The sequence below is a fragment of the Streptomyces sp. NPDC050806 genome (genome assembly GCF_055586425.1).
This window is the reverse complement of sequence record NZ_JBVJIF010000004.1, coordinates 280,644-338,314: the sequence shown is the minus strand read 5'-3', so window position 1 is coordinate 338,314 and position 57,671 is coordinate 280,644. Positions and strand designations below refer to the sequence as shown.

Below are 57,671 nucleotides of genomic sequence, written 5' to 3'. Positions count from 1 at the left end.
TCGTCCGCCTGGTGAAGGAGCTGATGCGGGACAAGGAGACCGGCAGGCGCTGGGTCCCCGTCGTCCCCGACGAGGCCCGCACCTTCGGCATGGAGTCCCTCTTCCCGTCCGCCGGGATCTACTCGCCGCTCGGCCAGACCTACGACCCGGTCGACCGCGATCAGCTCCTGTACTACAAGGAAGCCAAGAACGGTCAGATCCTCAACGAGGGCATCACCGAAGCCGGTTCGCTCGCCTCGCTGACCGCCGCCGCGACCTCGTACGCGACGCACGGCGAGCCGATGATCCCGTTCTACATCTTCTACTCGATGTTCGGATGGCAGCGGACCGCCGACCAGTTCTGGGCCCTGGGCGACCAGCTCGGGCGCGGTTTCGTCATCGGCGCGACCGCCGGCCGTACGACGATGACCGGTGAGGGCCTGCAGCACGCCGACGGCCACTCCCACCTCATCGCCTCCACCAATCCGGCCGCCGTCTCCTACGACCCCGCGTTCGCCTTCGAGGTCGCGGTGATCGTCAAGGACGGACTGCGCCGCATGTACGGCGAGACGGCCGAGCATCCCGGCGGCGAGAACGTCTTCTACTACCTCACGGTCTACAACGAGACCAAGGTCCAGCCGCCCATGCCCGAGGGCCTGGACGAGCAGGGGATCCTGCGCGGTCTCTACCGGTACCAGGAAGCGGCGGATACTCCTTCCGACGCACCGAAGCTCCAGCTGCTCGCCTCCGGCACGGCCATCCACTGGGTCCTCGAAGCCCAGAAACTGCTCGCCGAGGACTGGGGCGTGGCCGCCGACGTGTGGTCGGCGCCGTCCTGGACGGAGCTGCGCCGGGACGCGCTGGAGTGCGATGCCGCACGGCTGCGCGGCGACGACCGGATTCCGTACGTGACCCGCGCGCTGGACGGCGCGCCCGGCCCCGTGGTCGCGGTCAGCGACTGGATGCGTGCCGTGCCCGACCAGATCGCTCCCTGGGTCGAGCAGGAGTGGGTCTCCATCGGCACGGACGGCTTCGGCCTCTCCGACAGCCGGGAGAACGTCCGCCGGTACTTCGGGGTGGACGCCCAGTCCATCGCCGTGAAGGTGCTGGCCACGCTGGCCCGCCGCGGTGACGTCAAGCCGGAGGTCGTACGCCAGGCCACCGCGCGCTACGGGCTGGAGGGCTGACCGTGAGCACGGACGTCGTGCTGCCCGCGCTGGGCGAGTCGGTCACCGAGGGCACCGTCACCCGGTGGCTGAAGGAGGTCGGCGAGTCGGTCGAGGCCGACGAGCCGCTGCTGGAGGTCTCCACCGACAAGGTCGACACCGAGATCCCCGCCCCCGCCGCCGGCACCCTGCTGGAGATCGTGGTGGGCGAGGACGCGACCGCGGAAGTGGGCGCGAGGCTAGCCGTGATCGGGGAGCAGGGGGAGCAGCCGTCCGCCCCGGCTCCGGCACCCGCCCCGGCTCCGGCACCCGCTGCGGAGCCGGCTCCGGCCCCCGCTCCGGCAGCCGAGGTGCAGGCAGCCCCGGCTCCGGCAGCCCCCGCTCCGGCCCCCGGTGCAAGCACCGGCTCCACTGGAGCGGCTGGCGCCGCGCAGCCTGCTGGTGAGGCCGACGGTGCGTACGTGACGCCACTCGTCCGCAAGCTGGCGCGGGAGAGCGGTGTGGACCTGACCACGGTGCAGGGCACCGGCGTCGGTGGCCGCATCCGTAAACAGGACGTCCTCGCCGCGGCCGAGGAGAAGGCGCCGGTGGTCGGCGGTACTGCCCCCTCGGCCGTGCCGTCGGCCCCCTCCCCGGAGGGGCATGCGCTGCGTGGCCGGACGGTCAAGATGCCGCGGATGCGCAAGGTCATCGGCGACAACATGATGAAGGCCCTGCACGGCCAGGCGCAGCTGACCTCCGTGGTCGAGGTGGACATCACCAAGATCATGCGGATGCGGAACAAGGCCAAGGACGCCTTCGCCGCCCGTGAGGGCGTCAAGCTGTCCCCGATGCCGTTCTTCGTCAAGGCCGCCGTCCAGGCGCTGAAGGCCCACCCGGTCATCAACGCCCGGATCAACGAGGACGAGGGCACCATCTCCTACTTCGACTCCGAGAACGTCGGGATCGCGGTGGACAACGAGAAGGGCCTGATGACCCCGGTCATCAAGGGCGCCGGCGACCTGAACATCGCGGGCATCGCGAAAAAGACCGCCGAGCTGGCCGGCAAGGTCCGCGAGAGCAGGATCAGCCCGGACGACCTGTCGGGCGCGTCCTTCACGATCAGCAACACCGGCTCGCGCGGTGCGCTGTTCGACACCGTCATCGTGCCGCCGAACCAGGTCGCCATCCTGGGCATCGGCGCCACCGTCAAGCGTCCGGTGGTCGTGGACCACCCGGAGCTGGGCGAGACCATCGCGGTCCGCAACATGACGTACCTGTCGCTCTCCTACGACCACCGTCTGGTGGACGGCGCGGACGCCGCCCGCTACCTGACCACGGTCAAGCAGATTCTCGAAACAGCCGAGTTCGAGGCGGAGTTGGGCGGCTGACCGGCGGAAACGCCCTTCATATGGCGGCCGCGCCCCGGTCCCCGGCGCGGCCGCCCGTTCGTCCTCGTACCCCAGGAAAGGCGCAACCCCAGTGTGGAGTTCCCGTTACGTCCGGATCGCCGTCTGGACGCTGATCGCGGCGGTCGGCGCGGCCGGCTGGTCCGTGCTGGCGCTCTCCCGCGGTGAGCGGATCTCGGCGGTCTGGGTGATCGCCGCGGGCGTCGGCTCGTACCTGATCGCCCAGCGCTTCTACGCCCGCTTCCTCGCACGCAAGGTGCTGCGGGTCGACGACCGGCGGGCCACGCCGGCCGAGCGGCTCAACGACGGGGTGGACTTCCACCCCACCGACCGGCGCGTGCTGTTCGGTCACCACTTCGCCGCCATCGCCGGCGCCGGTCCGCTCGTCGGCCCCGTGCTGGCGGCCCAGATGGGCTATCTGCCGGGCACCGTCTGGATCATCATCGGCGTGATCTTCGCCGGTGCCGTCCAGGACATGGTGACGCTGTTCTTCTCCATGCGCCGGGACGGCAAGAGCCTGGGACAGATGGCACGCGAGGAGATCGGCGCGGTCGGCGGGGCCGCGGCGCTGCTCGCCGTCTTCGCGATCATGATCATCATCCTGGGCGTGCTCGCCCTCATCGTGGTCAACTCCCTCGCCCACTCCGCCTGGGGCACCTTCTCCATCGGCATGACCATCCCCATCGCCCTCCTCATGGGCGTGTACCTGCGGTATCTGCGCCCCGGCCGGGTCACCGAGGTCAGCCTCATCGGGCTCGCCCTGCTGCTCGCGGCCATCGCGGGCGGCCGCTGGGTCGCCGAGTCCCCGATCGGCGACGCGCTGGTCCTGTCCCCGCAGACGCTGGCGCTGTGCCTGATGGCGTACGGCTTCATCGCGTCCGTGCTGCCCGTGTGGATGCTGCTCGCGCCCCGCGACTACCTCTCCACCTTCATGAAGGTCGGCGTCATCGTGCTGCTCGCGGCCGGGGTGCTGATCTCGCTGCCGGACCTCGCGGTGGCACCGGTCACCGCGTTCGCGCGGGCCGGTGACGGCCCGGTCTTCGCCGGCGGGCTCTTCCCGTTCGCCTTCATCACCATCGCCTGCGGCGCGCTCTCCGGCTTCCACGCCCTGATCTCCTCCGGTACCACGCCGAAGATGATCGAGAAGGAATCGCATGTCGCGCCCATCGGCTACGGCGCGATGCTCATGGAGTCCTTCGTCGCGCTGATGGCGCTGATCGCGGCGTGCGTGATCGACCCCGGCCTGTACTACGCGATGAACGCGCCCGCCGGACTGCTCGGCGACACGCTCCACTCCGCGTCCGCGGCCGTTTCCTCGCTCGGCTTCTCGATCGGCCCGGACGACCTGGCCGCCGCGGCGCGCTCGGTCGGTGAGGAGTCCCTGGTCTCGCGCACGGGCGGCGCGCCCACCCTCGCAATGGGCATGGCCCTCATCCTCGCCAAGGCGTTCGGCAGCGACGGGATGATGGCGTTCTGGTACCACTTCGCGATCATGTTCGAGGCGCTGTTCATCCTCACCGCCGTGGACGCGGCGACCCGCGTCGGCCGCTTCATGCTCCAGGACACCCTCGGCAACGTCCTGCCGCGGTTCCGCGACCAGAGCTGGCGGCCGGGCATCTGGCTCACCTCCGCGGCGGTCGTGCTCGCCTGGGGCTACTTCCTGTGGGTGGGCGTCACCGACCCGCTCGGCGGTATCAACCAGCTCTTCCCGCTCTTCGGCATCGCCAACCAGCTGCTCGCCGCCGTTGCCCTGGCCGTCGGCACGACGCTGCTCATCAAGTCGGGGCGCCTCAAGTGGGCCTGGGTCACCGGCGTTCCGCTCGTGTGGGACCTCGCCGTGACCATGACGGCGAGCTGGCAGAAGGTGTTCTCCGCCGACCCGAAGGTGAGCTTCTTCGCGCAACGGGCGCAGTACCAGCAGGCGCTGGAGGCCGGTGCGGTCCGCGCGCCCGCGAAGTCCGCCGCCGACATGGCGACGATCGTCCACAACTCCACCGTGACGGGCGTGCTCACCATCGCCTTCGCCCTCCTCACCCTCGTGGTGGTCGTCGCCTGCGCGCGCGTCTGTGTGCGCACCGTCCGGGGTGGGGGAGCGCCGGACCTCCGGGAGGCGGCGTACGTCCAGTCCAAGCTCGCCGCGTGAGCGTGCCGCTGCGGCGCGCGCTGCGCCGGGTCCGCTGGTACGTGCGCGAGTTCACCGGCGAGCACGCGTACGGCCGGTACGTCGCCCACGCCCGCGCGCAGGATCCCCCGGCCCCCGTCCTCTCCCGGGCGGCCTTCGAGCGGTACCGCACCGACCGCCGTGACGAGGATCCGCTGACCGGCCACCACTGCTGCTGAGCCGCCGACGACAGCCCGGCCCCGGGCCCGGAACTTCCCGGGCCCGGGGCCGGTGGTCCAATGGCACGCCCCCGGACCTGCCCGAACCCGTGCCACTGGTCCAATGGCACAGCGATTTCATGGTCTGTTGAGCCAGTGTGGTCCCGGATGTTCTGATGGTCATGTCGATGGCGCTGCGGATTCCGCGGCGCCTTTTTCATGGCGTGACACGACGTGACACCGACGCGGCACGACGTGACGCGCACGGACGCGTCAGCGGAACGCAGAAGGGGCGGGGATCTGTGCTCAAGAGGATGTTCGTGGCTCCGGATCCGGGGCGGCTGCGGTTGCGCAGCGCGTTGCGGGCGGTGCTCGGCATCGGATCGGCGGTGGCCCTGTGCGGGCTGACCGGTCACTCACTGGCCGCGGCGATCACCGGGGGCCTCGCGGCCCTGCTGGCGCTCTTCACGGTCCTGGACCCGACGGTCCGCGGGCAGGCGGTCACGACCGCGCTGCTGCCGGCGGTCGGCTTCCCCGTACTCGCCCTCGCCGCCGTGCTGCACGACCACCCGGTGGCCAGGGACGCGGCCTTCCTCGCCGTGGTCGGCGCAGGGGTGTACGCCCGCCGGTGGGGACCGCGCGGGCACTCCCTCGGCGTGTTCGCGTTCATGATGTTCTTCGCCACCCAGTTCCTGCACACGGTCCCCGGCCAGTTGCCCGAGCTGTACGGCGCGATGCTGCTGTCCCTGATGGCCGCCGCGACCGTGCGCTTCGGACTGTGGTGCTACGAGCGCCGGCTGCCGGCGCCCGCCGCGGTCCCGCCCCTGACCGCCGGCACCGGGCTCGCCCGGCCGACCACGCGGCAGGCGCTGCAGGCCATGGCCGGCGGTGCCTTCGCGCTCGCCGCGGGGCAGGTGCTGTCGCAGGAGCGCTGGTACTGGGCGGTCGGGGCGACGTGGTGGGTCTTCGTGAACACGGCGTCGAGCGGCGAGACGCTGGTCCGGAGCTTCCGGCGGATGCTCGGCACGGTGATCGGGATCGGCATCGGACTGGGTGTCGCGGTGCCGCTGCACGGCGAGCCGGTGGCCACCGCCGCGCTCGTCGCGGTCTGCGTCTTCGGCATCTTCTACACGGCGGCCGTGTCGTACACCTGGATGATGCTCGCCGTCACGGTGATGGCCGGGCTGCTGTACGGGCTCCTCGGGGTGCTGGACCCGGGCCTGCTCGTCCTGCGGGTCGCGGAGACGGGGGTCGGGGCGCTCGGCGCCGTACTGGCGGTCCTGCTCGTCCTGCCCGTCACCACGCACGCCACGACCGACGCCTGGATCCAGCGCGCCCTGCGCTGTGTGCACGCCTGCACCGCCGAGGCCGCAGCGCGCCTCGCCGGCTCCGGCACCGCCGATCCCGCGGCCCGCGTCGTCGAACTGGAGCTGCTGCTCGGCAAGGTACGGGCCTCCCTCGCCCCGCTGGTCCACCCGCTGAGCCCGGTGCGGGCCCGCAAGGGACGGGCCCGCCGGGTGCTCGTCCTGCTCGACGACTGCGCCCGCGAGGTCCGCGGGCTGGCCGCCGTCGCCGCCGACCCGGAGGCCTCCCACGACGACCGCCTCACCGCCGCCTGCCGGCGAGTGGAGGCCGCGGTGGAAGCGCTCACCGCGCCGGGCCCGGCCGCCCGCGCGGAGCGGTACGCGGTGGCCGCCGCGCCGCAGCTCCACGCGACGGAACCGGCCCTCGCCCACCTGCACGGCCTGGAGCACGCCCTCGCCGAACTCGCCGACCCCCTGCGAGCGCCTGCCCGCCGGTCGCTGATCGGCGCCTGAGCCTGATCGGGACCTGAGCTTGATCGGGACCTGAGCCTGATCGGGACCTGGGCCCGATGGGTGCCCGAGCCCTGATGGGCGGCCGGGAAACGCTTTTTCGGGGCCGGGCGGCTCCGCGCAGGTGATCTCCGGCGGGGGCCTCGCCCGGCTGTTAGCGTCGGTGACCGACCGATACGGGGCGTACGAACGAGAAGCGGGGTATGAGGGTGAACGGTGCCGGCCGAAACGTTTCCGGGTGGCGGGCGTACATCGGGTCGACGGCAGGCGGCGCCGGCGTCGTCACCGCCGAGTTCGCCCCGGAGAGCGGCGCGCTCAAGGAGCTGGCCCGCACGGACGCGGTGACCAGCCCCTCCTACCTCGCCGTATCGGCCGACGGCCGGCTGCTGTACGCGGTGAGCGAGACGCCCGACGGCGCGGCGGCGGCCTTCTCGCTCGCGGGGGAGCGGCCCGCACCGCTCGCGCCGCCGGCACCCGTCCACGGCTCCGCCCCCACCCACCTCACCCCGCACGCCGGGCACCTGCTCACCGCCAACTACCGCTCCGGCAGCGTCAGTGCGCTGCCCCTGCGGGCGGACGGCGCGCCCACCGAACCCGGCCCCGGCGGCGTCCTCCAGCACCACGGCAGCGGCCCGCACCCCGACCGGCAGACCGGCCCGCACGCGCACGCCGTGGTGGCCGACCCCTCGGGGCGCTGGGTGCTCAGCGTCGACCTCGGCACCGACTCGGTCCGCGTGTGCGACATCGACCCGGGGAGCGGGGAACTGGTGATGCGGCGCGAGATCGCGATGCGCGCCGGCAGCGGCCCCCGGCACCTCCGCTTCCACCCGCGCGGCCACCTCGCGTACGTCATCAACGAGCTGGACCCCACGGTGACCACCTGCCGCTGGGACGCGGTGCAGGGGCTGCTGACGCCGCTGGGGGAGACGCCCGTACTGCCCGAGGGCGCTGTGACGCCGACCCTGCCGTCGGAGTTCGTGGTCTCGGCGGACGGACGGTTCGGCTGGGCCGCCAACCGCGGCGACGACAGCATCGCCGTACTGGCACTGGAGGGGGACGGGGCGGCGCCGCGACTGGTGACGACCGTGCCGTGCGGCGGCGACTGGCCTCGTGACCTGGCGCTGCACCCGGAAGGCCGGTACCTCTACGCCGCCAACGAGCGCTCCGGGGACGTCACCTGGTTCGCCGTCGACGCGGACACCGGCATCCCCGAACGCGGTGGCTCGCTCCCGGTCCCGTCGGCTTCTTGCGTGGTCTTCGCGCGCTGAACCTTTGGCCGGTCCGACCGGTAAGCCCGGTCCGACCGGTCCGTCCGGGCTGACCGATACCGATTGGCCGGTCCGTTCGGGCGGAGGGTTCGGTGTCGGCCCGAGCGGTTCGGCCCGCGTGGGTCCGATCGGCGTGGCTTCGATCAGCGTAGGTTCGGTCAGCGTCATTTCGGCCCGTGCGGCGCGTTCCCGACGTACGGAAACGCGCCGTACCGGCCGACACGCGCCGCTCGGGTTCAGCCCGCTGGGTGTGTTCAGCCGATAGCGGACGTTCGGTGGTGAGATCGTCCGAATGCCGGGCGCGGCGGCCCGATTCCGGGCAGGCTGGCCGCATGACCGTCGGATTCAGTGGTGAGGTCGCGGAGTACTACGCCCGCTTCCGGCGCGGTTACCGCCCGGAACTCCTGGACGCCCTGCAAGAGACGTTCGGCCTGACCGCCGGCGACACCGCCCTCGACCTGGGGTGCGGCACCGGAGCGCTGGCCGTGCCGCTCGCCCCGCGGGTCGGCGCGGTCCTCGGCATGGACCCCGAACCGGACATGCTGCGGCTGGCCCGCCGCGCCGCCGACGAGGCGGGCGTACGGAACGCCACCTGGGTGCTCGGCGCGGACACCGACGTCGCGGCGCTGGGCACACTGCTCGGCCGGGGCTCCCTGGCCATGACCGTCATCGGCCAGGCGCTGCACTGGATGGACCACGACCGGCTCTTCCGCGAGCTGCGCCCGCTGCTGCGCCCTGGTGGCGGCGTCGCCGTCATCGCCAACGGCGTACCGCTGTGGCAGCAGGAGACCCACTGGTCGGACGCGCTCCGGGGACAGCTGGAGCGGTACTTCGGCATGCCCCTGGAGGCCACCTGCGGCACGGCCGACGACGAACGGTCCGACTACGCCAGGGCGCTGCACGGGGCGGGCTACGACGGGGTGCGCGAGATCGACCACCGTTACCGCGCCGAGCTGACGTTCGAGGAGCTGCTCGGTGGCATCTGCTCCGCCGTACCGGCGGACCGGCTCCCCGGCCCCGAGGAGCGCTCGCACTTCGCCGCCGGACTGCGCGCGGCCCTGCCGGAGGGGCCGTACGCCGAGGAAGTACGGGTCAGAGTGCTGGTGGGACGCACGAGCGGCTGAATGCCTGCGCTGGGGACGCGGGCTGTGCCGGGCCGGTGCCGGGGTCGGCAGGTCCCGGCCGGGTCCCGGGCAGGGGTCGGTCAGGTACGGCGACGGGCCGCCACCGCATGGTGCGGGACGGCCCGTCGGAGGGTTCAGCCACTGGAGAGGGACGCCGACCGCGTGGGGCGGCCGGCGACGGGTCAGCGGGTCGGCGCTCCCTGCGCCGACTGGAGCGTGATGCCCAGCGAGGCGGCGTAGTTGGAGAGGACCAGGCGGCCCACCGCCATGTACGCACCCAGCGCCTCGGCGGAGGCGCAGCCCGCCTCGGCCGCGGCCGCCCCCAGCAGGCCGTCGGCGATCTCCGGGCCGATGAGGTACGGCGCCAGCGCCAGCTGCTGCGAACCGGAGTTCCGCAGCTGCTCGGCCGTACGCGAGATCGCGCCGTCCTCGTCCAGCGCGGCGGCCAGCACCGGCACCGCGAGGCGCGCGGAGAGCAGCATGCCGGTGATGCCGGCGGCCTGCACGGCCTCCTCGCCGCCGACGGTGGCGAGGATGATGCCGTCCGCGGCCGTTGCAACCGTGAAGAGGCGGGCTCGGTCGGCACGCGCCAGGCCGGCCTCGGACAGTCGCACGTGCAGCGCTTCGGCGAGCAGCGGGTGCGGGCCGAGCACATCGGTGAGCTCGGCGGCGGAGCCACTGTTCATGATCGCCTGGCGTATACGGCGGAGCAGGGCGTTGTCGGGCCCCGCGAGCAGCGGCACGACCACGGCGGCCGGGGCGTCCTTGAGGTCCTGCGCACCGGCCTCGATGCGGGCCCTGCGCTCGGCGGCGGCGTGCGAGAGCACGGCCTCCAGCGACGGGAACTCCTCATCGCCGCCGTCGACGTACCCGATGCGCGCGTCGAGGCCGGGCAGCTCGGAGCGGGCGATGCTGGACACCTCCTCCGCCAGGCTGCGCGACGCGGCGGTGGGGGCGCCGGGAACGGCCAGGACGAGCGCGGGCGCGCCCTCGGGCGCGGCGACCGGCTCCGGTCGGCGGTGGCGTCCGGACTGGCGCGGACGCGGCATTCGTACAGGCAGGCCGGGTGCGGGCCCAGTGGGGGAACTCATGGCGCCGCATGCTAACGCCTCTTCGGCACCCGGTGCCGAGGGAGGGCACAGTCGGGTGGTTTGTGTACCGATTCGTCCCGCGCGTCTCCGTGTGAACATCACACGACACGCCGTGTGATCTGCGCTGACTTCTCGTTCGGGCGATCCCGTGGAGAGCGGCGCTGCGGATTCCGCTTAGGGGTCGGAGAGGGCTGAGGGTATGGAGTGAAGGGGGGGGTGATGAAAGGGGTGAAGGCGTCAAAGGGGGCGGCGGGATGGAAGGGGCGAGTGAGGCGGTGGGGGTGAGGGCGAGGAGTCGCGGCGCGGGGAGGGCGGAAGAAGCGTGCTTGCGTGTGCGACTGCGAATCGCCCGGTCTCCGGTCGTCAGTCCGTGACGTGGAGGAGGCGGGCGTCGGTGGGCAGCCGCAGCTCGTCGCGGGCCAGCGCCGACGCGATGAGCAGCGCGCCGTCCAGCGGGTCGCCGGCCGCCGGGACCAGGCGTACGCCGGGGAGCCGCACCGCGAGTGCCGCCCGCAGCGGTTCCAGGAGCGGCTCGCCCACCTTGAACAGGCCGCCGGTACAGGCGACTTCCCGCTCGCCGCGCGTGGTGTCCGGTGGGCAGACCGCGGCCGCGGCGTCGGCGATGTGGTGGGCGGCCTCGTCCAGGATCGCGGCGGCGAACTTGTCCTCGGCGGCGCAGCGCGCCACCTCCGGGGCGAAGGACGCCAGTACGGCGGGCCGGTCGGAGCGCGGGTAGAGCTTGCCGGGCAGGCCGGTGACCGGCCCGAACACCGCCTCCGCACGGGCCAGTAGCGCCGCCGAACCGCCGGGCCGGCCGTCGTACGCACGCATCGCCGCCTCCAGCCCGGCCCGGCCGATCCACGCGCCGCTGCCACAGTCGCCCAGCAGGTGGCCCCAGCCGTCGGCGCGGCGCCAGCCGGTCGCGGCGGTGAGGTCGGTGCCCATCGCGATCATGCCCGTACCGGCCGCGACCACGGCACCGGGGCGCCGGCCGAGGGCACCCGCGTACGCGGTGACGGCGTCGGACGCGAGCGCCAGCCGGTGTGTGCCGAGCGCGCGGGACAGCGCGGACGGCAGCGTCGCGCGCAGGTCGTCGCCGAGCGCGACCATGCCGGCCGCCCCCACGCACACCGCCACACAGCGGCTCTCGGCGCCCGCCGCGCGTACCAACGAGGCGGCCGCCGGGAGCAGCCGGGCGAGGAGGTCGTCGGCGTCGATACCGCCGGGCCCCGTACGGACGGGCTCCTGGAAGTCGACCTCGCCGAGCCGTCGCGCCGGGGCGCCGTCGGCCGGGGAGCCGTCCCCGTACGCGCGGGCGACCGCGATGCGCAGGCCCGAGCCGCCGGAGTCGACGCCGAGCGCCAGGTCCGCCATGGGCTCACCCAAAGCCGCGGGCGTCCTGCTTGAGGGCCGTGTCGACGGTCAGGGCCGTCGCGACCACCAGGCTCAGCAGCGGGTCGGGCAGCTGCTGGTGGATCTGCAGGACGTAGTTGTCGGCCGTGGTGAACATCGTCTTCGCCAGGCCCTCCCACGTCTTGGTGATCCGGGCGATCTCCTGGTCGGCGTGGTCGACGATGGCGAAGTTCCAGGCCCGCCAGTTCTCCGCCTTGATCGCGCCGATCTGCTGGCCGTTGACCACCATGGCGAAGTTGATCTTCCCGATGGCGTTCTGCTGCACGATCTCGCCGACCGGCTGTCCGTCCGGGCGCTCCACCAGCACCTTGGACTTGATGAACTTCGCCGGCCGGGTCATCACCAGCTGCGGCCGGCCGTACGCGTCGCGGATCTCCAGCTTGTGGGTCATGTACTGGTCGAGGCTGGAGACCAGGCGCAGCACCTTCTTGGCCGTGGTCTGGCCGATCTGGACGACCGAGCCGATGGTGTTGCCGTGCTGGTCGAAGACGCTGTACTCGTTCGTCATCTCGATCAGCTTGGCCTTCTGGTTCACGACCAGGACCGGCTCGGTGAACAGCGAACCGCCGCCCCCCGGGCCGGTCGGCGCGACGCCGGCCTGCTGCTGCACCTGGCGCTGCACCTGCCCCGGATCACCGGCGCCGGGGCCCGGCCCCTGCTGCGGGTAGCCGTAACCCTGCGGCATCGGCTGCCCGCCCGGCTGCTGCCCCATCTGCGGATGCGGCCGATGAGGCTGGGGTTGATGAGGCTGCTGGTGCTGCTGGGCGTAAGGCTGGGGCTGCGGCTGGCCGTACGGCTGCTGCGGCGCTCCCTGCCCGTACGGCTGCGCCTGCGGCATTGGCTGCGCCCCGGCCTGACCACCCGGCTGAGGCCCGGCCGGGAACCCCGGCTGACCTCCAGGCAGGCCGCCACCGGGCTGAGCCCCGGGCTGCCCTCCGGGGTAGGCCCCACCCGGCTGAGCCCCCGGCTGGCCGCCACCGGGCTGATCCCCCGGTCGGCCCCCGGCCTGCGGCCCCGGAACCTGACCGTGAGCCTGGCCCTGGTCCTGGCCCTGGCCGTACTCGCCGTGGCCCCCCTGGTTGGCCTGCGGCTGTCCAGGCGGCCCCGGCTGTCCCCCCTGGCCGGGCGCCTGCCCCTGCGCCGGTCCCTGCGCCGGTCCCGGTGCCTGTCCCTGCTGCTGTGCCTGGTCCTGGCCGGCCTGTTGCCGGCCCTGGCCGCCCGGGTGGGTGTGTTCGGTCCACCGGGTGCCGTCCCACCAGCGCAGTTGGTCAGGCGTGCCCTGCGGGTCGGCGTACCAGCCCGCCGGGACGTTCGTGTTCGTGGTCATGCGGGCACACTATCCCTCCAGGTCAGGGCAGCCGCCAGGCCACCAGGTCAGGGCGGCGACGGCCTCCGGATCAGGGCAGCTGCCAGGCGACCGGTTCGGCCCCCTGCCGGGTCAGCAGGTCATTGACCCGGCTGAACGGCCGCGAGCCGAAGAACCCCCGGCCCGCCGACATGGGCGAGGGGTGCGCCGACTCGACCGACGGCACCTGTCCGAGGAGCGGGCGCAGATTGCGCGCGTCCCGTCCCCACAGGACGGCCACCATCGGACGCCCGCGCGCGGCCAGCGCGCGGATCGCCTGCTCCGTGACCTCTTCCCAGCCCTTGCCGCGATGGGCGGCGGGCTTACGGGGCGCGGTCGTCAGGGCACGGTTCAGCAGCAGCACGCCCTGCCGCGTCCACGGCGTCAGGTCCCCGTTGGCCGGCCGCGGCAGCCCGAGGTCGGAGTGCATCTCGCGGAAGATGTTCTCCAGGCTGCCCGGCAGCGGCCGCACCTCCGGTGCCACCGAGAAGCTCAGCCCGACGGCGTGTCCGGGGGTGGGGTAGGGGTCCTGCCCGACGATGAGCACCCGCACGTCGTCGAAGGGCTGTTGGAAGGCGCGCAGCACGTTGCTGCCGGCCGGGAGATACGTACGTCCCGAGGCGATCTCCGCCCGCAGGAAGTCGCCCATCGCGGCGATCCGTCCGGCGACGGGCTCAAGTGCCTTGGCCCAGCCCGGTTCGACGATTTCATGGAGAGGTCGTGCAGCCACGGCGTCACCCTACTGGCCGTGCGGTGGTCCCTATCAACCCGCGCCCCCTTCCCCGGTCACTTCCGTAGCCGCCTCGCTCGGATCACGCCATCCCCGGTCACACCCGACCGGCTCACCGTCCCCCCGTACTACCGCTCCATCGCCCCGGCGCGACAGCTTCCCCGTCCCGGCTCCCGCGCCACCGCCCATGCGTCACCCCGCCCCCGTCCATGCCCAAGCCCGTCGTGGCTCCGAGCGCGGCCCCGCCCGGACCATCGTCCGTGCGCCGTCCCGCAGACGTATCCGTCTGCGTCAGTGCTCGTGCGCAACTCCGCGTACGTCTCCGTCCAGGCCACGACCCCTGCGATACCGCTTCACCGCTTGCGCGCTTCACCGCATCCCCGGCTAGCCCCCTCCAAGCCACCGCGCTCCCCTCCAGGCCACAGTGCCTCCTCCAAGCCACCTCGCCCCTCTCTAAGCCAACGCGGCCGCCCGTACGCAGAGGACGTCCGGTAGATGGGCGGCGAGTTGTTGCCAGGTGTCGCCGTCGTCCGCGCTGGCGTACACCTCGCCGTTGCGGTTGCCGAAGTACACGCCCGCCGGGTCCGCGTCGTCCACGGACAGGGCGTCGCGCAGCACCGTGCCGTAGTGGTCCTCCTGGGGCAGTCCCGCGGTCAGCGGCTCCCAGCTGTTGCCCGCGTCGGACGTGCGGAACACCCGGCAGCGGTGGTCGGCCGGCACCCGGTCCATGTCCGCGGTGATCGGGAAGACGTACGCCACGTCGCCGCGGTGCGGGTGGGCGGCGACCGCGAACCCGAAGTCCGACGGCAGTCCGGTCCCGATGTCCGTCCACGTCCCGCCCGCGTCGTCGCTGCGGTACACACCCCAGTGGTTCTGCAGGTAGAGGCGGTCGCGGTCGGCCGAGTCCTGCGCGATCTTGTGGACGCACTGGCCGAACTCGGGGTCCGGGTCGGGCAGGAAGACCGCCTTCACGCCGCTGTTCGACGGGGACCAGCTCGCGCCGCCGTCGCGGGTGCGGAAGACTCCGGCCGTCGACACCGCCACCGTCACCGCGTCGGCGGTGCGCGGATCGGTGATCACCGTGTGCACGGCGAGGCCGCCGCCACCGGGGACCCACTGGTCGTGCGAGGGGTGTTCCCACAGCGGCCGCACCAGCTCGAACGACTCGCCGCCGTCCTCGGACTTGAAGAGCGCGCCCGGCTCCGTACCGGCGTAGACCACGTCGGGCGCGGCGGGGCCCGCGGGCTGGAGCTGCCACACCCGCTCCAGCGAGCTTCCGGTGTACTCCGGGTACTTCACCGCTGCGCGCTTCGGCTCGACCCAGCTCTTGCCGAGGTCGTCGGAGTGGAACACCGAGGGGCCCCAGTGCGCGCTGTCCGCGCCGGCCAGCAGCCGGGGCGTCGCGCGGCGGGTGTCGATACCGATCGAATAGACCGCCTGGGCGGGGAAATGGGGCTCGCTCAGCTCCCACGTGCCCCGCCTTCGCCGGCCGATGAACAGGCCCTTCCGGGTCCCCACCGCGAGAAGGACATCCTGCGTGCCCATGGTCATGTCACTGCACCTCCGAACGCCGTTGTTCCAGGTACGAGTCAGTCTGCACCCGACCACTGACAACGGCGCTCGGAGCGGTATCCACGCAGGTCGGACGGGGTGTTACGGCCCGCGCCGGGACACGGGCCGGCGGCCGGTGCCGGCCCATGTCGCCATGCCCCGGCACCGGCCGGCCGCCGGCGCGGGCGTCTGTCAGGTCGTGTAGTCGGCGTTGACGCGGATGTAGCCCTCCGTGAGGTCGCAGCCGTAGACCGTGGCCGTGGCGTCTCCGGTGCCGAGCCCGATCGTGATGTCGACCTCGTCCCGCCGCATCGTCTCCGCCAGCCGCTCCAGCGTGTCCGGCCCCGGCTCCTCCGGGTACACCTCGGTCTCCCCGAACCGTACGGTCACCTTCGCCGGCTCGATGTCCGTGTCCTCGGTGTTCTTGCCGATGGCCATCACGACCCGGCCCCAGTTCGGATCGGCGCCGTGTACGGCGGTCTTGACCAGCGGAGAGTTCACCACGCTCTTGGCGACCCGCTTGGCCTGCGCGTAGTCGGCGGCCCGTGCCACCGTGACGCGCAGCAGCTTGCTCGCGCCCTCCCCGTCGCTCGCCAGCTGCCGGGTGAGGTCCAGGCAGACTTCGGTGAGCGCTGCCGAGAAGGCCGCGAGGTCGACCGGGCCGGCCGCCCCGTTGGCCAGCACGGCCACCGTGTCGGAGGTGGACGTGTCGGTGTCCACGCTCAGGCAGTTGAAGGTCTTCTCGACCGCGTCCCGGAGCGCGCCGTCCAGCTCGGCGGGGGAGAGGTCCGCGTCGGTGAAGAGGTACGCCAGCATCGTCGCCATGTTCGGCTCCAGCATGCCGACGCCCTTGGCGACGCCGACGATGCGGGCTCCGCCGACGGTCCTGGCGCTGGTCTTCGGGCGTGTGTCGGTGGTCATCATCGCCCGTGCCACGTCGACGGGGCCCGCTTCGAAGGCCGCCGTGCCGCGCTCCGCCGTCGCCTCCAGGTGCGCGCGGAGGGCGGCCATCGGGAGCGGTCGTCCGATCACGCCGGTGGACCCGATGAGGACGGCGTCGGCCGGGACGCCCAGGATCGCGGCGACCCGGCCGACCACCTCGGCCGCGTTCTCCTCGCCCTGCCGGCCGGTGGCCACGTTGGCGTTCTGCGCCAGAGTGGTGACGGCGCGCAGGTGCCCGCCGGCGGCGTGCGCCCGGCTGAGCACCACCGCGGGGCCCGCGAAGCGGCTGCGGGTGAACATCGCGGCGCTGACGGAAGGCCGGTCCGACGCCACGATCGAGAGGTCGTCCCCGTGCGCCCGCAGGCCTCCGTTGCCGGTGTAGGCACGGAAGCCGGCCGGCCAGCCGAGCTCGTCCGCAACTCCATATGTCGATGCATCAATATGTGTCATGTGGAATATGGTTGCGGACGAGCGGATGCTGATGCAATGGATTTGATGCTGGTGCAATGAATTTGCGGAGGTGGCGGCGTGGGCGGGGCTGAATGGGTATGCGGTTCTTCGTTACTGGCCCAGTACCCGTCCCAGGGCCTCGACCGCCGACGAGAGTTCGCCCTCCTCGATGGTCAGCGGCGGTGCGAGCCGGATGGTGGAGCCGTGGGTGTCCTTGACCAGGACGCCTTCCCGCAGGAGGCGTTCGCTGATCGCGCGGCCCGTGCCCAGCGCGGGGTCGATGTCCACCCCCGCCCACAGGCCACGCGCCCGGAAGCCGGTGACGCCCTTGCCGACCAGGCCGTCGAGGCCGGTGCGCAGCACCTCGCCCAGTTCGGTGGCGCGGCGCTGGTACTCGCCGGTGCGCAGCAGCCCGATGACGGCGGAGCCGACCGCGGTGGCCAGCGGGTTCCCGCCGAACGTCGAGCCGTGCTCGCCCGGGTGCAGCACCTCCAGTACCTCGCGGCGGGCGACGACGGCGGAGACCGGGACGATGCCGCCGCCGAGCGCCTTGCCGAGCAGCAGGACGTCGGGGACCACGCCCTCGTGCTCCACGGCCAGCGTGCGGCCCGTACGCCCCAGGCCGGACTGGATCTCGTCGGCGATGAACAGGCAGCCGGCCCGCCGGGTCAGCTCGCGGACGCCGGTGAGGTAGCCGTCGTCGGGGATGACCACGCCGGCCTCGCCCTGGATCGGCTCGATGAGCACGGCGGCCGTGGTCTCGTCCACGGCGGCTTCGAGGGCGGCGAGGTCGTTGTACGGGACGACGCGGAAGCCGGGCGTGTAGGGGCCGTACCCCGCGCGTGCCTGGGGGTCGGTGGAGAAGCTGACGAGCGTGGTGGTGCGGCCGTGGAAGTTGTCCGCGGCGACCACGATCGTGGCCTGGTCCGGGGCGACGCCCTTGACGTCGTACGCCCACTTGCGGGCCACCTTGATGCCGCTCTCCACGGCCTCGGCGCCGGTGTTCATCGGCAGGACCATGTCCAGGCCCGTCAGGGCCGCCAGCTCCTCGGCGAAGCCGGCCAGCCGGTCGTGGTGGAAGGCGCGCGAAGTCAGGGTGACCTGGTCGAGCTGGCGGTGCGCGGCCTCGACGAGCGCCGGGTGTCGGTGGCCGAAGTTCAGGGCCGAGTACCCGGCGAGCATGTCGAGGTACCGGCGGCCCTCGACGTCCTCGACCCAGACGCCCTCGGCGCGCGCCACGACCACCGGGAGCGGGTGGTAGTTGTGCGCGAGGACGGGGGCCTCCGCGCGGATCAGCTCCGCCGACGAGCGGGGGGCCGGGTCCTGCTGCGAGCGGCTCTCGGGCGTGACGGAGGGGCGGGTGGGCGCGGTCATGGACGGACCTCCTGGGTGCAGCACTTGATGCCGCCGCCGGCCTTGTGGAACTCCGACAGGTCGACGGGGACGGGGACGTAGCCGTGGCGGGCGAGCTGTTCGACGAGCCCCTCGGCCTGCGGGGCGACGAACACGTGACAGCCGTCGGAGACGGAGTTGAGGCCGAACGCCATCGCGTCCTCCCGGGTGGCGGTCACCGCCTCCGGGAACAGCCGGCGCAGCACTTCCAGGCTGCCGGGTGAGAAGGCTTCGGGGTAGTAGGCGACGTTGGTGTCGTCGAGCGCGAAGAGGGCGGTGTCGAGGTGGTAGAAGTACGGGTCCACCAGCTGCAGGCCGATCGTCGGCACGCCGAGGAACTCCTGCACCTCCCCGTGCGCCTCCCGCGTCGTGCGGAAGCCCGTACCGGCCAGGACGTAGTCGCCGACCGGTACGAGGTCGCCCTCGCCCTCGCACACGGCTTCGGGGGCCCGTACGTCGAACCCGGCCGCCCGGAACCACGCCTCGTACGCGGCGGACTCGGGGCGGCGTTCCGGGGCGAGGAAGCGTGAGCCGAACACCCGGCCGCCCACGACGAGTGCCGAATTCGCCGCGAACACCATGTCCGGCAGGTCCGCCACCGGCTCCACGGTCTCGACCGTGTGGCCGTGATCGCGGTACGCCTGGACCAGCGCCGCCCACTGGCGCTGTGCCAGTGCGGTGTCGACCGGCGCGGCGTCACGCATCCAGGGGTTGATGGCGTACCGCACCTCGAAGTGGCGCGGTTCGCAGACCAGGTAGCGCCGCGGACGCGGTACACGGGGTGGGCGCACGATCGTGCGCACGGCCTCTTCGGGCACGGCCGCAACCGGTATGGCCCCGGCGGGGACGGGCTCGACGGGCACGGGCTCGCGCACGAGTGCGGACACGGGTTCGGGCACGGCGGGGTCCTCCGTTTCCGGCGGCACGGCAAGGGGCGTCCCACCGGTGACGTGGGGTCATCGATGGGTGACGTTGGGATGTCTCAACGGTAGAAAGCCGCTGATGCGCCGGACAAGTCCGGAACGCTGCGTACCGGCGCAGCGAACGTGCGCAGATTGCTGGCTCGGCGCAGGGTTCGTGCGTCGGTGGAACCGGTGTGTCCGATGATCCGTATGGGGTCGACCTAACGGACGGGGGAGGCGGGGTCGTCGGGGCCGTAGCCCTGGACGGCGGAGGATCCGGCGCCGGCCTCCGGGCTGTCCGGGATCAGGTGCGAGAGGACCATGTAACTGATCGTCTTGCGGATGAAGGACTCGGTCCGGATGCGCTCCAGCACCTCTTCGAAGTGCTCCACGTCCGTCGCTCGGACGTGCAGCAGCGCGTCGGCACCGCCGGAGACCGTCATCGCGGCGGTGATCTCCGGGTACCTGCGGACGACCTCGGCGATCCGGCGGGGCGGCGCCGCGCCGTCGCAGTACACCTCGATGTACGCCTCGGTGCGCCAGCCGAGCGCGGCGGGCCGGACCGTTGCGGTGAACCCGGTGATCACGCCGGTTTCGCGCATCCGGTCCACCCGGCGTTTGACCGCGGTGGCCGACAGGCCGATGGCCGTGCCGATCTCGGCGAAGCTGGTCCTGGCGTTCGCGGTCAGGGCCGCGATGATCTTGCGGTCCAACTCGTCGAGCGGGCCGGATGCGTGGGCCATGGCGGGTGGTTCCTCCGTCGCAGGGATCTGGCCGTACGGATCCTATGGAGCGTGCCGAGTAGAGGGGGGCGGGGCGCCCCGCCGGCCGCGGATGTCGCGGTCCGCGGGCGTCGGAGGGGCCATGCGGGGTACCCGAGTGGCCGCGCGGCGCCCACCGGCTCCGTGGTCCTACATCCTGTAGGGTTACCGACCGGGACCCTACAGGTTGTCGGATCAGCTGCAGGAGGAGCGCGTCATGCATGACCCGCCGGACCCCACCGGGCTCGCACACGCCGAAGTGGCCGAGGTCTGGCCGCGTGACGGCCTGATCCGGATCATCGGCCGCGTCGTGGGCGCGCCCACCGGAGCCGGCGCGCTGATCGCCCGGGTGCGCGGCGCACCCGACGCGGAACTGCGACTGCCCGCCGAGGGCCGGGAAACGCGGTTCGAGGCGCCCGTCCCGCTGGACGGGCTCGCCGCCGCCACGCCGGAGGGCGAACGGGTCTGGGATCTCTACCTCGTTCCCGACGGCCAGGAAGAGGAACTCCGGCTGGGGCGTCATCTGGACGACGTGCACGGCAAGAAGAAGATCTTCACCTACCCCGCCCAGACCTCCGGCGGCCGGCGTTTCGAGCCGTACTACACCATTCAGGACAACCTCTCGATCGTCTGCGACGGGGAGGTCGCCCGATGAAGATCCGCTTTCTGCTGCTCAACGCCTACGCGGTGGGCGGGACCGTGCGCACCGTCGTCAACCAGGCCAACGCGCTGGCCGCCGCCGGCCACGACGTCGAGGTCGTGAGCGTCCACCGGCACCGCGCCGAACCCCGTTTCCCGCTGCACCCCGGCGTCCGGCTGACCCCGCTGGTCGACGGCACGGACCCGCCGTCCCGCTGGACCCGCCCGCTCGCGTACCGGCGGCGCCGCCGCCCCAGCCGGCTCGTCCCGGAGGCCGAGGTCCGCTACGACCGGTTCAACCGCCTCACCGACCAGCGCATCGTGCGCTACCTGCGCTCCCTGCGCGACGGTGTGCTGATCACCACCCGGCCCGCCCTGAACCTCCTCTCCGCCCGCTTCGCGCCCGCCTCGGTCGTCCGCGTCGGCCAGGAACACCTGCACTACTCCCATCACAAGCCGGAGCTCGCCCGCGAGATCGACCGCTGGTACCCGCGGCTGGACGCGGTGACCGTACTGACCGCGGCCGACGAGGACGCCTACCGGCAGCGGCTCGGCGACGGCGGCGTCCGCGTCGTCTGCGTCCCCAACCCGCTCTCGGAAGAGGGCGTCCCGCCGCTCTCCGCGCTCGACCGGCCGCTCGTCGTCGCCGCCGGCCGGCTGGTCAAGGGCAAGGGCTTCGCCAAGCTCATCAAGGCCTTCGAGCCGATCGCGCGGGCACACCCCGAATGGCAGCTGCGCATCTTCGGGGCGGGACCCGAACACGACCGGCTGCGGAAGCTCATTCACGGCCGGCATCTCTACAACCACGTCTACCTGATGGGCGCCACGCAGGAGTTCGACCGGGAGCTGGCCAAGGCCTCGGTCTTCGCCCTCGCCTCACGGCGCGAGGGGTTCGGCATGGTGCTGGCCGAGGCGATGAGCCACGGCATCCCGCCCGTGAGCTTCGACTGCCCGCACGGCCCCCGCGAGATCATCACCGACGGCGAGGACGGCCTGCTCGTACCCCTCGGCGACATCGAGGGGATGACCGCCGCGCTCACCCGCCTCGTCGAGGACCGCGACCTGCGCAGGAAGCTCGGCGGGCACGCGGCGGAGGCGGCCCGCCGCTACGCCCCCGACCGTATCCGCGGCCGGTGGGAGGACCTGCTGGCCGAACTGCTCGGGGCCAAGGGGAAGGCGGGCCGGCCGGGCGGCGCGGGTGCGCCCTACGAGTTGTAGGGTGCACGCATGACAGGGAGAAACCCTCGTGGCAGAGGGGAGCGCCGCAGCGCCGGGACGCTGGAGAGCGAGGTACTGGCCGCCCTGTGGGCGACCGAGGAGCCGCTGACGCCGGCGGAGGTGCAGGCCGGGATCGGCGGCGACCTCGCGTACAACACCATCCACACCATCCTGAAGCGGCTGCACGACAAGGACCTGGTCGTACGGGACGCCGGGGGCCGGCGCGGCGCCTACCGGCCGGCCAAGAACGCCGCCGAACTGACCGCCGAGATGATGCACCAGGCCCTGGACAAGGGGCCGGATCCGATCGCGGCGCTGGAACAGTTCGTCACCGGCCTCAGTGCCGAGGAAGAGACCGCGCTGCGGCGGTTCCTGACCGCCGGCCGCGACGGTCACTGAGCGGACCGGCCGCCCGGCGGCAGGACTCATCGCACGTGGCGCGCCGGCCGGGTGGCCCGGTACAGCAGGTACTCCAGCGGCCCGCGCCGGAACAGCCGCCGCCACACGAGAGCGAACACCATCGCGCCCACGGCGAAGCCCAGCAGCGTCAGCGGCTCACTGGAGTCGGACCAGTCCTCCGTGCCCAGCGTCCGGATGGCCACGATGTGCAGCACGTACGCCGTCAGGGACATCGCGCCGACCGCGATGACCGGCGCGGCCACCCGCCGGAAGCCGGGCAGCCGGTCCAGGGCGACGAAACAGCCGGCCACCACGAGGAGGGCGACGCCGGTGTTGCCCATGATCGACGGGGTGGTCTGGCTGTGCGGCGCGGCCACCAGCAGCCACTCCCGGAAGAGGAGGGTGGGATCGCCGACGGTGTCGGACCACCAGGCCGAGGACGGGGAGTCGCCGTCCGAGCCCGCCGCGACGGCGGCCGAAACGTTCGGGATCAGGCGCAGGGCCAGCCAGGAGCCGCCGTAACCGAGCGCGGCCAGCGCGGCACCGGTGTACGCGAGCCGGACCCGCACCGCGGTCCGGGTGAGGTCGAGCCGGGCCACCGCCATGCCGGCGATCAGGAACGGAATCCAGGTCAGCACCGGATAGGAGCCGGTGAACAGCAGGTCCATGACGCCGTCGTAGCCGTTCACCGCGCGCAGCGGGTCGTGGGCGTCGACCGCGTCGCCCCAGCTGCTCCCGGCGATCCAGACCTTGAGCAGGAACAGGTCCTGGGGGAACACCAGCGCCGTGGCGGCGGCGATCGTCGCGAGGGCGCCGGCGCCGAGCCGGTACAGGGGGAGTGCCACGACGAACGCCACCGCGTAGTAGGCGAGGATCACGTCGATGGAGGTGTCCAGTGCGGTGAGCGCGGTCCCCAGGATCAGCAGGATGACCGCGCGGATGGCGACCCGGGTCATGGCCTGCCGGCCCGCGCGCCCGGTGCGGGGTTCGGGGCGGCCGGTGATGAGGACGATCGAGAAGCCGGCGAGCAGCGCGAAGAGGGCGGAGGAGCGGCCCCGCGCGACCTCCATGAAAAAGCCCACCGGGCCGCCGTCCGACGGGTCGGGGCCCACATGGGCCGCGAACATGCCCAGTACCGCGAGGCCACGGGCGAGGTCGACGCCCACCAGCCGGGCGGTGCCGGTCCCGGAGACGGGAGGTGACGGGCAGTCAGGTGTGGCGGCCCTGGACCGGCCGCCCCGGGGCGCCGTCTCCCGCGCACCGGACGGAGTGCGCGACGGCATGGATAAGTGGCGCATCTTGGGCAGATTCTGCGGCATGGGCCCAAGATGCCCGCATCGGGCGGAGCGGGGAACGGTTCGTGGGAATTCAGTGACGCATTCGTCACTGCGCGGTACGGTGCGCCCCGCTCAAAGGCTCCGGAATCCGGACGGTTAGGCTGCTCAACAGTTGTTGATTTTCCCCAGTCCCAGCCGCGTACGCCCCGGATGACGGCTGCGCGGCGCCCGAGGGAGCGAACCATCTTGCGCATCCTTTTCACCGCCCAGGCCGGCTATTCGCACCTCGCGCCGCTGGTGCTGCCGGCGGCCGAGAGCGCCCGGCGGGCGGGCCACGAGGTGGCCGTCGCCACCGGGGCGGCCGTCGCGGACCACATCGAGCGGCGCGGGCTGACCGCGCTGCGGCTGCCGAACGTGGTGGGGCTCGGCGAGGTGCTGCAACAGGGCGACCTGCGGCCGCCGGCCGAGATGCGCCGGTTCGGCTCGGTCACCATCGAGCTGGAGCCGGAGTTCTTCGCGCGGGCCTTCGTGGGCCGGCTGGCCGGCCCCTGCGCCCGCGACCTCGTCGAGGTGTGCCGCGACTGGCGCCCCGACCTGATCCTGCACGAGTCCACCGAGTTCGGCGGCTACCTGGCCGGTGAACGGCTCGGCATCCCGCACGGCGTGCTGGACATCGCGCCGATGGCGCCGTACGGCCACCCGGCCGTCGCCGAGGAGCTCGACAAGCAGCGCGCCGAGCTGGGCCTGAGCCCGGTCGCCGACCCCTGGCACGTCTTCCGCACCTTCCGGGCCGGCGTCGTACCGGAGGACTTCTACCCCGAGGCGCAGCGGCTGCCCAGCGCCCACTACTACCGGGTGCCCGCGCCCGCCGAGGAGATCCTCGATCCGGAGATCGCCGGGCTGCCCGCCGACCGCCCGCTCGTCCTCGCCACGCTGGGCTCCAACGCGACCCACTTCCCCGGCGACGGCGCCGCGCGCCTCCTCGACACCATCATCGGGGCGCTCGGTGAACTGCCGGTCACCGGTGTCGTCGCGCTCGGCGCCGGCAACGACCCGGCGGAGTGGACCGGAGCCCGCGCCGACAACGTCCACCTGACCTCGTTCGTCCAGCAGGAACTGCTCCTCCGGTCGAGCGACGCGTTCATCACGCACGCCGGCTTCAACGGGACCCGCGAGGCGCTGGCCGCCGGCGTCCCCATGGTGGCCGTCCCGCTCTTCGCCGAGCAGTCCCACAACGCCGCCCGGCTCCAGGAGATCGGCGTGGGCCGCCGCATCGACGTCCAGGACCTCACGCGCGAATCCCTGACCACGGCCGTACGGTCCGTACTGGAGGACCGCGTCTGCCGCGCCCGCGCGCGGGCCCTGCAGCGCCGCTCCCACGCCCTCCCCGGCCTGGACCGGCTCGTCACGGACGCGGTGGCCGCCACGGCGGACGCGAGCTGACGCACCGGAGCGCGACCGGCTCGTACCGTGGGGACATGATCGTTCGTCAAGGTGCGGGCCGGCGCCCCGGCTGTCCGGCAGCGGCGGCCGTGTTCGCCGTGGGGATGGCGGGCACCACGCTGCCCACCCCGCTCTACGGGCTGTACCGCCAGGAACTCGGCTTCTCGGAACTGATCGTGACGGTGGTGTTCGCCGTCTACGCGCTCGGCGTCATCGCCGTATTGCTGCTCGCGGGCAACTACTCGGACCGGGTCGGCCGCCGCCCCGTCCTGCTCGCGGCGCTGGCCTTCTCCGCGCTCAGCGCCGTGTGCTTCCTGAGCGAGGGCGGTCTGCCGCTGCTCTTCGCCGGCCGGCTGCTCTCCGGCCTCTCCGCCGGACTGTTCAGCGGCGCCGCCACCGCCGCGGTGCTCGAACTGGCCCCGGCGGAACGGAAGTCGCGCGCCGGGTTCGCCGCAGCGGCCGCGAACATGGGCGGTCTCGGCTGCGGCCCGCTGCTCGCGGGAATCCTCGCCCAGTACGCGCCGTGGCCGCTCAGCCTGCCCTTCCTCGCCCACCTCGCGCTGCTCGTCCCCGCGTGCGTACTGGTACTGCTGCTGCCCGAGACGGTCGACCACCCCGAACGGTGGCCGCGGCTCGCACCGCAGGGCCTGGTCGTACCGGCCGAGGCCCGCAGCGTCTTCGCGCCCTCGGCGTTCGCCGCCTTCGCCGGCTTCTCGCTGCTGGGCCTCTTCACCGCCGTGGCCCCGGCCTTCGAGGCCGAGACGCTGGGCGTGACGAACCTCGCGGTGTCGGGCGCGGTGGTCTCCTCGGTGTTCCTGGGCTCGACGGCGGGGCAGTCGCTGACGGAGAAGCTGGGGGCGAGCCGGGCCCTCCCGTGCGGCTGTTTCGTCCTGGTGGCCGGCCTCGCGATGGTGGCGGGCTCGCTCGTCGCCGAGATGCTGCCGCTGCTCGTCGCCGGCGCCCTGTGCGGCGGAATCGGCCAGGGGCTGGCCTTCCGCGTGGCCCTGACGTCCGTCGCCGCTGCCGCGCCCGCCGCACACCGCGGCGGCACCATCTCCACCTTCTTCGTCGTCGCCTACACCGGGATCTCCCTCCCGGTCGTCGGCGTCGGCGCCCTCACCGTGGCCCTCGGCCTCCGCGGTGCGGGCCTGACCTTCACGGCCTGCGTGGCCGTACTGGCCGCCTGCACGGGCGCCCACCTGCTGCGGAAGCCGCTGCCCGAGCGGAACGGCGGCTGACGGGCCCGCCCGTGAGGGAGGCCGAGGGCCGGAGGTGCTCTGCCGCTCAGCGGAGAACGACCTTACGGTGGTGCGTCGGCGCTCGTGACCGCGCGGACGACGCGAAGGCGCGCCGATGAGAGGAGCTGGTGCCATGCCGCTGGAACCCGTGTCCCAGGCTTTTCTGGAGCAGCTCGCCGAGGCCGACGGCCCGGCGATTCATGAGTCGACACCGGCGATCGCCCGGATGAGCGGGCCGGTCCTGGCCGGGCTGAGCGGGCGGGGCCCGGACGTCGGCGCCGTACGGAACCTCCGGCTCGACGGCAAGGGAGGCCGGTTCCGGGTCCGCGTACTCCAACCGGAGGGCGCGTCGCGGGCGGTCATCGTCTACTACCACGGCGGCGGCTGGGTCCTCGGCGACATCGACCTGCAGTACGACCACGTGGGCCGCCGGCTGGCGAACGCGACACAGTCGACCGTGGTGCTCGTCAACTACCGCAAGGCCCCCGAGCACCCCTTCCCGACCGCCGTCGAGGACAGCTGGACCGCCCTGCAATGGGTGGCCGCACACGCCGCCGAGCTGGCGCCCGAAGGCGTTCCGCTGATCGTCGCGGGGGACAGCGCGGGCGGGAACATCAGCGCGGTGCTGACGCTGTGGGCGCGTGACAAGGAGGGGCCGAGGATCGACCACCAGGTCCTGGTCTACCCCGTGACCGACTGCGACCCGGACACCGCCTCCTACCTGGCCCCCGAGAACCAGTTGCTGCTCAGCCGGGACACCATGCGGTGGTTCTGGGGGCACTACCTCGCGGACGAGGCGGCCCGCACCCACCCGGACGCGTCCCCGCTCCGCGCCACGAGCCACGCGGGGCTGCCGCCGGCGCTGGTGTACGTGGCCCAGTACGACCCGCTGCACGACGAAGGCGTCGCGTACGCAAGGGCGTTGGAGGAGGCGGGAGTGCCGGTCACGCTCGCCGAGGCCGAGGGTCAGATGCACGCGTACTTCCAGATGGCGGGCATCCTCCCCGGCCAGGAAGCCGGCCTGAACGTCGTCGCCGACCACATCAACCGCTTCGTCGCCTCGTTCGCCAAGGGGAGCGTGAGCAGCCATGTCTGAGCGCATATCAGGTGCCCCGCAGGGCTCGGCCCCCGATCTCGACGTCCTCGTCATCGGCGCCGGTTTCGCGGGCCTCTACCAGCTGCACAGGCTGCGCCGGCTCGGGTACCGGGCACGGATCATCGAGGCGGGCGACGACGTCGGCGGCACCTGGTACTGGAACCGCTATCCGGGGGCGCGCTGCGATATCGAGTCGGTCGAGTACTCCTACTCCTTCGACCCGGAGCTCCAGCAGGAGTGGGACTGGAGCGAGCGCTACGCCGCACAGCCGGAGCTGCTGTCCTACGCGCGGCACGTCGCGGACCGTTACGGCCTGCGCGAGGACATCACCTTCGGCACCCGGGTCGAGCGACTGGACTGGGACGACGACGCGTACCGGTGGACGGTGACGACCGACGACGGGACGTCCCGGACCGCGCGGTACGTGATCGCGGCGACCGGGTGCCTGTCGGTGCCCTCCCGGCCGGTCTTCGAAGGGCTGGAGGACTTCGCGGGCGAGGTGTACTGGACGTCCGGCTGGCCGCACGACGGCGTCGACCTGGCGGGGAAGCGGGTCGCCGTCATCGGCACCGGTTCGTCCGGACTCCAGACGATCACCGCGATCGCGCCCGTCGTCGCGGAACTCACCGTCTTCCAGCGCACGCCGAGCTTCGCCGTGCCGGCCCACAACGGGCCCAACGAGGAGCGGCTGGCCGAGGCCCGGAAGCACTACCCCGAGATCCGGGAGTACAGCCGGATGTCGCGCACGGGGTTCCGGTGCCCGGAGAGCACACGCACCCTGACGGAGACCGGCGCCGAGGAGGTCCGGCGCGAGTTCGACACGCGGTGGGCCGACGGCGGGCTGTGCTTCTCCAGCGCGTTCAAGGACGTCCTCAGGGACGCGCGGGCCAACGAGATCGCCGCCGAGTACGTGCGCGCCCGGATCCGCGCGAAGGTCCGGGACCCGGAGCTGGCCGAGAAGCTGTCGCCGCGTACGTACCCGATCGCCAGCAAGCGGATGTGCGTCGACACCGGCTACTTCGAGGTCTACAACCAGGATCATGTGTCGCTCGTCGACCTCAACGAACAGCCGGTCCGCCGGATCACCGCACGCGGGATCGTGACGGGCGGAGCGGGCCGCGAGCGCGCGTACGACTGCGACGTGATCGTCCTCGCCACCGGTTTCGACGCGATGACCGGCGCGCTGAACGCCATGGAGATACGCGGCGACGGAGGCACCCTGCGCGAGAAGTGGGAACACGGGCCGCGTACGTACCTGGGGCTGATGTCGGCCGGCTTCCCGAACCTCTTCATGGTCACCGGCCCGCAGAGCCCGTCGGTGCTGTCCAACATGATGACCTCGATCGAGTACCACGTCGACTGGATCACCCGTGCGCTGGAGTACCTCCGCGAGCACGGACTGCACCGCATGGAGGCGGCGCCCGAGGCCGAGGACAACTGGGTGAACACCACCAACGACCTCGCGGACCTCACGCTGATGCCGCAGGCCGCCTCGTGGTACATGGGCGCCAACATCCCCGGAAAACAACGGGTGTTCATGCCGTTCATCGGTGGCGTAGGGACGTACCGGCAGATCGGTGACGGCGTGGCGGTGGCGCACTACCACGGGTTCGAGCTGGCCTGAGCCCGTGCGTCAGGCCCCGGCGGCCAGGGTGTCGAGCAGCAGGGCGCCCAGGTCGTCCGGTGCCACCTCGCCGAGTTCGTCGAACGCCCCGGACCCCCGGCCCAGCGCGATCCCGATGATCGCCGCGACGATCATCTCGGCCCGCAGCCGGGGCCGCTCCAGCCCCTCCGCCGCGAACCGCCGGTGCAGGGGCTCCACCAGCCGCTCGTGGAGCGCGGCGCGTGCGGCCCCCTCGGCCGCCGGCTCGGCCAGGTGCTGGACGGCGACCTGGAGGACGGGGACGAGACCCCGGTGGTCGGCCCGCTTCAGGATGTACAGCAGCCGTTCCGGGTCGAGCAGGTCGCCCGGATCCGCGTCGCCGTGCTCGGCTTCGACCGTGGCCAGGTAGAGCTGTGTCTTGCCCCCGAAGTAGCGGGCGATGAGGGCGGGGTCCACGCCCGCCCGCCGGCCGATGTCCCGGGTCGTGGTGCGGTCGAAACCGCGCTCGGCGAAGAGCTCGCCCGCAGCGCGCAGCAGCGCCTCGCGACTGCGCGCCGAGTCCCTGCGGCGTGCTTCCTGCGTCCCGCTCACCGCTGTGCCTCCGTGTCCGCCGTTCCGGTCGCGATCACCCTACGTGCCCCGTCGCCCGGCGCCGGCTCATGGGACTCCGACACCTTCCGGGACGGCTCGGCGGGGCGCCGGTTGCGTACGAGCAGGTACCCGGCGAGGGCGGTGAGCACCCAGACCGCGCACCCTGCGAGCCCGGCGACCCGGTACCCGTGTTCGGCGGGCAGCCCCTGCGCCCCGGGGTGGGCCGCGAGGACGGCCGCGCTGAACGCGCTGCCTCCGGAGTACCCGATGTACTTCACCACCTGGTTGAAGCTCATCGCGCTGCTCGTCTCGTGCGCCGGCACCGCGCCCACGATCAGCGCGGGCATCACGGACATGGTGACCCCGGCGCCCAGGCCGATGAGCCCCATGGCGACGAACGCCTCCCAGAGCCCGCCCCGTACGCAGGTGAACAGCGCGGTTCCGCACAGGCAGACCAGGCAGCCCAGCGGCAGCAGCCGGCCCGGCGGGACGGTGCGGGAGACCAGCCGGACGAGGCGGCCCGACACCATGCTGGCCACCGAGAACGGCGTCAGGATCAGCCCGGCGACCACGACCGAGGCGCCGAATCCGTAGCCCGCCGACTCCGGCGTCTGGATGTACTGGGGTACCAGCGACAGCATCACGTACATCCCCACCCCGGAGAGCAGCGCCGTGAGGTCGGAGGCGAGCACCGACCGGTCGCGGACCAGCCGCATGTCGACCAGCGGGTGGTCGGTACGCAGCTCGTGCACCATCCACCAGACCAGCAGCAGCACCGAGACCGCGACCAGGCCGAGCAGCCGCCCGGACGCCCAGCCCCAGCGGCCGCCCACCGTGGTCGCGTAGAGCAGCCCGGCCAGCCCCGCGGCCAGCAGCACCGCGCCGAGGACGTCCAGCGGATGCTTGGGCCGCTGCGGTGACGGGGGAAGGACGACGGCGAGGGCGGCCAGCGCCAGCGCCGCGGCGAGCGCCGCGAACCAGAAGCCCGCGTGCAGCCCCAGGTACTGGGCGAGTATGCCGGTGAGCGGATAGCCCAGGCCCACGCCGGCCGCGGAGGTGAGGGAGAGGGTGGCCACGGCGTGCCGGGCGCGCTCGGGCGGCAGGGCGTCCCGCGCGGTGGCCATGGCCAGCGGGGTGAGTGCGATGCCGACCCCCTGGAACGCGCGCCCCACGACCAGGCCGGTGAAGCCGGTCGGCAGCGCCGCCAGCAGACTGCCCGCGAGCGTCAGCGCCAGCCCGCCGAGGATGACCCGCCGACGCTGCGGCCCGTCCCCCAGCCGCCCCATCAGCGGCGTGACCACCGCGCCCACCAGCATGGTCACCGTCAGCGACCACTGGGCCACGTCCAGGGACACATGGTCGACCCGCGCGATCGTCGGGATCAGCGGCGCCCCCAGACTGCTGACGACGGCCACCAGCATCCCCACCGAGAGCAGCACCGGCACCAGCGCCCGCTCCCTCCACGAGGGGGTCGTACCTGCGTCGCGCACAGCGGATTCCTCCTGTCGAACCGGCCGCCCGGCCATGTCATCAAGCGATGTCATCATACGATGACAAAAAGGTGCCCGATGCGCGCCCGGCCGGCCGCGACCATGACGAAGGGCGCCCCGGCCGGAGTGTGACCTCCGGCCGGGGCGCCCTTCCAGCGCGCTCTGTGCGGCCTTCCAGCGTCTGCTAGTAGCTGAGCGCCGCGCGCCAGTCGCCGCGGCCTCGGCGGGTGAGGTCGAGGAGGTGCCACACCGGGGCGAGCAGGTCGATGCCGCGCTCGTCGATGTCGTCGGACATCCTCGGGTGGGCCGAGTAGAAGTGGCGTACCGACCCGTCGCTGTCGCGGGTGAACACCGACACGGTCGAGTCCTGGTTGCCCTCGGCGTCCTCGCCGCCGAGGTCGTACTTGAAGGTGCTCGCTCCGGCGCTGAGCAGACGCAGGTTCGTCCACCCCCGGTCGCGGGCGTGCGCGCGCAGGGCGGGCACGTCGGCCGCGGCGACGACCGCGAGGTCCACGTTCTGCGCGATGTGGTGGGCGATTCCGTTGAACCCGTCGAGCCACATCGTGCACATGGGGCAGGGCTGCGTCTGCCGCTTGCCGTACATGAGCTGGTAGACCACCAGCTCGCGATCGGGGCCGGTGAACAACTCGCTCAGCCGCACGGACCGTACCGGCGCATCGCCGGCGTTCAGGTCCGCAGGGCCTTCCTCGAACACGTAGTCCTCGACGACGGGGCCAAGTGGCAGCCGACGCCGCATCTCAGCGACCTGCTCGCGATGGCGCATCAGGTCGATCTCGGCTTCGCGCAGCTTTTCGCGGGCGGCGGTGTAGTCAGCCGACTCCCCGGTGAGATTGGTCTGACGGATGGCTGCCTCCTGGTCGACCGGCATGTGGTGGCTGCTGCGTTGCCGTCATTGTCGGCCTGCGCGCGAGGGCCTGCCAAGTGAACCGGGGAGCCTGACTCCCGGCGCCGGCGGCTCCTGCCGCCGGAGGGCGCCTGCTTCAGGGTGCGGCAGGTGCCGATGCGTGTGCCGCGGGCTCCTTGAGCTCGATTTCGACGAAGGCCAGCCAGGAGTCGCCCGCGTTGACGACCTCGTGCTCGGCGCCCGCGGGACGGGTGTAGGACACGCCCGCCCTCAGTTCTGATGAGGCTTCCGTCCCACCGGGTGTGAGGATCCTGGTCGTGCCGTCGGTGAGCGGTACGACGACGTAGTCGTGCTCATGCACGTGCGGGCCTGTGCTGGTGCCGGGCTCGAAATCCCAGCGGGTGACGCGTACGCGTGCGTCGTCCTGCTGCACCGTGGCCCGGGCCGTGGTCGCCATCGCGATTCCTTCCGTTCGGTGTGCCGTGCCGGCCGGGAGCGGAGGGAGCCGCTGACCGGTGGAGGCGTGCCGGGGTGCCGGACGCCGCCTCCGGCACAGGTTAGTCCTGTTGATCACGGCATCCGACGGGGCTCTTCGGTGTCGGGGCCGGCAGGTCGGCCGGGGTGCTGCCCGGCCGCGGACCGCCCGGACCGCCTGACGAGGAGGTCGGTGACCAGGGCGAGCGGCGGCCAGTCCAGGCGGCCGTGGCGGGCGACTGCGTACGCACGTAGTTCGACGTCGGGGGCGGTGAGCGGGAGGAACCGCACAGCCGGGAACGTGACGGTCCCCAAGGGGAGCAGGCCCACGCCGAGCCCGGCCGTGATCATGCCCTGCACGAGGTCGAGGCTGTCGGCCTGGTGGGTGATGCGCGGGGTGAAGCCCGCCATGGAGGCAAGGGTGCGGATGACGGTCTCGTCCGCGGTGTTGCGCGAGTTGACGATCCAGTCCTGCCCGGCGAGCTGGGCGAAGACCTCCAGCGTCGTCCCCTCCCGGATGCCGGCCCGCGCGGGGACGCCCAGGCCCCAGCGCGCGGTCCACAGGGCGGTGGCGTTCACCACGGGGTCCTCGGCCGCGGGCGCCAGGTTGTAGTCGTAGGTCAAGGCCAGATCGGTGGCGTCCTCGGCCAGGAGCCGCAGCGCCTCGGCGGGTTCGTGTTCGCGGACCAGGACACGGAGGCGGGGGTGGCTCGTGGTCAGGGCGGTGACGATGGGCAGCAGGTGGGCGCGGATGGCGGTGGCGAAGCCCGCGACGCGCAGGGTGCCGTTGGGCTCGGCTCCTGGCGCGAGGTCGTGGCGCGCCGTCTCGACGGCGGAGAGGATCGTCACCGCGTGCTCGGCCAGCCGGCGGCCCGCGGGGGTCAGCCGCACCAGGCGCCCGTGCGGTTCGGTCAGCGCGGTGCCCATTTCGTCCGCCAGGGCGGCGATCTGCTGCGAGACCGTCGAGGTGGTCGTGGCCAGCATGTCGGCCACCGCACGCATGGACCCCAGGCGGGACAGCTCCACCAGCATCCGCAGTCGTCGCGTCTCCATTCCATCATTGTCCATGGTTCGCGAACGGATCATCAATGATCGGCACGTGGACGCGAACGGTTCGCGCATCGTCTACTCGGGGCCATGAGCTTGCTGAAACACCGCACGGGTCCGTGCCTGCCCACGTCCGCGACCGGGGCCCTGATGGCCGTGGCCTCCATGTCCACCATCCAGCTCGGGCTGGCGCTGTCGGTTCCGCTGGTCGATCGGCTCGGCGCCCTGGGCGCGACAGGGCTGCGTCTGGCGTGGGCCGGTGTGCTCCTGCTGGCCCTGATACGGCCCCGCCTGCGCGACTTCGCCGGCCGCGACCTGCTGGCGTGCGCCACGCTGGGCGCGGTCAGCGCGGGCATGATGGTGTTCTTCATGCTCGCCGTGACCAGGCTGCCGCTCGGTACGGCCAGCGCACTGGAATTCCTCGGCCCGCTGGCCGTATCCCTCTTCGGCCCGGGGCGCGGCCGTAAACGCTGGACGGCCATGGCCGCCATCGGTGTCGTCGCACTGACCGAACCCTGGCGCGGCGGCATCGACGCGGCCGGCGCGGGCTTCGCACTGGCCGCCGCGGCCTGCTGGGCGGCCTACATCCTGCTGACCCAACGCGTGGGCGATTCCGTGACCGGTCTCAGCGGACTGGCCGTCTCCATGCCCGTCGCCGGCCTCATCGGCCTCCTCGTCGCGGCACCCTCCGACCTGGAACACGTCACCTGGAAGCTGCTCGGAGCCCTGCTGGGGCTGGCCGCGCTGGGCGCCGTACTGCCCTTCGCCCTCGAGTTCCTCGCCCTGCGCCGCCTCACGACCTCCGCCTTCGGCACCCTGATGAGCCTGGAACCGGCCATCGCGCTGCTTGCCGGCCTGCTGGTGCTCGGCCAGATACCCGGCCTCGCGCCCGCGGCCGGCGTCGCCTTCGTCGTGATCGCCGGCATCGGCGCCACCCGCACCGGCGCCCGCCCCACCCCGGCACCTTCTGAACCCCAACACACCAAGACATCCACCGCAGTCGCCTCGTCGTCGAGCTGAACCGCCGGGCGGCCGGGGTCGGTGTCACCGGTCGCGTGAGGTGGGCCACGCGACCGGCGATCAGGAATGCGCTCTGGCGTACCCCTGTTGTACGAGAAGCATCGTAGTTCGGCAGGCGTTGCCATCGACACGCGTCGCCATCGACACGCGTCGCCATCGGCGGGCCGGGTGCCTCGGTTCGGATGGACTCCTTTTAGTTTGATGGATGCCGTACTACGATGCGTGTCGTACTACGATGCTGTCGCATCCGAGGCTTCGGGCTCTGTCCGGAGCCGCCTCCGCCCTCGTTCACGTCCAGGGAGCCCGTTGTGAGCGCACTGTTCGAGCCGATCACCCTTCGGTCGCTGACCATTCCGAACCGTCTCTGGATGGCTCCGATGTGCCAGTACTCGGCGGCGCCGGACGGGCCCGAGCAGGGTGCGCCCAACGACTGGCACTTCCAGCACCTGGCCGCCCGTGCCGTCGGCGGCACCGGCCTGATCATCGCCGAGGCCACGGCCGTCAGCCCCGAGGGCCGGATCAGCCCGTACGACCTGGGGCTGTGGAACGACACCCAGGTCGCGGCCTTCCGCCGCATCACCGACTTCATCAAGGCGCAGGGCGCCGTCGCCGGTATTCAGATAGCGCACGCCGGGCGGAAGGCCTCGACCGAGCGGACCTGGGTGGACCGCGGCGCGCCGATCGCCCCTGGTGAGGGGCATGGGTGGCAGCCGGTGGCGCCGAGTGCGGTGGCGTTCGACGGGAAGTCGACGGAGCCGGCGGAGCTGTCGGTGGCGCAGATCAAGGAGATCGTGGAGCAGTTCGCGGCGACCGCGCGGCGGGCGCTGGAGGCCGGTTTCCAGGTTGCCGAGATCCATGGTGCGCACGGGTACCTGATCAATGAGTTCCTGTCGCCCTTCACGAACCGGCGCACCGACGAGTACGGCGGGTCGTACGAGAACCGGGTGCGGTTCGCGCTGGAGGTCGTGGACGCGGTGCGGGCGGTGTGGCCCGAGGACCTGCCGCTGTTCTTCCGTATCTCGGCCACGGACTGGCTGAGCGAGAACGCGGAGGACGGGCGTACCGGCTGGACCGCGGACGAGACCGTGCGTTTCGCCGCCGAGCTCAAGGCGCACGGCGTCGACCTGCTGGACACCTCCACCGGTGGCAACGCGCCGGACGCGAAGATCGAGGCCGTGCCGAACTACCAGGTGCCGTTCGCCACGCGGGTCAAGGAGGAGGCCGGGCTGCCGGTGGGGGCCGTGGGGCTGATCACCGAGGCGCAGCAGGCCGAGAAGATCGTTGCTGACGGGGAGGCGGACGCGGTGCTGCTCGGGCGTGAGCTGCTGCGTACGCCGTACTTCGCTCAGCAGGCCGCCCGCGAGCTGGGCGCCACGCCGCACATCGCTCAGCAGTACCACCGCGCCTGATCGCACACACCGCGCTTCATCGCCCGGACCGCGCGGCACTCGGTCGAGTGCGGCACGGCCCGGGCGATGTGTTTGTGCGGGCGGCCGCGGACCGGCGTCGGGCGGGCTCCTGCAATATGGGGCCGCGCAGAAATGTCCGTTCACCGGCCCGGAGGTGCCATGCCGCCGCTGATGAGGCTTACCGCGATCACGCTCGACTGTCCCGACCCGTTGGCGCTGGCGGCGTTCTACCAGCAGGCGACCGGGCTCGCACCGCATCCGGAGTCCGGTGCGGAATTCGCGGCGCTCCGCGACGGGGACGGGCTGGTCCTCGGTTTTCAGCGGGTGAGCGATCACCGGGCGCCGACCTGGCCCGACCAGATCATTCCGCAGCAGCTCCATCTCTGTTTCTCCGTCGAGGACTTGGACGAGTCCGAGGCCCGGTTGCTGGCGTTGGGGGCCGGGAAGCCGGAGCACCAGCCGTGCGAGGCGCGGTGGCGGGTGCTCACGGATCCCGCCGGGCATCCCTTCTGCCTGGTCGGCGGGGGATAGAGCAGTTGGAGGGCCCGGAGGCCGGGCCCTCCGGCTCGGCTCCTCGGCCGGACGGCTGGATCACCGACGCGCGGAGGTAGTAGAGGTCGTCGCAACCGCAACGTGTGCCGCCGGGCGATGGCTGGAGATGTGCCCTCTGCCCGGCGCTGATCGGATGCGCGGAAAATGCCCTCCCGGTGCGCGGCCGCCGTTCGTAGGATGCGGCCGTGTCCGGCGCGCGCCGGCCTGCTCTTCGCGAAGCGGGGGACGGTTCACCGGAGGGACGTGACGACATGCAGCGGATGGCGAGCGCCGCGGCGGTGGTGCTGGCGGCAGCCCTGCTCGTGGGGTGTCAGCCGACGGAGGGCCAGGACCGGGCCGTGGGGTGTGCGAAGTTCGCACTCGCGGTGTCCGACGCCATTGGCGACCTGGAACACGCCGTGCTGGAGTCCGCCCTCGACCAGGAGGCGGACGCGGCGGTCGATGCGCTGGACAAGGCGGCCGGTGAGCTGACGGAGCGGTCGGCCGGCGCGGAGGTGCAGCAGGCCGCCGCCGCGGTCCGCGAGGCGGCGGGCCAGGTACGCGTGGCGCTGGCCGAGGGCCGTACGCCGGACCTGGCGCCCTTGCAGAGCGCGGGCCTGCGCCTGATCAAGGCGTGCCCCCGGGGAGCGGCCGAGCCCGTGCCCGGCGGCACGGGGGAGTAACCGGGCGCCGCGGGGGAGCAACCGGGGCCGGGCGTCGCAGTGTCGACGTCCGGCCGCTTCCGGTATGCGCTGGGCCCGGTCGGACGCCGGCGCCCCGACTGCTACCCCTGTACCGCCGCCCCGCGCTCCGCCGCGGCGGTCGAGAGGACGAGGTCGATGTCGACCGGGCGGTCCTCGCCGTGGTGCACGGCCGCCGAGGCCCGCGGGGAGTGGCCGGCGACCATGGCGGCCAGGACGTACGCGCCGCCGTCCGGGACGGCGACCGCGTAGCGGCCGTCGTGGCCGGTGAGCGCCGTACCGGCCCGGCGCCCGTGCCGGTCGATCAGCGCCACCCGGGCGCGGGCGACGGGGAGGCCGGCCGGGTCCAGGACGCGGCCGCGGAATCCGGCGGCGGGCGCCCGCGTCGCCGGCACCGGCTGGGTCGCGGAGGCCGTGCGGGGCGCCGGGATCGCCGCGCCGGACTGCTGCGCGGGCGTCGGAATCGCCGCACCGGACTGCTGCTGCCGGCTGATCTCGTCCTCGCTGCTGGCCAGCATCTGCGGTGCGGAGATCTGCCGGCCGCGCGGCAGGAAGACCGCGAGCAGCAGGCCGAGGGCGACCGCCGCGGTGGCGATGAGGAACGAGACGCGGAAGCCGTGCATGGTGGGGACCGCCGCGCTTCCCACGTGGTGCGCGGTGTTGGCGAGGACCATGCCGATGACGGCGCTCGACACGGACGTACCGATCGAACGCATCAGGGTGTTGAGGCCGTTGGCCGCGCCCGTCTCGGACGGGTCGACCGCACCGTTGATCAGCGCCGGGAGGGAGGAGTACGCGAGGCCGATGCCGGCGCCGACGATGACAGAGATGACGATGGTCTGCCAGGCGGCGCTCATCAGGCCGAGCCCCGCGCCGTAACCGATCGCGATGATCAGCATGCCGAGCATGAGGGTGAGCTTCGGGCCGTACCGCGCCGACAGCCGGGCGTAGACGGGCGCGGTGAACATCATCGTCAGGCCCAGCGGTGCCACGCACAGCCCCGCGACCACCATGGACTGGCCCAGGCCGTAGCCGGTGGCGGCCGGCAGCTGGAGGAGCTGCGGCAGCACCAGCGAGATCGCGTAGAACGCGACACCGACCATGATCGAGGCGAGGTTGGTGAGGAGCACCTCGCGGCGCGCGGTGGTACGCAGATCGACCAGCGGTGCCTTCATGCGCAGCTCCATCAGGCCCCACAGGAGGAGCACGACCAGCGCGGCGGCGAAGAGGCCGAGCGTCGTACCGGAACTCCAGCCCCAGTCGCTTCCTTTGGTGATCGGCAGCAGGAACAGGACGAGACCGAGGGAGAGCCCGAGGGCGCCGGCGACGTCGAAGCGGCCCTCGGCCCGGACACCGCTCTCCGGTACGACCACCAGCGTCAGCAGGATCGACAGGACACCCAGGCCGGCGGCGGCGAAGAACAGGGCGTGCCAGTCCGCGTGCTGGGCGATCAGGGCGGCGGCCGGCAGCGCGAGCCCGCCGCCGACGCCTATGGAGGAGCTCATCAGGGCCAGGGCCGAACCGAGCCGCTCACGGGGGAGTTCGTCGCGCATGAGCCCGATGCCGAGCGGGATGGCGCCCATGGCGAAGCCCTGGAGCGCGCGGCCGACGATCATCACGAGGAGGTCGCTGGTGAAGCCGCAGACCAGCGATCCCACGACCATGACCGCGAGGCTGCTGACCAGCATGCGCCGCTTGCCGTACAGGTCGCCGAGCCGGCCCATGATCGGGGTCGCGACGGCGCCGGCGAGCAGCGTGGACGTCATGACCCAGGTGGCGTTCGACGGTGCGGTGTTCAGGAGGGTGGGCAGGTCCTTGATGACCGGTACGAGCAGCGTTTGCATCACGGCGACCGCGATGCCGGCGAAGGCAAGGACGAGGACGACTCCGCCTGTGCGTCGTTGAGCCATCGTCTGGGACATTGCCTGGGACCTCCGGGGACGGGAGCGGGCGGGCGGTGGCGTACGCACGCAGCCGGTGGGCCCGCTGACGGGCCCACCGGTGAGCGTGTGTCGTACGTGCAGAACGAACTCGTCCGCGCGCACGGGTATTCCGAGGAGCATCGTACGAAGGGAAGTCTTGACCCTTCCATTACGTCGCTCACATCGCCCGCCCCTTTTGCCCTGTGCTCCCGCTCAGGACGTGGCGGAGGCTCCCGCGGAACCCGGCGGCTGCTCCGGCGGCCGCGGCCGCAGCACGAAGTCCTGGTGGGCGACGGTGCCGTCCCTGACGTACACCCGCTTGATGGACGGGATGCGGCGCGGCCCGCCGGCGACGATGTTGACGAAGCCCTCCGGCAGTCCGGTGACGCTGTACGCGCCCCGCTCGTCGGTGCGGGTGCGCGTCAGCTGTCGTCCGTCGGTGGTGGTCACGGTGATCAGCACACCGTGCAGGGGCTGCTCCCCGGTGTCCCGGATGCGTCCGGTCAGCATCGGCTCGGACGCCCCGATGTAGTGCGTGGCCGCGCGCACCGGCATCGGATGGGGCATCTCCAGCGCCGGGTCCTGCACCGCCTCTTCCAGGTCGGAGGGGGTCAGCTCCGCGTCCCCGCCGGAGCGTGCCACGCGTACCCGGTGCCGCTCCCAGAAGTAGCCGATGCAGATCAGTACGACACCGGCGACGATCCACAGGCTCAGCGCCAGCAGCGGGCGGAACAGCTCGACGCCGTCGAAGTACATCTCGTTGCGCAGCGCCTCGACCAGATTGCCCAGCGGCATGTACGGATGCAGCCAGCGGAAGAAGGCGGGCACCATCTCGACCGGGATCGCGCCGCCGCTGGCCGGCATGGAGAGCAGCACGAAGACGACGATGGCCACCCCGGGGAAGAACTGCCGGACGAACGGCACCAGTCCGTAGCAGGTCAGCGAGACGCCCAGGCTCAGCATGAACATGTACAGCAGGCAGACCGGCCGGTCCACGATGCAGTCCATCGCGAGCGCGATGTAGAAGGCGGCCACGGCCATCACGGCGCCGGCGACGACGAACGTGACGACCTTCTTCCAGCGGCTGAGGACGGTGGCCCGCAGCATCATCATCACCATGATGTACGACGGGATGGTGAGGCCCAGGCAGAGATAGAAGAGGCTGGTGCCCATGGCGTCCTTGGGCGCGGTGGGCGCGAGCTCGATCTGCTCGAGGGCGCCGCCGCCGTGCTCGGCGATCGGCGTGAACACCTGCTGGAGCACGGCCTCGATCTCGAAGCCGCCGGCCTTGGCGGTGTAGAGGGCCGGACGGTCGGGGTCCGGGAGGTACGCGCCGGCGGTGCGGCGTTCTCGTACCGCGCTCCGGAGGGCGGCGTCACCACCGCGTACCGGGTGCACCTCGAAGCCTCCCGGCACGGCCCGGTCGAGCGTCTGCTGCACCTGGCCGGCCGCCGGGGCGGGGACGGCCACTTTGATGTCGTGCGGTGTGGGGTTGTGAAAGGCCAGCAGATAGCAGAAGAGGAAGCCGAAGAAGAACAGCGCCGGGAACCAGAGGCTGCTGACGAGGACCTTCGCCGTGTGCGTCCACCGCGGCCGCGGTGCGTCGTCGGCCGGTGCCGCGGCCTCTTGCTGTGTTTCGGACATGCCGCCCTTCCCTGACCGCGCCCACGCCGCCGACCTCGCCCCGCACCGGGCGCGCCCCTCTTCGTGCGGGCCCGCCCGGGAGCCGGTCGCCGTCTCTCCGCTGCTGTGGCATCTCCGCCGGCACGGTCCGGCACACCCGCTTTGCTGCACTCGGCCCAGCAGGTTGGCCCGCGCGGGGGCGGACCCCGCGCGCGGACCCCGCCCCTCGCCGTCCTGCGTCAGCGGCCCCGGGCCGGTGCGGTGAGTGCGGTGAGCGCCTCCCGGAGGTGCGTGAGCGACGCCTGGATCCACGGCAGCGACAGCGGATCCGGCGACCGCAGCGCCGACCGGCGCTCGTCGGCCGTCTCGCCGTACAGCAGGCTCGTCGCCACCCGGGCCCGCAGCCCCTCGGGCGCGTCCCCGAAGGCCTCGCCCGCCAGCACCCCGACGCCGTGCCCCTCCAGGAGCGCCGCGGCCAGGCCCGCCCCGGTGGTGATGCCGTGTGCGGCCAGCACCGGCCGTATCGGCTCGAAGTCCGGGTAGAGGTAGAACCCCGCCTCGGGCGTCCGGCAGTGTGCCCCGGCGGCGGTGAATTCGGCGTGCACGGCGCGTGCGACGGTGCCGTGCAGCCGCCGGGCGGCGTCGATGTGTGCCCGTACCTCCGGCGGGTCCGCCAGGATGTGCGCGGCCGCGGTCTGCATGGGCGCGGCCAGGCTGGACCAGATCTCGCTGGCCACCCCGGTCAGGTCGCGCATCAGCCGCTCGCCCCAGGCGCCCGCCGGCACCCGCGCGAACCCGATCCGCCAGCCGCCCAGCGCCATGGACTTGCTCAGACCGCTGGTGACGACCGTCCGCTCGGGCAGCAGGCGGACGGCGCTGGGCGCGCGCCGGGGCTCCGCCGTTCGCTGAGGCCCAGCCGAACTCCCCGCGTCCGGGACCGCCGGGTGCAGGACCTCCGCGTAGATCTCGTCCGAGACGACCACGAGCCCGTGCCGTTCGGCGATCGCGCACACCGCGCGGACGTCCGCCTCGCGGGCGACCGTACCGGTCGGGTTGTCCGGCATGGTGAGGATCAGTACGCCGGGCCGCGCGCCGTCCGCCCGCGCGGCGGCCAGCGCGTCCTCCAGCAGCGCAGGATCCGGCACGCCGCCGGCCGCTTCCGGCACCGGTACGTCCACGACCCGCTTGCCCACCAGCGCGGCCTGTGCCGCGTAGCTGACCCAGGCGGGGCAGGGCAGGACCACGTCACCGGGCAGCGTGGCGAGCAGCGCGAAGAGCAGGGCCTTGCTGCCGGGCGCGAACAGCACCTGCTCGGGCCCGGTGGCCGTGCCGCGGCGGGTGAACCACCCGGCCGCGGCCGCGCGCGCCGCCTCCTCGCCGACGACGGGGCCGTACCCGTTGCGGCCGGCGGCGGCCGACAGTACCGCCGCGACGTCGTCGGGCACCGGCAGCCCCGCCTCGCCGAAGCCGAGGTGCAGGACCTGCTCGCCCGCGGCGCGGCGGGCCCGAATCGTCTCGTCGATGGCCAAGGTCGCCGAATGCATGGTCACGGCGGTCCACACTCCTCACGCGGATCGGTCCGTAGGGTCGCGGGCACGCCCGTTCGACGCAATCCCGATTGCTGGGCAGACGATACATGCAAGAAAATTTGCATTCGAGGGGTGGTGTGCCACCTGCTCCCCAAGAGGGAGGCCGCGCCGCCTATCCTCGCCGGGTGAGTACCAGCAGTCGCAGTCAGCACATCCGGCACTCCCTCCGCTCCCGCCTGGTCGTACCGGAGGAGCACCGGATGACGGCGCCGGACGGTACCGGCCGGTCCCCGCTCCGGTCGCCGGCCGTCGCGGACGTGATCGTCTCCGCGGCCGTCCTGAGCCTCTCGGTCTGGAACAGCGTCAACAACCCGTACATGGGTCCGGCTTCGCCGTGGGGCAACCTGCTGCTCGCCGCCGTGAGCGCGCTGCCCCTGCTGGCGCGGCGCCGGATGCCTGAAGTGGCGCTGCTGGTCGCGCTGATCGCGAAGGTGTTCCAGTTCGCGCCCTTCGTCCTCCCCTTCACGTTCTACGCCGAAGGTGCCTACCGCGGACCGCACAGCCGCCGTACGGTCTGGATCACGGCGGTGGCGGGCCTGCTGGTGGCGCTCCCCAGGGACGCCGAGTCCTGGACGCATCCGCGGCTGCTCCTCGGCGGGGTCCTGGTCAACTTCGTCCTCGTGGTCCTCGTGCCACTCCTCCTCGGCCTGTACATGGGCGAGCGGCGGGCCGTGCTCGCCGGGCTGGTGGAGCGTGCCGAACGCGCCGAACGGGAGCAGCAGCTCCTCGCGGAGGCCGCGCGGGCCGAGGAGCGCCAGCGGATCGCCGGTGAGATGCACGACGTGGTCTCGCACCAGGTGAGCCTCATCGTGGTGCACGCCAACGCGCTGGCCACCGTGGCCCACGATCCCAAGGTGACGGCCGAGGCCGCGGAGATCATCCGGACGGCCGGCCGGCAGGCCCTCACCGAACTGCGCGAGATGCTGGGCCTCCTCAAGAACGGCCCCGGCCCCGAACCCGCGGCGACGGACGGGGACAACGCCGCGGCGCCCGCCGAAGCGGAGGGCGCCGCCGTCGACCGGATCGCCGCGCTGGCCGACAGCTCACGCGCCGCCGGGCTGTCCGTCGCCCTGCAGAGCGAGGGCGCGCCCCGGCCCCTCGCCGAGCAGGTCGAACGGGCCGCCTACCGCGTCGTGCAGGAAGCGCTGACGAACGTGCACAAGCACGCGCCCGGCGCGCTCACGGACATCCGTGTCGCCTACGAGGCGAGCACGCTGTGCGTGAGCGTCACCAACGGCCCGCCGGCCCGCCCGGCCGACGCGTCCCCGGACGGCACGGGACCGCTGCTGCCCAGCGGCGGCCACGGCCTGATCGGCCTGGCGGAGCGGGTGCGCCTGGCCGGCGGCGACCTCACGACGGGCCCCCGGGACGGCGGTGGCTTCCAGGTACACGCCACGCTCCCCGCCCCGGCGCGGACCGCCGGCTGACGGTCCGTACCGGTTCCCGTCCGGCGGACCACCGGCCCCTGTGGACCGGGGTCAGCAGTCCGCCCCGCCGAGGCGTGCCGACAGCTCCCGGACGCCCGGGGCCGCGGTCAGGAGGGTGCCCGACCCGGTGAGGAGCACGTGCCAGGGGCCCGGGGCCCCGGTCGCCTCGACCCGGAGGTCCGAGCCGTCCCGGCGGGTGCGGAAGACGGCGTCGGGGGCGCCGTCCGGCGCCGGGACGCGCGTGGTCACCGTGTCGCCGTCGCGGAGCCGGTACACCCGCAGCGTCACGTCGTGCCGCCAGTCGTGGACCGCGCTGTCGGGCACGCTCCCGAAGGGGAGGACGGAGCCGGGGCGTGCCAGCAGGGGCAGGCTGTCGAAGCCGTACCGCTCGCGCCGCCAGCCGGGTCCCCGTACCCGTTCTCCGGAGAGCAGGTGGGTCCACTCGCCGTCCGGTACGTAGTACTCCACGGTGCCGTCCGCGCCGAGGACCGGGGCCACCAGGAGGTCCTCGCCGAGCATGTACTGCCGGTCCAGGGTGTGGCAGGCCGGGTCGTCGGGGAACTCCAGCAGCATCGCGCGCATCACGGGCGTGCCATGGGCCGCCGCCTGCTGGGCGGCCCGGTACAGGTACGGCATCAGCCGGTGCTTGAGCCGGGTGAAGTCGCGGGTGACGGCGACGGCCTCCTCGTCGAAGTCCCACGGCACGCGGTACGACGTACTGCCGTGCAGCCGGCTGTGCGAGGAGAGCAGTCCGAACTGCACCCAGCGCTTGAAGACCTCGGGGCTCGGCGTGCCCTCGAAGCCCCCGATGTCATGGCTCCAGAACCCGAAGCCGGAGAGGCCCAGCGAGAGCCCGCCGCGCAACGACTCGGCCATCGCGCCGAAGGTGGACTCGCAGTCGCCGCCCCAGTGCACGGGGAACTGCTGGCCGCCGGCGGTCGCGGAGCGCGCGAAGAGGACGGCCTCGCCGTCGCCGCGCTCGGCGGCCAGCGTCTCGAAGACGGTGCGGTTGTAGAGGTGGGTGTAGTAGTTGTGCATCCGGGCCGGGTCGGACCCGTCGTGCCACACCACGTCGGTGGGAACGCGCTCCCCGAAGTCGGTCTTGAAGCAGTCGACGCCCTGGCCGAGCAGCCCGCGCAGCTTGTCCGCGTACCACTCGCGCGCGCCGGGGTGGGTGAAGTCCACCAGCCCCATGCCGGCCTGCCACATGTCCCACTGCCACACACTGCCGTCCGGCCTGCGCACCAAGTACCCGAGGCGGGCGGCCTCCTCGAACAACGGAGACTTCTGCGCGATGTACGGGTTGATCCAGACGCAGATCTTCAGCCCGTTCCCGTTCCCGTCACCTTCACCGTGCTCGCCCTTGAGGCGCCGCAGCATGCCCTCCGGGTCGGGGAAGACCTCCGGGTCCCAGGTGAAGTCGCACCACTGGTACGCGCGCATCCAGAAGCAGTCGAAGTGGAAGACGCCGAGCGGGATCTCGCGCTCGGCCATGCCGCGTACGAAGCGGGTGACGGTCTCCTCGTCGTAGGAGGTGGTGAAGGACGTGGACAGCCACAGGCCGAACGACCAGGCGGGCGGCAGCGCCGGGCGGCCGGTCAGCGCGGTGTAGCGGTCCAGGATCTCCTTCGGCGACGGGCCGTGGACGAGGTAGAACTCCAGGCTCTGGTCCTCCACGCTGAACTGGACCCGGCCGACCGCTTCGGAACCCACCTCGTAGGAGACGTGGCCCGGGTGGTTGACGAAGACGCCGTAGCCGCGGTTGGTGAGGTGGAACGGCACGTTCTTGTAGGCCTGCTCGCTGGCCGTTCCGCCGTCCGCCTGCCAGATGTCGACGCGCTGCCCGTTGCGGGTGAACGGCGTGAAGCGCTCGCCCAGCCCGTACACCAGCTCGCCGACGTCCAGGGAGAGCTGGGCGAGGGAGTGGTGCGCGCCGTCGGGCGTCGTCGCGAAGCCGGTGCCGCGCGCCGCCACCGAGGTGAGGATCCGGTCGCCGGCGATGAAGTCCAGTCGGTACGGTGCCGCGGTGTCGACCCGCAACGACAGTCCACCGGTGGTGAGTTCGAGCAGCGAGCCGTCGCGGTGGACCTTGCCGGCAGGGGTGCCGTCCGGGGCGGTGCGCAGGGCGAAGTGCGGGCCCCGGTCGGGCGTGCCCGCGTGATGGGTGGCGCGGACGCCGATCACCCCCTCGGCGGGCGAGAAGCACTCCACGGTGAGCAGCGGTGCGTTGAGGGTGTCGCCGCGGTGCCGGACGTGGCGTACGGCGGCGTAGAGGGTGAAGCGGTCGTCCGTGACGCGGGTGTCGGTGATCTCGGTGGCGTACGAGGCGTCGACGCCGTCCCGCATCAGCCAGTAGCCGTCGGTGAACTTCATTCGATGGGCTGCCTTCCCTGTCGCGCGGTGGCTACTTGACGGATCCGCCGGCGATGCCCGCGGCGATGTACTTCTGGGCGACGACCAGCAGGACCGCCGCGGGCACCGCGGACAGCACGGCCGTCGCCATGACCGCGCCCCAGTCGCTGACGTGGGCCCCGACGAACTGGTAGATGCCGAGGGTGACCGGCTTGACGTCGTCGGTGGTGTTGAGGGTCAGCGCGAACATGAAGTCCGACCAGGCGAAGAGGAAGGTGAACAGCCCGGCCGTGATGAGCGCGTTGCGGGACATCGGGAGCACGATGCGGACGAAGGCGGTGAAGCGGTTCGCTCCGTCGACCAGGGCCGCTTCGATGACCTCGGCGGGCAGGGACACCATGAAGGCGCGCAGCAGCACGATGGAGAACGGCAGCCCCAGCGAGGCGTCGGCGAGGATCAGCCCGAGGTAGGAGTTGACCAGGCCCAGCTCCGCGTACGCGCTGTACAGGGCGTTGGCGATGACGATGCCCGGCACCATCTGCGTGATGAGCGTGGTGAAGACGACGGTGCGGCCGCCGCGCAGCGCGGACTGCGCCAGCCCGTACGCGGCGGGCGCCGCCAGCGCCAGACAGACGGCGACGGCACCGAGCGCGACGATCAGGCTGGTGAGCATCGACCGGCCCTGGCTCTCCAGCGCGAGCCGGAAGCTCGCCAGGCCCGGGTCGCCCGGGAACCAGTCGACGGCGATGCCCGAAGCGGGCTGCAGCGCGGTGTTCACCATCCAGTACACGGGGAAGAGCAGCACGGCGAGGATCAGCAGCGCGGCGGCGGTGTTCCAGGCGCCGCGCAGCCGGCGAGCAGGTGTCGGGAGCACTTCGAGATCACTTCCCCTTGCCGAAGTCGGCGCGGTTCGCGCGCAGGTACAGCACGGCGAAGACCGCGCTGACCAGGATGAGGACGGTGCCGACGACGGCACCCTGGCCGAAGTCGAGCCGCAGGAAGGACAGCTGATAGGTGACGGTGCCCAGGGTCTGGGTGGCGTCGGCCGGGCCGCCCCCGGTGAGCGCCAGGATCAGGTCGAGGATCTTCACCGTGGACATGAAGCCGAGGACGAGGACGACGGTGATCACGGGCCGCAGCATCGGCAGGGTGATGCTGCGGAACGCCCGCCAGGGACGTGCCCCGTCCAGCGCGGCCGCCTCGTACAGCTCGCGCGGTATCTCCTGGAGACCCCCGTAGAGGATCACCATGTTGAAGGGGATGCCGATCCAGATGTTGACCAGGACGGCGGAGACCAGCGCCACGCTCGGACTGCTCAGCCACGGCACTGTGCCGTCCCCCAGGCCGACGGCCTGCAGCGCGCTGTTCAGGACGCCGTGCTCCTGGTCGAGGATGCGCCGCCACACGACGGCCGACACCACCATGGGCACCAGCCACGGCAGCAGCAGTACGGCCCGGACCGGCCCCGCGAGCCGGAAGCGCCGGGAGAAGAAGACGGCCAGCGCCAGCCCGATGGTGAACTGGCCGGCCAGCGACCCGGCCGTGAACAGCGCCGTGTGCCACAGCGCGTCGGTGAAGAGCGGATCGGAGAGCACCGCACGCCAGTTGTCGAGCCCGTTGAAAGGGGCCTCGCCGGTGAAGTAGGTGGTGGGCGTGTAGTGCTGGAAGCTCATCAGCAGGTTGCGGACCAGCGGGTAGCCGAAGAAGGCCGCCATGTAGACGAGCGCGGGCGCGATGAAGAGCCAGCGCAGGAGGGCGGGACGCCGCGTGAGGGAGTTCATGGCCGCTCTCACTTCCCCGCCGATGCCTGCTGCTGGGCCCGTTGCAGCGCCTGCCCGGGGCTGCTCCGGCCGGTCAGTACGGACTGGAAGGCGCCCGCGAGGGCGTCCCCCACGACGGGCCACCGGGTGCCGACCCGGGCGGTGCGGGAGCGGGCCGTGGCGACCAGTTCGGTGAACGGCGCCAGCTTCGGGTTCCGCTCGGCGTAGCTGCGGGCCGCGGCGGTGCGGGTGGGCACGTTGTTGGTGGCCTGCCCCCAGGCGAGCTGATTCGCCGGGGAGTTGAGGCAGTTCAGGATCTTCGCCGCGTTCCGCTCGCGCTCCGGGGTGTCGCTCTTCGGTACGGTCATGACGGTGCCGCCGATGGGCGCGACCGCGGTGCCGCCCGCCTTCGGGACGGGAATCGTGGCGACGGCCCACTTGGTCTTCTGCTGCGCGGCGAGCACCGGCACCTGCCACGGCCCGTTGATCATCATGGCGGCGCGGCCCGCGACGAACTGGTCGTTGACGTCCTGCTGGTTCCAGTTCACCACCGCCTTGGAGACCGAACGGTCCGCCACCAACTGCTGCCACAGCCCCAGCGCCGCGGCGCCGCCACCGCCGTCGAGCCGGGCCTCGTCCCCGCCCGCCGACCAGAAGAACGGCAGGAACTGGTAGACCCCGTCGGCGTCCGGGCTGGCGCTGAAGGCCAGCCCGTAGGTGCCGTCCCCGGTGAGCTTCCGCGCGGTGGTACGCAGCTCCGCCCAGGTGCGGGGCGGCTCGACACCGGCCTTCGCCAGCAGGTCGGGGTTGTAGTACAGCGCGAGGGAGTTGGCGGAGCGCGCCACGCCGTACCGGGTGCCCCGATAGGACCCGAGGGAGACGGCGCTGCGGGAGAAGCCCGTGGCGGCCACGCCGAGGCCGGACAGCGGCCGCAGGCCGCCGGTCAGCGCGAACTGCGGCAGTTCGGAGCCGTCCAGCTCCAGGATGTCGGGAAGCGAGTGGGAGGACGCCATCCGCAGGGCCTTGGAGGACACCTGGTCGGCGGGGACGCTGAGCTGTTCCACGCGCAGGCCCAGCGGCCGGGCGCAGCGGTCGAAGAACTTCTGGTTCTTGTGGTGTTCGGCGGTGTCGGTGGCCGAGTTGAGCACGGTGACCGTGCCGGGGTCCGGCGCCGCGGCGCACCCGGTGAGACCGAGCGCGACCGTGGCGACCGCCGTGACCACGGCGAGCACGGGTCTTGCTGCGCGGGAGTGCATGGGGTGGGTTCTCCGTTCGGCGGCGGCTCTGAGTGCGGTGGGCAGGGGAGGCGGCGGGGCAGGGGAGGCGCGTCAGCGCAGCGAGAACGTGCTCAGCCGCATCGCGTCCGAGAAGACCAGGTGGACGTCGTGCCTGCCGCGGGCGCCGCGCAGCCGGGCGGTGACGGTGGCGTACGTGTACCGGTCGCCGGTGCTGGGGACCTCGGCCGTCCCGGCGACGGGCCCGTCCGGTGCGCCGAGCCGTACCTGCACGGTCCCGGCGCCACCCTCCTCCCTCGCGACGCGAGCGGTGAACAACCTCGCCCCACGGCCCAGTTCCGCGTCGCGGAAGGCGATCCAGTCACCGTCCCCGGCAGCGCCGACCGAGTCCCCGCCGGCCCTGCTCTCGTCGACGATCCGGACGCCCCGGTAGTCGTCGAAGTCGGCGGCGCGGGTGGTCCTGGCCAGGTTCCGGGCCGGGACGGTCTCGCCGTCGACGCGGAGCGCCGTACGCCCCCGGATGTCCCGCGACGACGCGCCCACCAGCACGTCGTGGACGCTGCTCTCCACGACCGTGCGGCCGCGGGTGACGTCCCAGTGGGTGAGGTCCGCGGCGCGCAGCGGCAGCCGTACGGTGGTGCTCCGGCCGGCCTTCAGGTGGACGCGGGCGAAGCCGCGGAGCTGCTTCAGCGGCTGCTTGACGCGTGAGGTCCGCTGGTGGGTGTAGAGCTGCACGACCTCGTCGCCGTCCCGCTCGCCGGTGTTGGTCACCCGCACGGAGACGGTGACCGTGCCGGCACCGTCCACACGGCGCGCGGACAGCTCGGGCCGGCCGTAGCGGAACGTGGTGTAGGACAGGCCGTGCCCGAAGGGGTACAGCGGCTCGCCCCGGAAGTAGAGGTAGGTGCGGTCCGAGGCGATGATGTCGTAGTCCAGCATGTCCGGCAGGTCGTCCGCCGAGCGGTACCAGGTCTGGGTGAGCCGTCCGGCCGGATTGTGGTCGCCGAACAGCACGTCGGCCACGGCGTGCCCGGTCTCCTGGCCCGCGTGCGTGGTCCACACGATCGCCGGGACGCGCCGCGGCTCCCGGCCGGCCGTCACCGGGTAGCTGGTCTCCAGGACGACCACGGTGCGGGGATTGGCCGCGCGTACCGCCTCGACCAGCGCCGACTGTCCGGCGGCAAGCCCCATGTCCGTACGGTCGTGGTCCTCGCGGCCGTTGATGCACGGCATGCTGCCGACCACCACGACCGCGGCGTCGGCGCCGCGCACCGCCTCGACCGCGTGGGCGACCCCGCCGCGTACGATCTCCACCTCGTACCGGGCGGCGTCCTCCCGGGTGGCCAGCCGCAGGGCGCCGTCGCCGTCCACCCCGAGGTACTTCTTGTCGCCGAACCAGTCGGCCGCGGTCTCGTACCCCGCGTAACGGATCAGCCGGGTGCCGGTGCCGTCGCCCGGCTCCTCCAGGACGAACTGCTGCTGTACGTACCAGCCGTTGGGCTGTGTCTGGTCGTTGCGGAACGCCGTCCCGTCGTAGCCGACGTACTTGCCGTTGGCCACGCTGCGCAGCGTCACCACGCCCTGGCCCCAGTCGAAGACATCGAACCGCCCGGTGTCGCCCGCGCTGCCGCCCGCCTCCCTGAGCACGGCCCCGCTCTCGCCGCCGCCCCCGGTGAGATACGCACCCGTCGCCGTGTTGCGGAACGCCACCCGGTCCACGCCCTCGCTGGTGGTGACGGTCGCGGCGGAGCCGAGCCGCTCCCAGACGCCCTGGAGCGGGGTGACCTCGTACGGGAGGGTTCCCGAGTACCAGTCGGTGTAGAGGGTGTCGGCCAGCGGGCCGACCACGGCGACCTTCCTGACGGTCCCGGCGTCCAGCGGCAGCGTCGCGTGGTCGTTCCGCAGCAGGACCACCGCCTCGCGGGCGGTCTCGCGGGCCAGCGCACGGTGCGCCGGGCTGTCGATGACCGATCTGCCGATCTTCGCGTACGGGCCGCCGTCGGGGTCGAACTCGCCGAGCCGGAACCGGATGCCGAGCAGATGCCGGGCTGCGGTGTCGATGTCGGACTCGTCGATCAGCCCCTCCGCCAGGGCCGTGCGTATCGCCTTGACGGTCTTCGCCGGGTCCGCGCTGTCGGAGGTGAAGCTGTCGATACCGGCCTTGAGCGCGGCGGCGTCGCCCTCCGCCAGGGTGGGGTAGTAGTCCTGGTTGCCGGGGAGCAGATTGTTGGGCGCGTCCGCGTCCGTGACATGGAAAAGATCCTTCTCCGCCCACGTGCGCACGGTGTCGTTCAGGTCCGGGTCGACCGTGGCGGGACGGCCGTTGACCAGGTTGTACGCGGACATCACACCGGTCACCGCATCGGCGGCGAGGGCCGGGCGGAAGGCCGCCTCGTCGTACTCCTTCAGGACGCGCGGACGGAGGACCGAGTCGGAGGTGGTGCGGCGGGTCTCGGTGTTGTTGGCCAGGTAGTGCTTGATCGTGGGCGCCGTCTTCAGGTGGGCCGGGTCGTCGCCCTGCAGCCCCCTGCCGTAGGCGGTGGCGAGCACACCGGTCAGGTACGGGTCCTCGCTGTACCCCTCCTCGTTGCGGCCCCAGCGCGGATCGCGCAGCAGGTTGACCACCGGCGCCCACAGGTTCAGCCCCCACCCCGCGGGCCGCTCGTGCTGGAAGCCGCGCGCCTCGTCACCGACGGCTGCACCCACGCGCCCGATCAGCTCGGGGTTCCAGGTGGAGGCCAGGCCGACGGCCTGCGGGAAGACGGTGGCCGGGCCGAGCCAGGCGACCCCGTGCAGCGCCTCGGTGCCGGTGCGGAACGGCCGTATGCCGAGGCGCGGGATCCCTGCCTGGTACTGGTGCAGCAGGGAGATCTTCTCGTCCGTCGTCAGTCTGCTGAGCAGATCGCCGACGCGTTCCTCAAGGGGGAGCTCCGGACTCCGGAACGGCTGACCGGGGCTCGCGGCGGTACGGGAACGGGCGGCCGCGGGACCGGCTCCGGCCAGCTCCAGGCCGGCGGCCAGGGGAGCGGCCGCCAGGCCGAGGGCGAGCACGTCACGTCGGGAAAGACCCTGGGGCTTCACCTGGACTCCTTCGAGTCGAAGCGCTTCGATGAACGGTGCGTGGTGCCGGTGCGGAGCGGAATCGGAGACCGGCCGAGGCCGGCCGCCGTCAGGCAGTGCTCGTACGAGGTGCGGTGCTCGCCCGTTCGGTCAGCCGCGGCGGCAGCAAGGTCGCAGCAGGCACCTCCCGGCCGTCGAGCTTGGCCATCAGCAGCTCGACGGAGCGTTCACCCACCTCGGCGGCGGGAATGGCGACGGAGGTCAGCGGCACCGCGGCCCCTTCGGCGAACTCGTCCGGACACAGCGCGATCACCGACAGGTCCTCCGGCACACGCAGCCCGGCACCCCGGAACGCCTCCAGCAGCGGGCCGAGCGCCGGCTCGTTGTGCACGACGACCCCCGTCAGATCCGGGTGTTCGCGCAGCAGCCGGTCGACGGTCTCGCGCGCGGCCTGCGCTCCGGGCGCGCACGGCAGCACGGCCGAGGACATGCCGTACCGGTGTGCCGCGGCCGTGAAGCCCGCCGCCGTCCGCCGCGCGAAGCCGGTGCCGCGCACGTACACCTCCGGCGGCGAGCCCAGCAGCGCGACACTGCGGTGCCCGAGCCGCGCCAGGTGCGCGACGCACTCCTCGCCGGTCGCGGTGAAGTCCAGGTCGATACAGGTCAGTCCGTCGGCCTCGGCGGGAAACCCGATGAGGACCGACGGCAGGCCCAGGGAGCGGAGCAGTGGCACCCGGGCGTCGTGCAGCTGGACGTCCATCACCACCAGCGCGTCCACCAGCGCACTGTCCGCCACCCGGCGCAGCCCGTCCTCACCCTCCTCCTGGGTCAGCAGCAGCACGTCGTGGTCGTGCGCGCGGGCCGTGGTGACCACGGACGCCGCGAACTGCATCTGCACGGGCACATGGATGCCACTGCGCAGCGGCATCACCAGCGCCACCACATTGGACCGGCTGCTGGCCAGCGCCCGCGCCCCGGCGTGCGGGCGGTACCCGAGCTCGCGGATGCTCTCCTCGACACGGCGCTGGGTGGCGGCCGAGATGGACCGCTTCCCGCTGAGCACGTACGACACCGTGCTCGGCGACACACCGGCGCGCCGCGCCACATCCGTGATCTTGACCATCCCGCTCCCCTCGCTGCCGCGTCCCCCGGACCGGCGTGTCGAACCGTTTCGACAATGGACGTCGAAGCGATTCGCCGGGGAACAGTAGGGAGGGGGTGGGGGAGTGTCAATGGTGTGAACGCCGGGTTTCCCGAGGCGTTTTCACCCGCTCAGGGCGCCGCCGACGCCGTACGGAACGGCACGGTCACGCGGTACGGGACAGACGGGCCGTGGGCCGGGTGGGCGTCGGGGTGGAGGAGGGAGTAGGTGTGGGCCGTCGCGCGGTACATGCGTTTTGGTGCCGTGTTCAGGAACTCCGCCGCGCTTCGGGCCTTGCGGGCGCGGAGTGCCGGGTCGGGGTAGCGGTGGGTGTAGAAGGTGGCCAGGGCCGCGGGGAGGTCCGCTTCCGGGACGGTTTCCGCCGTGGCCGCCGCGTACAGGGCCTGGCCGTCGGCGTCAGCGGCACGCGAGTCGTAGACCAGCAGCGAGACGGCGGCGTTCGCCGTGATGTTGCGTGAGTGCACGGCGTCGGACGCCGAGTACCAGTAGAAGCGGTCGGCGTCGTCCCAGGCGTAGGTGACGGGCACGGCCCACGGCACGCCGTCGGGGGAGGCGGTGCCCAGGGTGAGGTAGCGGTTGGCGCGCAGGAGCCGGGCGGCGGTACGGCAGAGGTCGTCGTGCACGCAAGTCATGGTGTGCTCCTCGGATCTGCGGTGACGGCCGGTGCGGCCGGCGCCCCGTCCGGCCGGCGGCGCGCGCCGAGCCGCGCCGCCGCCCAGTACCCGGCGGCCGCCGAGGTCAGGCCGACGGCCCAGGCCAGGTCGGTGCCGCCCAGGGCGTGGGCGACCGGGCCGGTGTAGGCGGAGGTGTGCATGAAGGGGACCTGGAGGGCGAAGCTGGCGGCGTAGACCAGGAGGGCGGGGGTGCGGAAGCGGCCGTAGACCCCGCCCGCCGGGGCGAAGAAGGAAGCCACGTCGTACGTGCCGCGCCGGACCAGGTAGAAGTCGACGAGGTTGATCGCGGTCCACGGGATCAGGACGTACTGGAGGACCGAGAGGAAGTCGGTGTAGGAGGCCAGGAAGGAGTCCTGAAAGGCCAGCGCCATGGTCAGGCCGGCGGCCAGCGGGGCGGCGACCAGGAGGGCGCGGGCGGCGCGGCCGGGCAGCCAGCGGTGCCGGAACGTCTGGACCGCGGTCACCAGGCAGAGCGCCGTGCCGTAGAGGTTCATCGAGTTGATGTGCACCACGACGGCGGCGAAGCCGAAGAGCACGACGGCGGACAGCGTGCCGCCGAGGACCGCCGCCAGACCGCTGATCGTGTCGTCCGCGACGGCCAGGCCCATGACCACGCCGAGCAGCATCGGCAGCGCGCTGCCCAGCACGCAGCCCCAGTAGGTGCACCACAGTGTGGCGCGGCGCCCGGCCGTGTCGGACGGCATGTAGCGGGTGTAGTCCGAGACGTACGGCGCGTAGGCGATCTGGAGGAGGACGCCGGTCGCGGCCATGCCCACGAAACCGGTGAGGGAGAAGTCGTTGTTCCCGGCGGCCCGTTGGAGCACGTCCGGTGCGGTCAGGACGCGTACGGCGCTGAGCGCGAGCAGGAGCAGGGCGAGCACCGTCGCCCAGCGGCCGACCCGGTGGATGAGGTCGTGGCCGACCGTGGCGACGACCAGCCCGGCGGTGGCGCACACCACCAGCCAGGCGGGGACGGACAGCGCGGGCACCACCTGATGGAGGGCCTGCCCGGCGATGACGAGGTTGGAGGCGAACCAGCCCGCGTACATGAAGACGACCAGCACGGTGACCAGCAGCGCACCGTGGCTGCCGAACTGGCCGCGACTCTGGATCAGTTGGGGTACGCCGAGTCTCGGTCCCTGGGCGGCGTGCAGTGCCATGAGGAAGCCGCCGGCGAGGTTCCCCAGCAGGACGGCGGCGATGCCGGGCCACAGGCCGAGACCGAAGACGACCGGCGCGAGGGTGCCGGAGACGAGGGTGAGGGGGCTGATGTTCGCGGCGAACCAGAGGGCGAAGAGGTCGCGCGGCCGGCCGTGCCGCTCGTCCTCCGGTACCGCGTCGATGGTGCGGCCCTCGATGAACCGGGCCGGGGAGGTGGGGCGTTGGCGCAACATGGAGACCTCTCGGTGCGGACGCCGGTGCCGGACGCCGGCCGGGCCGGGCCCGGCCCGGCTCAGGGCAGGGAGCCGGCGGGCGCGACGGGACCCGCGGCGGTGGTACGCGTGGCCCGCAGCAGGTCCCAGGCGAGCAGGCCGGCGCCGATGCGGCCCGCGCGTTCCCCGAGCTCGGCGCGCACGATGTCGGGCAGGACCTGGAAGGCCACCCGGCGTTCCAGGTGCCGCCGCAACGGCACCAGCAGCTGATCGCCCGCCTGGCTGACGCCGCCGCCCAGGACCAGCACGCCGGGGTCGAAGAGCGTCACCGCCGCCAGCAGCCCCTCGGCCATCGCGTCCGCCGCCTCGTCCCAGACCCGGGCTGCGGCCGCGTCGCCGGCCGCCGCCCGGCGCGCCACCTCGGCCGCGCTCACCGTGGGCGCCGCGTCGCCGTTCGCCGCCCCGCGCGCGGCGGCGTACCGCCGGGCGATGGCGCCGCCGCCCGCGAGCGTGTCCAGGCAGCCGCGCTGCCCGCATCCGCACGGCTCGCCGCCGGGCCGCAGGACCAGATGGCCCAGCTCCGCCGAGCGCCAGTGGCTGCCGGCGAACGGCAGGCCGTCGAGCAGCACGGCGCCGCCGACGCCGGTGCCGACCGGGACGAAGAGCACGACGGGGTGGCCCCGGCCCGCGCCGAGCCGGGCCTCGGCGATGCCGCCGGAGCGCACGTCGTGGCCGAGCGCGACGGGCAGCCCGAGGCGCTCGGCGACCAGCCGCCGCAGCGGGACGTCCCGCCACTTGACGACCGAGGAGAACACCACCGTGCCGGCGTCCTCGTCCACCAGCCCGCAGGAGGCGATGCCCGCAGCGCGCACCGCGCGGCCGCCGGCCCGGGCCTCGGCCACGGCCTGCTCGGCGTGGTCCAGTACGGCCGCGAGCACGGCGTCCGGGCCGTCGGCCGGGCGGGTGGCGGAACGGCGCTCGCCGGTGGCGGTGCCGTCCGGGGCGACCAGCGCGGACTTGATGACCGTGCCGCCGACGTCCAGTCCGAGCACCCGGTCGGCGTCCGCCGCCGGCGCCTGCTCCTCGGTACGGTTCACGGCGCCTCCTGATCAAGTGACAGCACGTCACCATTTAACGGGACGGGTGCCTTTCGGTCCCTTACCCCGCCTGCGGGCCGCGCCACCGTACGAGATGCCGGAGCAGATGGTCGTACTGCCGGGTCCCCGCGTCGACGGCCAGGTGGGCGCCGCGCAGCACCTGGCAGATCTCGGCGGGCGTCAGCCGGGGCCGCTGGGCGCGCAGCCCCTCGGAGAGCTCCTGGCTGTGGCGGGGGTCGATACGGGTGTGCGCGGTGAAGTAGAGGCGGGTGTCCTCCTCGTGCAGGCCCACCCGGTCCATGCCCGCCAGCAGCTGCCGGAAGTGCGGCTCGACCCAGCTCTCGAAGACGAAGAAGCAGCCGTACGCGGCCTGGGTGCGGGACGGGCGGGTGAGCAGCGCCGTGAACAGATTGGAGGTGATCTTCGCGAACCAGGGGTGCGCGCTGCGGTACCGGGCCAGCTCCTCCCAGCCGGCGGCCGAGCCGAGCTGGCGGCGCAGCCAGTAGGTGTGGAAGTTCTCCAGCCGGCCGCGGCCGCACTCGTCCCACAGGTTGGCGGCGGCGACCGCCTTCTGCCGGCCCTGGAGGCCGACCACCAGCAGCGCGACCTCGTCGTCGACGACCTCGTTGCGGATCAGTTCGCAGCGGACGAAGTACTCGATCTGCGGGCGGCCGGCCTCCGTGGCGAGATAGTCGAAGAGCGGGTGGGAGACGCCGCTGTTGTCGGCGGCCAGCTCGTCCAGGTAGTCGGCGGCCTCCTCCTGGCCGTCCGGTTCGGGCACCGGCGCCGGCCTGGCCCAGCGGTCGATCAGCTCGCGTTCCAGCCGGGTCCGCGCCGCGAACAGGGCGATCTCCAGGTCGTCGTCGCGGGTCAGGGTGGCCGGCCCGTCGCGGTAGCCGAGGGACCGGGAGCACAGCGTGGCCAGGTGTTCGTGCAGGAACCGGCCGTGCGCCTCGGGGTCGCCGCGGAGCCGGGCCAGCACCTCCGCCTGCGCGTCGGACGGTGCGGACAGGAAGCGGGCCAGCTCGGGGGCGAGTCCCTGGAACGGCCGTACGGGCGGCCAGTACATGTCCTGCAGCGGTGCGGTGCTCATCGGGGTCCTCCCTGCACGGTGCCGGCCGGGCCGTCCGCGCGGGCCCGGGCGCTGCCCGGCCTGCGGGGGAGCAGCCCGTCCGCGACGCGCAGCGCGTTGGCGGCGATGGTCAGGCCGGGGTTGACGGCCGCCGACGACGGGAACCAGGAGCTGTCGGCGATCCACAGGTTGTCCAGGTCGTGCGCCTTGCACCCCGGGTCGACGACGCTGGTGGCCGGGTCGGTACCGGCGGCCGCCGTGCCGCACTGGTGCGAGGTGACGTCGATGCCCATGCGCCGGGCCGACACCAGCGGGTACCCGGCGCGCCGCATCATCCGGGCGGTCCTGCGCACCAGCTCGCGGTGGGGAGCGAGGTTCGCCGGGCGCCGGGCGATCCGGATGGCACCGCTCGGCCCGACCGTGACGCGGTTGCCGGGGTCCGGCAGGTCCTCGCTGGTCAGGTAGAGGTCGACGCTGTGCCGGGTGAGGAACTCCAGCGCCGGGCCCGGCAGCCGGGGATGGAGCCCGCGGGCGGTGGCGGCCTGGAGCTTGCCGAGGGTCTGGACGTTGCCCAGCGGGCCGCGTGCGCCGTTCGCCAGGTACCAGTCGTTCAGCCCCAGGGTCTTCTGGAAGACGGTCCGGCCGGTGC

47 protein-coding genes and 2 pseudogenes (2 of these 49 cut by a window edge) are annotated in these 57,671 nt (G+C 72.8%); 19 read left to right on the top strand and 30 right to left on the bottom strand.

The window, feature by feature from the left end; all coding sequences use genetic code 11:
* The 7 genes and pseudogenes from aceE to ACZ6WH_RS14315 form a co-directional block, all read left to right on the top strand.
* Positions 1-1,166, top strand: partial view of a pyruvate dehydrogenase (acetyl-transferring), homodimeric type gene (aceE, locus tag ACZ6WH_RS14345; RefSeq protein WP_469728427.1) — the end only. 1,507 nt of this gene lie to the left of the window's left edge; the window shows 1,166 of its 2,673 coding nt (coding positions 1,508-2,673); its start codon lies beyond the left edge, outside the window; its stop codon occupies positions 1,164-1,166.
* Positions 1,154-2,515 (top strand): annotated as a pseudogene (sucB, locus tag ACZ6WH_RS14340) (2-oxoglutarate dehydrogenase, E2 component, dihydrolipoamide succinyltransferase); the annotation flags it as partial. The gene aceE and the pseudogene sucB, both read left to right, overlap by 13 nt.
* A 91-nt stretch (positions 2,516-2,606) precedes the next feature.
* Entirely contained in the window at positions 2,607-4,676 is a 2,070-nt protein-coding gene (locus tag ACZ6WH_RS14335; RefSeq protein WP_469728425.1) for a carbon starvation CstA family protein, read from the top strand.
* The gene (locus tag ACZ6WH_RS14330; RefSeq protein ID WP_469728424.1) at positions 4,673-4,873 is read left to right on the top strand and encodes a CstA-like transporter-associated (seleno)protein; all 201 of its coding nucleotides are present in this window, start codon (positions 4,673-4,675) and stop codon (positions 4,871-4,873) included. Before ACZ6WH_RS14335 ends, ACZ6WH_RS14330 begins: the two co-directional genes overlap by 4 nt.
* Before the next feature lie 281 nt (positions 4,874-5,154).
* A complete protein-coding gene (locus ACZ6WH_RS14325; protein WP_469728422.1) occupies positions 5,155-6,669 on the top strand; it encodes an FUSC family protein in 1,515 nt (504 codons plus the stop codon).
* 200 nt (positions 6,670-6,869) lie between these two features.
* Positions 6,870-7,934, top strand: coding sequence for a lactonase family protein (locus ACZ6WH_RS14320; protein WP_469728421.1), 1,065 nt, complete (start codon positions 6,870-6,872; stop codon positions 7,932-7,934).
* A gap of 332 nt (positions 7,935-8,266) precedes the next feature.
* Complete coding sequence (locus ACZ6WH_RS14315; protein ID WP_469728419.1) at positions 8,267-9,058, top strand: class I SAM-dependent methyltransferase; 792 nt, start codon at positions 8,267-8,269, stop codon at positions 9,056-9,058.
* 182 nt (positions 9,059-9,240) lie between these two features.
* On the opposite strand, the gene ACZ6WH_RS14310 is transcribed toward ACZ6WH_RS14315, so the two are convergent.
* The 10 genes and pseudogenes from ACZ6WH_RS14310 to ACZ6WH_RS14265 form a co-directional block, all read right to left on the bottom strand.
* Complete coding sequence (locus tag ACZ6WH_RS14310; protein WP_469728417.1) at positions 9,241-10,149, bottom strand: sirohydrochlorin chelatase; 909 nt, start codon at positions 10,147-10,149, stop codon at positions 9,241-9,243.
* Between the two features lie 363 nt (positions 10,150-10,512).
* Positions 10,513-11,523, bottom strand: coding sequence for an N-acetylglucosamine kinase (locus ACZ6WH_RS14305; RefSeq protein ID WP_469728416.1), 1,011 nt, complete (start codon positions 11,521-11,523; stop codon positions 10,513-10,515).
* 4 nt (positions 11,524-11,527) lie between these two features.
* Complete coding sequence (locus ACZ6WH_RS14300) at positions 11,528-12,400, bottom strand: LURP-one-related/scramblase family protein (protein WP_469728952.1); 873 nt, start codon at positions 12,398-12,400, stop codon at positions 11,528-11,530.
* A 381-nt stretch (positions 12,401-12,781) separates the two neighbouring features.
* A pseudogene (locus ACZ6WH_RS14295) lies at positions 12,782-12,889 on the bottom strand (DUF2510 domain-containing protein); the annotation flags it as partial.
* 70 nt (positions 12,890-12,959) lie between these two features.
* Positions 12,960-13,637: a uracil-DNA glycosylase gene (locus ACZ6WH_RS14290; protein WP_469728415.1), complete on the bottom strand. Its 678-nt coding sequence runs from the start codon at positions 13,635-13,637 to the stop codon at positions 12,960-12,962.
* 453 nt (positions 13,638-14,090) lie between these two features.
* Positions 14,091-15,188 (bottom strand): WD40/YVTN/BNR-like repeat-containing protein, encoded by a 1,098-nt coding sequence (locus tag ACZ6WH_RS14285; RefSeq protein ID WP_469728413.1) that lies wholly within the window; start codon positions 15,186-15,188, stop codon positions 14,091-14,093.
* A gap of 192 nt (positions 15,189-15,380) precedes the next feature.
* Positions 15,381-16,580, bottom strand: a complete 1,200-nt coding sequence (gene argJ / locus ACZ6WH_RS14280; RefSeq protein WP_469728411.1) for a bifunctional glutamate N-acetyltransferase/amino-acid acetyltransferase ArgJ — start codon at positions 16,578-16,580, stop codon at positions 15,381-15,383.
* Positions 16,581-16,691: 111 nt separating this feature from the next.
* A complete protein-coding gene (gene rocD / locus ACZ6WH_RS14275; protein ID WP_469728409.1) occupies positions 16,692-17,954 on the bottom strand; it encodes an ornithine--oxo-acid transaminase in 1,263 nt (420 codons plus the stop codon).
* The gene (gene ddaH, locus ACZ6WH_RS14270) at positions 17,951-18,763 is read right to left on the bottom strand and encodes a dimethylargininase (RefSeq protein WP_432864963.1); all 813 of its coding nucleotides are present in this window, start codon (positions 18,761-18,763) and stop codon (positions 17,951-17,953) included. Before ddaH ends, rocD begins: the two co-directional genes overlap by 4 nt.
* Before the next feature lie 332 nt (positions 18,764-19,095).
* Complete coding sequence (locus ACZ6WH_RS14265) at positions 19,096-19,617, bottom strand: Lrp/AsnC family transcriptional regulator (protein ID WP_432861521.1); 522 nt, start codon at positions 19,615-19,617, stop codon at positions 19,096-19,098.
* Between the two features lie 235 nt (positions 19,618-19,852).
* Between ACZ6WH_RS14265 and ACZ6WH_RS14260 the strand changes: the two genes are divergently transcribed.
* The 3 genes from ACZ6WH_RS14260 to ACZ6WH_RS14250 are packed head-to-tail and all read left to right on the top strand — an operon-like array spanning position 19,853 to position 21,891.
* Positions 19,853-20,290: a hypothetical protein gene (locus tag ACZ6WH_RS14260; protein ID WP_469728407.1), complete on the top strand. Its 438-nt coding sequence runs from the start codon at positions 19,853-19,855 to the stop codon at positions 20,288-20,290.
* Positions 20,287-21,492: a glycosyltransferase family 4 protein gene (locus ACZ6WH_RS14255; RefSeq protein ID WP_469728405.1), complete on the top strand. Its 1,206-nt coding sequence runs from the start codon at positions 20,287-20,289 to the stop codon at positions 21,490-21,492. The genes ACZ6WH_RS14260 and ACZ6WH_RS14255 overlap by 4 nt, the downstream gene beginning before the upstream one ends.
* Before the next feature lie 9 nt (positions 21,493-21,501).
* Positions 21,502-21,891: a BlaI/MecI/CopY family transcriptional regulator gene (locus tag ACZ6WH_RS14250; protein WP_469728403.1), complete on the top strand. Its 390-nt coding sequence runs from the start codon at positions 21,502-21,504 to the stop codon at positions 21,889-21,891.
* A gap of 26 nt (positions 21,892-21,917) precedes the next feature.
* Here the strand turns inward: ACZ6WH_RS14250 and ACZ6WH_RS14245 are convergent, their stop codons facing one another.
* Positions 21,918-23,210: a DUF418 domain-containing protein gene (locus ACZ6WH_RS14245; protein WP_469728401.1), complete on the bottom strand. Its 1,293-nt coding sequence runs from the start codon at positions 23,208-23,210 to the stop codon at positions 21,918-21,920.
* A 204-nt stretch (positions 23,211-23,414) separates the two neighbouring features.
* Here ACZ6WH_RS14245 and ACZ6WH_RS14240 point away from each other — a divergent pair, with 204 nt between their 5' ends.
* The 4 genes from ACZ6WH_RS14240 to ACZ6WH_RS14225 all read left to right on the top strand — a co-directional run bounded on the left by ACZ6WH_RS14240 (position 23,415) and on the right by ACZ6WH_RS14225 (position 28,569).
* On the top strand, positions 23,415-24,611 hold the full coding sequence (locus ACZ6WH_RS14240) for a glycosyltransferase (RefSeq protein WP_432861536.1): 1,197 nt from the start codon (positions 23,415-23,417) through the stop codon (positions 24,609-24,611).
* Between the two features lie 35 nt (positions 24,612-24,646).
* Complete coding sequence (locus tag ACZ6WH_RS14235) at positions 24,647-25,849, top strand: MFS transporter (RefSeq protein WP_469728400.1); 1,203 nt, start codon at positions 24,647-24,649, stop codon at positions 25,847-25,849.
* A 133-nt stretch (positions 25,850-25,982) separates the two neighbouring features.
* Positions 25,983-26,945: an alpha/beta hydrolase gene (locus ACZ6WH_RS14230; protein WP_469728399.1), complete on the top strand. Its 963-nt coding sequence runs from the start codon at positions 25,983-25,985 to the stop codon at positions 26,943-26,945.
* Complete coding sequence (locus tag ACZ6WH_RS14225; RefSeq protein WP_469728398.1) at positions 26,938-28,569, top strand: flavin-containing monooxygenase; 1,632 nt, start codon at positions 26,938-26,940, stop codon at positions 28,567-28,569. Before ACZ6WH_RS14230 ends, ACZ6WH_RS14225 begins: the two co-directional genes overlap by 8 nt.
* A 9-nt stretch (positions 28,570-28,578) precedes the next feature.
* Here ACZ6WH_RS14225 and ACZ6WH_RS14220 read toward each other — a convergent pair whose 3' ends face one another.
* The 5 genes from ACZ6WH_RS14220 to ACZ6WH_RS14200 all read right to left on the bottom strand — a co-directional run bounded on the left by ACZ6WH_RS14220 (position 28,579) and on the right by ACZ6WH_RS14200 (position 33,021).
* The gene (locus ACZ6WH_RS14220) at positions 28,579-29,139 is read right to left on the bottom strand and encodes a TetR/AcrR family transcriptional regulator (protein WP_469728396.1); all 561 of its coding nucleotides are present in this window, start codon (positions 29,137-29,139) and stop codon (positions 28,579-28,581) included.
* Positions 29,136-30,629 (bottom strand): MFS transporter, encoded by a 1,494-nt coding sequence (locus ACZ6WH_RS14215; protein WP_469728394.1) that lies wholly within the window; start codon positions 30,627-30,629, stop codon positions 29,136-29,138. The genes ACZ6WH_RS14220 and ACZ6WH_RS14215 overlap by 4 nt, the downstream gene beginning before the upstream one ends.
* A 184-nt stretch (positions 30,630-30,813) precedes the next feature.
* A complete protein-coding gene (locus tag ACZ6WH_RS14210; protein WP_469728392.1) occupies positions 30,814-31,518 on the bottom strand; it encodes a DUF899 family protein in 705 nt (234 codons plus the stop codon).
* A 112-nt stretch (positions 31,519-31,630) separates the two neighbouring features.
* Positions 31,631-31,951, bottom strand: a complete 321-nt coding sequence (locus ACZ6WH_RS14205) for a cupin domain-containing protein (RefSeq protein WP_432861556.1) — start codon at positions 31,949-31,951, stop codon at positions 31,631-31,633.
* Positions 31,952-32,064: 113 nt separating this feature from the next.
* Positions 32,065-33,021: a LysR family transcriptional regulator gene (locus ACZ6WH_RS14200; RefSeq protein ID WP_469728390.1), complete on the bottom strand. Its 957-nt coding sequence runs from the start codon at positions 33,019-33,021 to the stop codon at positions 32,065-32,067.
* An 84-nt stretch (positions 33,022-33,105) separates the two neighbouring features.
* On the opposite strand from ACZ6WH_RS14200, the gene ACZ6WH_RS14195 reads away from it, so the two are divergent.
* The 4 genes from ACZ6WH_RS14195 (at position 33,106) to ACZ6WH_RS14180 (ending at position 36,658) form a co-directional block, all read left to right on the top strand.
* Entirely contained in the window at positions 33,106-34,035 is a 930-nt protein-coding gene (locus ACZ6WH_RS14195) for an EamA family transporter (protein WP_469728389.1), read from the top strand.
* A 308-nt stretch (positions 34,036-34,343) separates the two neighbouring features.
* Complete coding sequence (locus tag ACZ6WH_RS14190; protein ID WP_469728387.1) at positions 34,344-35,444, top strand: NADH:flavin oxidoreductase/NADH oxidase; 1,101 nt, start codon at positions 34,344-34,346, stop codon at positions 35,442-35,444.
* 159 nt (positions 35,445-35,603) lie between these two features.
* Positions 35,604-35,975 (top strand): VOC family protein, encoded by a 372-nt coding sequence (locus tag ACZ6WH_RS14185; RefSeq protein WP_469728385.1) that lies wholly within the window; start codon positions 35,604-35,606, stop codon positions 35,973-35,975.
* 272 nt (positions 35,976-36,247) lie between these two features.
* Positions 36,248-36,658: a hypothetical protein gene (locus ACZ6WH_RS14180; RefSeq protein WP_469728383.1), complete on the top strand. Its 411-nt coding sequence runs from the start codon at positions 36,248-36,250 to the stop codon at positions 36,656-36,658.
* A gap of 101 nt (positions 36,659-36,759) precedes the next feature.
* Here the strand turns inward: ACZ6WH_RS14180 and ACZ6WH_RS14175 are convergent, their stop codons facing one another.
* The 3 genes from ACZ6WH_RS14175 to ACZ6WH_RS14165 form a co-directional block, all read right to left on the bottom strand.
* Positions 36,760-38,598 (bottom strand): MFS transporter, encoded by a 1,839-nt coding sequence (locus ACZ6WH_RS14175; protein ID WP_469728382.1) that lies wholly within the window; start codon positions 38,596-38,598, stop codon positions 36,760-36,762.
* A gap of 213 nt (positions 38,599-38,811) precedes the next feature.
* Positions 38,812-40,242 (bottom strand): carboxypeptidase regulatory-like domain-containing protein, encoded by a 1,431-nt coding sequence (locus ACZ6WH_RS14170; protein ID WP_469728380.1) that lies wholly within the window; start codon positions 40,240-40,242, stop codon positions 38,812-38,814.
* Positions 40,243-40,460: 218 nt separating this feature from the next.
* A complete protein-coding gene (locus tag ACZ6WH_RS14165) occupies positions 40,461-41,771 on the bottom strand; it encodes a pyridoxal phosphate-dependent aminotransferase (RefSeq protein ID WP_469728378.1) in 1,311 nt (436 codons plus the stop codon).
* A 164-nt stretch (positions 41,772-41,935) separates the two neighbouring features.
* Here ACZ6WH_RS14165 and ACZ6WH_RS14160 point away from each other — a divergent pair, with 164 nt between their 5' ends.
* Positions 41,936-43,237 (top strand): sensor histidine kinase, encoded by a 1,302-nt coding sequence (locus tag ACZ6WH_RS14160; RefSeq protein WP_469728377.1) that lies wholly within the window; start codon positions 41,936-41,938, stop codon positions 43,235-43,237.
* A gap of 51 nt (positions 43,238-43,288) precedes the next feature.
* Here the strand turns inward: ACZ6WH_RS14160 and yicI are convergent, their stop codons facing one another.
* The 11 genes from yicI to ACZ6WH_RS14105 all read right to left on the bottom strand — a co-directional run.
* Entirely contained in the window at positions 43,289-45,610 is a 2,322-nt protein-coding gene (gene yicI, locus ACZ6WH_RS14155; protein ID WP_469728375.1) for an alpha-xylosidase, read from the bottom strand.
* Between the two features lie 31 nt (positions 45,611-45,641).
* A complete protein-coding gene (locus ACZ6WH_RS14150; RefSeq protein ID WP_469728373.1) occupies positions 45,642-46,463 on the bottom strand; it encodes a carbohydrate ABC transporter permease in 822 nt (273 codons plus the stop codon).
* Positions 46,464-46,470: 7 nt separating this feature from the next.
* Positions 46,471-47,370, bottom strand: coding sequence for a carbohydrate ABC transporter permease (locus tag ACZ6WH_RS14145; RefSeq protein WP_469728372.1), 900 nt, complete (start codon positions 47,368-47,370; stop codon positions 46,471-46,473).
* An 8-nt stretch (positions 47,371-47,378) separates the two neighbouring features.
* Positions 47,379-48,605: an ABC transporter substrate-binding protein gene (locus ACZ6WH_RS14140; protein WP_469728371.1), complete on the bottom strand. Its 1,227-nt coding sequence runs from the start codon at positions 48,603-48,605 to the stop codon at positions 47,379-47,381.
* Between the two features lie 72 nt (positions 48,606-48,677).
* Entirely contained in the window at positions 48,678-51,665 is a 2,988-nt protein-coding gene (locus tag ACZ6WH_RS14135) for a glycoside hydrolase family 3 protein (RefSeq protein WP_469728370.1), read from the bottom strand.
* Positions 51,666-51,753: 88 nt separating this feature from the next.
* Positions 51,754-52,767: a LacI family DNA-binding transcriptional regulator gene (locus ACZ6WH_RS14130; protein ID WP_469728369.1), complete on the bottom strand. Its 1,014-nt coding sequence runs from the start codon at positions 52,765-52,767 to the stop codon at positions 51,754-51,756.
* Between the two features lie 149 nt (positions 52,768-52,916).
* Positions 52,917-53,438 carry a pyridoxamine 5'-phosphate oxidase family protein gene (locus ACZ6WH_RS14125; RefSeq protein WP_469728368.1) on the bottom strand — a complete coding sequence of 174 codons (522 nt, stop codon included), beginning with the start codon at positions 53,436-53,438 and terminating at the stop codon, positions 52,917-52,919.
* Positions 53,435-54,874, bottom strand: coding sequence for a purine-cytosine permease family protein (locus tag ACZ6WH_RS14120; protein WP_469728366.1), 1,440 nt, complete (start codon positions 54,872-54,874; stop codon positions 53,435-53,437). The genes ACZ6WH_RS14125 and ACZ6WH_RS14120 overlap by 4 nt, the downstream gene beginning before the upstream one ends.
* Positions 54,875-54,933: 59 nt before the next feature.
* Positions 54,934-55,950 (bottom strand): ROK family protein, encoded by a 1,017-nt coding sequence (locus ACZ6WH_RS14115; protein WP_469728364.1) that lies wholly within the window; start codon positions 55,948-55,950, stop codon positions 54,934-54,936.
* A 61-nt stretch (positions 55,951-56,011) separates the two neighbouring features.
* Positions 56,012-57,043, bottom strand: a complete 1,032-nt coding sequence (locus ACZ6WH_RS14110) for an iron-containing redox enzyme family protein (RefSeq protein WP_432861609.1) — start codon at positions 57,041-57,043, stop codon at positions 56,012-56,014.
* On the bottom strand, positions 57,040-57,671 hold the 3' end of the coding sequence (locus ACZ6WH_RS14105) for an FAD-dependent oxidoreductase (protein WP_469728362.1). The gene runs 982 nt beyond the window's last position; the window shows 632 of its 1,614 coding nt (coding positions 983-1,614); its start codon lies off the right edge, out of view; its stop codon occupies positions 57,040-57,042. The genes ACZ6WH_RS14110 and ACZ6WH_RS14105 overlap by 4 nt, the downstream gene beginning before the upstream one ends.

Bases quoted from the DNA above. Each gene is read 5' to 3' on its own strand.
- ACZ6WH_RS14320 (WP_469728421.1), top strand. From the start codon at position 6,870: ATGAGGGTGAACGGTGCCGGCCGAAACGTTTCCGGGTGGCGGGCGTAC.
- ACZ6WH_RS14315 (WP_469728419.1), top strand. From the start codon at position 8,267: ATGACCGTCGGATTCAGTGGTGAGGTCGCGGAGTACTACGCCCGCTTC.
- ACZ6WH_RS14310 (WP_469728417.1), bottom strand. From the start codon at position 10,149: ATGAGTTCCCCCACTGGGCCCGCACCCGGCCTGCCTGTACGAATGCCG.
- ACZ6WH_RS14305 (WP_469728416.1), bottom strand. From the start codon at position 11,523: ATGGCGGACCTGGCGCTCGGCGTCGACTCCGGCGGCTCGGGCCTGCGC.
- ACZ6WH_RS14300 (WP_469728952.1), bottom strand. From the start codon at position 12,400: ATGCCGCAGGCGCAGCCGTACGGGCAGGGAGCGCCGCAGCAGCCGTAC.
- ACZ6WH_RS14285 (WP_469728413.1), bottom strand. From the start codon at position 15,188: ATGACCATGGGCACGCAGGATGTCCTTCTCGCGGTGGGGACCCGGAAG.
- argJ (WP_469728411.1), bottom strand. From the start codon at position 16,580: ATGACACATATTGATGCATCGACATATGGAGTTGCGGACGAGCTCGGC.
- rocD (WP_469728409.1), bottom strand. From the start codon at position 17,954: ATGACCGCGCCCACCCGCCCCTCCGTCACGCCCGAGAGCCGCTCGCAG.
- ACZ6WH_RS14265 (WP_432861521.1), bottom strand. From the start codon at position 19,617: ATGGCCCACGCATCCGGCCCGCTCGACGAGTTGGACCGCAAGATCATC.
- ACZ6WH_RS14260 (WP_469728407.1), top strand. From the start codon at position 19,853: ATGCATGACCCGCCGGACCCCACCGGGCTCGCACACGCCGAAGTGGCC.
- ACZ6WH_RS14255 (WP_469728405.1), top strand. From the start codon at position 20,287: ATGAAGATCCGCTTTCTGCTGCTCAACGCCTACGCGGTGGGCGGGACC.
- ACZ6WH_RS14250 (WP_469728403.1), top strand. From the start codon at position 21,502: ATGACAGGGAGAAACCCTCGTGGCAGAGGGGAGCGCCGCAGCGCCGGG.
- ACZ6WH_RS14245 (WP_469728401.1), bottom strand. From the start codon at position 23,210: ATGCCGCAGAATCTGCCCAAGATGCGCCACTTATCCATGCCGTCGCGC.
- ACZ6WH_RS14235 (WP_469728400.1), top strand. From the start codon at position 24,647: ATGATCGTTCGTCAAGGTGCGGGCCGGCGCCCCGGCTGTCCGGCAGCG.
- ACZ6WH_RS14230 (WP_469728399.1), top strand. From the start codon at position 25,983: ATGCCGCTGGAACCCGTGTCCCAGGCTTTTCTGGAGCAGCTCGCCGAG.
- ACZ6WH_RS14225 (WP_469728398.1), top strand. From the start codon at position 26,938: ATGTCTGAGCGCATATCAGGTGCCCCGCAGGGCTCGGCCCCCGATCTC.
- ACZ6WH_RS14210 (WP_469728392.1), bottom strand. From the start codon at position 31,518: ATGCCGGTCGACCAGGAGGCAGCCATCCGTCAGACCAATCTCACCGGG.
- ACZ6WH_RS14205 (WP_432861556.1), bottom strand. From the start codon at position 31,951: ATGGCGACCACGGCCCGGGCCACGGTGCAGCAGGACGACGCACGCGTA.
- ACZ6WH_RS14200 (WP_469728390.1), bottom strand. From the start codon at position 33,021: ATGGAGACGCGACGACTGCGGATGCTGGTGGAGCTGTCCCGCCTGGGG.
- ACZ6WH_RS14195 (WP_469728389.1), top strand. From the start codon at position 33,106: ATGAGCTTGCTGAAACACCGCACGGGTCCGTGCCTGCCCACGTCCGCG.
- ACZ6WH_RS14185 (WP_469728385.1), top strand. From the start codon at position 35,604: ATGCCGCCGCTGATGAGGCTTACCGCGATCACGCTCGACTGTCCCGAC.
- ACZ6WH_RS14180 (WP_469728383.1), top strand. From the start codon at position 36,248: ATGCAGCGGATGGCGAGCGCCGCGGCGGTGGTGCTGGCGGCAGCCCTG.
- ACZ6WH_RS14175 (WP_469728382.1), bottom strand. From the start codon at position 38,598: ATGTCCCAGACGATGGCTCAACGACGCACAGGCGGAGTCGTCCTCGTC.
- ACZ6WH_RS14170 (WP_469728380.1), bottom strand. From the start codon at position 40,242: ATGTCCGAAACACAGCAAGAGGCCGCGGCACCGGCCGACGACGCACCG.
- yicI (WP_469728375.1), bottom strand. From the start codon at position 45,610: ATGAAGTTCACCGACGGCTACTGGCTGATGCGGGACGGCGTCGACGCC.
- ACZ6WH_RS14145 (WP_469728372.1), bottom strand. From the start codon at position 47,370: ATGAACTCCCTCACGCGGCGTCCCGCCCTCCTGCGCTGGCTCTTCATC.
- ACZ6WH_RS14140 (WP_469728371.1), bottom strand. From the start codon at position 48,605: ATGCACTCCCGCGCAGCAAGACCCGTGCTCGCCGTGGTCACGGCGGTC.
- ACZ6WH_RS14130 (WP_469728369.1), bottom strand. From the start codon at position 52,767: ATGGTCAAGATCACGGATGTGGCGCGGCGCGCCGGTGTGTCGCCGAGC.
- ACZ6WH_RS14125 (WP_469728368.1), bottom strand. From the start codon at position 53,438: ATGACTTGCGTGCACGACGACCTCTGCCGTACCGCCGCCCGGCTCCTG.
- ACZ6WH_RS14120 (WP_469728366.1), bottom strand. From the start codon at position 54,874: ATGTTGCGCCAACGCCCCACCTCCCCGGCCCGGTTCATCGAGGGCCGC.
- ACZ6WH_RS14110 (WP_432861609.1), bottom strand. From the start codon at position 57,043: ATGAGCACCGCACCGCTGCAGGACATGTACTGGCCGCCCGTACGGCCG.